The sequence below is a fragment of the Bartonella sp. CM120XJJH genome, from assembly GCF_042194715.1.
GTDB lineage: Bacteria > Pseudomonadota > Alphaproteobacteria > Rhizobiales > Rhizobiaceae > Bartonella.
On record NZ_JBHINE010000002.1, the window covers coordinates 85,763 to 143,433 of the forward strand.

The window sequence follows — 57,671 nt, forward strand, 5'->3', positions numbered from 1 at the left end:
TTTTCCACCACGCTAGACGCTGCTTTATCAGCTGCTTCAGGTGCGTTCTTCACAGCATCGACAGCCTTATCAACAGCGTCAGTGGCTTTTTCCACCACGCTAGACGCTGCTTTATCAGCTGCTTCAGGTGCGTTCTTCACAGCATCGACAGCCTTATCAACAGCATCAGTGGCTTTTTCCTCCGCTCCAGATGCTGCTTTATCAGCTGCTTCAGGTGCTTTCTTTACATCATCAGTTGCCTTATCAACTGCATCAACTTTATCCGTATCATGTGCAGGATATTCGGAAGCCTTTCGTGCCGCACTTTGAACAAATGAAGTAGAACAAGCTATGAAAACCCCCATATAAAAGAGTGTTTTCCAATTGATTTTACGATACATTCTTTTTTCCCCTTAAGAGCTTATTGAATAGTTGAAACAAACAATCTCCTTTTTAATGACTCTTCATGTCACTCAACGTTGTCACAGCACGTCGATTTTGATTCCAACAGGAAATATCATCACATACTGCTACAGGTCTTTCTTTTCCGTAAGAAATTGTTTGAATCCGTTGTTCAGACACGCCTAGAGACACCAAATAGTTTCGCACAGCAACAGCACGGCGCTGTCCAAGTGCCAAGTTATATTCACGTGTTCCCCTCTCATCAGCATGACCTTCGATCATAATAGAATAATAAGGATAATGAAGCAACCATTCTGCTTGGCGCGTTAAAATACGTTCGGCATCAGCATCAAGTGAAGAAGAATCGAGACTAAAAAATACGCGATCACCCACATTAACCGTAAATTCTTGTCCTGAACCTGGTGACACCTGGTTCAAACCAGCATCATTCATATAAGCGCCGTTCATACCGTTAAGTGCACCGACATTTTTTTTACCACAACCACCCAAGCATAGTGAGAAAAAAAAGAGGATAGCTAAGGAATGAGAGAAGTTTTTTTTGGTAGAGCGCATAGTCCGTTTCTCCTTGAGTGTCGTAAAGAAGGATAAATTCTTAAAAATATTTTTAAGAATAACCGTTAATTCCTAATGAAGACGAAATTTTTTCTGTTTTTTTTGGTCATCATTTTTATTTTTGAGTCTCTGCCAATTTTTCTTCTTTTCAGCCGTTCCTCTCACATTGCCATAAGAAATGTTTCCCTTATGCATCTGGTTTTCTATGCATCATCTTGATCTTGACGACTTTTTTGCAGCGCGTTCAGCTTTGCAAAAACTTTATCAGCATCAAAAGTCTTATGCAGATTTTCTTCACTCTCATTTTCCTCTAGAGCAGCGTTTTCCGTCACAGAAGCGGGAAGCAACGACCTATCTTCTTCTGCAGCAACAGGACGATTTTTCGCCGCACGCTGGAGCTCAAAATCTAAATCGATTTGCGAACACAAACCAAGTCCTACAGGATCAAGAGGAACCAAATTTGCACTATTCCAATGGGTTCTAAGGCGGATTTGTTCAATTGTCGCTTTTGTTGTCCCAATCAACCGTGCAATTTGTGCATCTTTCAATTCGGGATGATTTGTGACCAACCATAGGATACCATTGGGACGATCTTGGCGTCGAGAAAGAGGGATATAGCGCGCCCCTTTACGTTTTTTTTCAGGAATATGCACCCTAGATTGAGAAATTTTCAAGCGTGCGTTTTGATCAGCTTCCACCCGTGCAATTTCACTGCGCGTCAATTGCCCAGAACTAATTGGATCTAAACCTTTAATACCATAAGCCGCATCACCATCGGCAATAGCTTTTACTTCCAAGACATGCAATTTACAAAATTCTGCAATCTGATCAAAAGAAAGAGCTGTATTATCAACCAACCAAACAGCTGTTGCTTTGGGCATCAAAAGTTGCGTTGCCATTTTTATAAATCCTCTTCTGCGCCTCTTCATATGAGGCCGGTTACCGCCCACTCAAGAGCACTGAAACTTTTTATATGTTACTAGGTCTCTCCAACCACTCCTAAAACAAAGCGAGGTACGGAATAAACCATTTTGCTATGAGATTACATTCTGTTATAGCGTTATTTTTGCTCAACGACAAGAGATCTCTCTTGTAATGATCCTCAACTAAGGTCTCTTTACCTTTAAGATGAATTTTCTTATAAAGGGTTTATTCGATTATTTCACCTCATGCTGTGGCACATTTATTCTGGTGGGATGCATGCTTTATCGCCTTAAATTCTAAAGAGTATCCAACTGGGAAGAAAGCCCTCAAATAGGAAGGAAAACTATGGCAGGCCATTCACAATTTAAAAATATTATGCACCGTAAAGGGCGTCAAGATGCAATGCGCTCGAAAATATTTTCTAAGCTTGCGCGCGAAATTACCGTAGCAGCAAAACAAGGTGCTCCTGATCCAGCCATGAATCCACGTTTAAGGCTGGCTGTTCAAAATGCCAAAGCACAATCGATGCCGAAGGATAATATTGAACGCGCGATTAAAAAAGCTTCAGGCACTGATGTCGAAAATTATGATGAAGTACGCTATGAAGGCTATGGACCAGGCGGCGTTGCCGTCATTGTTGAAGCTTTAACTGATAACCGCAACCGCACCGCTTCAAATGTGCGCGCTGCCTTCACAAAATCAGGAGGAGCCTTAGGGGAAACAGGATCGGTCAGTTTCATGTTTAATCGGATTGGTGAAATAATCTATAAACCAGAAGCAGGAACAGCCGATAACATCATGGATGCAGCAATTGAAGCCGGTGCCGAAGATGTGCAATCAGAAGAAACCGGACATCATATTACCTGCGCATTTGAAGATATTGGTGAAGTTTCCAAAACACTTGAAGCAAAACTTGGTGAAGCAGAATCGATTAAAACGATTTGGAAAGCCACCACCCTTGCACCAATAGATGAAGAAAAAGCTTTGTCCGTTTTGCGACTGATTTCAACATTAGAAGAAGATGATGATGTACAAAATGTTTATGCCAATTTTGATGTCAGCGATGAGATTTTAGCAAAACTGTCTGTATAATTCCCATCATTTGCATAAGCCCTCTCTCCATTCATGAGGGCTTTAAAAGCATCTATCACCTCTCATCTTTATCCGCACATATAAAAGCCCCGCGTCAATAGCGGGGACTAACCATTGGTGCAACAAGAAAACCGCCATGAATTCCAGAAAACATAACCTTAAAAAAAAGCATACAAGACTCTGTAGCCTCACGCCTTTCTTATATACCCCAAAGATTATCCCTATAGCCCCTCTCTATTCGATCTTTTTGTTCTTTAAGATTAACCTCCCCACCCTCAAGTAATGAAGATGATCCGGTCTATAAACAATTCAGATTTTCTTGACGTGCTTCTATGACGAATCACCCATGGAATTCACTTGAAACTTAAGGCTCAAAACACGTCCACTTCCCTAAATATTCGCCATGCACTTAAAAAACACTTAAATATCTCAAGGAAGTTTATATGCCTTATATCCCCACACCTCAAATGACAGTGTTTTGACAACATCACAGAATAAAATAAGCAAATGGAAAGCCAAAGCTGATTGTTTAGCAAAGTAGAGCTGATTGTTTAGCAAAGTATTGTATAAAAAGCTGGTACATCTCTCTAATCCGTTGCGGATAAATTTTTGACCCTATGGCATTAACTTTATGGTATCGTATGTTTCATAAAATAACGTCATTTATCTTAAAAATCTGTCCTTTTTCTATTACCGATCAACCAATATTCAGACCTAAAACAACAGCGCACTTGAATAAGACACATCACAGAGCAACAGAAAAAACACCCTTGGAGTCCAAACTCTTCGCAAACCAAATCGAAAAGGAAGTTTAAATATATATAGCAACACTTTGAATAAAAAATTGAAATCTAGAGACCTCAGAATTTTTGACTCTATTTTTTCAAGGAATTATTTTTGAATTTTTTTAAGCATTTTCCCCCAAGGAAATTCCATTATCAATAAACAACCGTAGATGATGGATGAAATCTACATAACTCCCCATGTCCACTATAATCGGTTCCTTCTTTTAAATAATTAAAGACAATTGATATTGTGTAGACTTGAGACTGTATAGACTATATTCCTTCTATGTTCTGTTTTTAAGCATTTTGTTTTACTGTATATTGAGCAAAGGTGACCATGCTGGATCGGAAGCATCATTGGGTGTAGGGAGTTGTCGTTCATTGCGTCCCGTAATGTCAATCGTATAAATTTTTGGTCCCATACCGGGATTTTTGCGAAAAAACATCAGCACACGACCATTGGGTGCCCAAGTTGGTCCTTCATTGTGAAAACCCGTGGTTAAAATTCGTTCTCCTTGTCCATCAGGGCGCATAACACCGATAGAAAATTGTCCACTTAATTGTTTTGTAAAGGCGATATAGTCACCCCGTGGTGACCAAATAGGTGTCGAATAACTCCCCTCATTTGAAGAAATACGCTGAATATCACTCCCATCCGCATTCATTTTATAGATTTGCGGCTTTCCACTACGATCTGAGGAAAAGACGATTTGTTTTCCATCCGGTGAATAAGAAGCAGAAGTATCGATAGCAGAAGTTGTTGTAAGTCGCGTCATCGTACGGGTTCGTAAATCCATGGTGTAAAGATTTGCACTGCCATCATTTTGTAACAAACTCATGATGACCTTTTGTCCATCAGAAGAAAAACGCGGAGCAATTGTCATGTTATTAAACGTTCCGATCAACTCTCTTTGTCCCATTTCAATTTGTTGAAGATAAACATGAGGGACTTGATTGTCCTCATAAGCCATATAGGTCATTTCTTGTCTTTTTGGGGAAAAACGTGGTGTAAGCACCAATTCACTTCCATCAGACATATAAATCAAATTTGCGCCATCTTGATCCATCATTGCTAAGCGTTTGATGCGTGCATTTTGGGGGCCTGTTTCATCGATAAAAACAATTCGTGTATCAAAATAACCACTTTCTCCTGTCATCTCGCTATAGATCTCATCTGCGATCATATGTGCCACACGCCGCCAACGTTCTGTCGCGGTATAAAAACGCCGTCCTTTCAATTGTCTTTGTCCAAAAACATCCCATAAACGAAAATCGACCCTCAAACGTCCATCGATTTCTCTCATGACTTGCCCAGTAACTAAACCTTGCGCTTTTATTTTCTGCCAAGACGCAAAATGCGGTTGTTTATTAGGATTAGCAATGTTTTCAAAAAAGTTTGCTTTATCAAGCGGTAAAAAAAGCCCCGACCGTTCAAGATCAGCTGTCACCACAGCAGATATTTTCAACCCAATCGAATCATTGGAAATAAAGTCTGTAATTGCAATGGGAATGGGATTAAAATCAGCGCTCGAAATAGTTCCTTTCAATTGCGCATAACCCGATGAAATACTTGAAAGCCACAACCCACAAGTGACAATAAACCAAGCAAAAACTTTATGTCTCGTTATAGTCGTCATGGAATGTGTCCTTTCGTTAAGCGCTTTTTTCTTATTTATCATCTTATTTCTTGGAGGGGATCAACATTAAAGTCAAAACCTTGCCCCCATAGATCATATTGATCACGTGGGAGATCTGCATAAGGTTGGCATGAAAAGACAGCGGCGTACACCTGCCTCATCATAATAGCCTGTTGACTCTCAAGACCGCTTACCGGATCAATGATAGGATCGCCCACAACCATCCCTTCACGGTCTAAGTAAAATCGCAACCGCACAACCGGACGATTTTTTAAATCGCCACCAAGTGCCACAAGTTTAAGCTTCTGTTGAATACATCCCCCCGCAATGTTGACCAATGTTTGTGCCATTTTTGTGGTATTATTAATATTTTTTCTTGCCCCCAAAGCTTCTGGTGTATGAGAACGTTTTGCTCCCCCTCCTTGTGACCGCGCACGATTGAGCAAATTATTTTCCTCCAGTGCTAAAATATCTTCAATGGTCTGTTTCTCTTGGTTTTTTTTGTTAAGCTTTGGCGTCTTTTGATTCAATGTAGCCGCATTCTTCCCTAGAACATCTTCATCAAATTTTGGTTTAAACTGTGGAAGAAAAAATTTTTCTGGAAGTGTAATTTTTGGCGCTTGATGAACAATCTGCTCTGCTGGTGCCTTCTGTACCGTTGGAGCCAATTCTTTTGGCGATATCATCTCTTCATTTTTGTGCGCAGGCTTGAGTGCATCTTCCGGCGCTTTCAAAGGCATCTCAGGTGCAACCTTGAGCGCATCCTCCTCCGGCGCTTCCAAAGGCATCTCAGGTGCAACCTTGGGCTCCTCCTCCGGTGCTTCCAAAGGCATCTCAGGTGCAACCTTGGGCGCTTCCTCCGGCGCTTCCAAAGGCATCTCTGGTGCAACCTTGGGCGCTTCCTCCGGCGCTTTCAAAGGCATCTCAGGTGCAATTTTGGGCGCTTCCTCCGGCGCTTTCAAAGGCATCTCAGGTGCAACCTTGGGCGCTTCCTCCGGCGCTTTCAAAGGCATCTCAGGTGCAATTTTGGGCGCATCCTCTGTTTTTGCTTCTAATAATTCTGGTTTTGTAAGTTCGGGTGTCAATGTTTCTGACGTGTTCTTGCTTGGTGGTAGCGATGCTGTTTCAACAGGGCGCAGTTTTTCCTTTGGTTGAAACGGTGCTAGACTATCTACTTGTCCCTCTCCAATATGGCGTGCATCTTCTTTTTCTTGTGGTTGCATAGTCGGTTTAACGGCAGGGATTGCACGAATAGGAGCCTTTACGGCTCCTCGTTGAGAGGACAACTCGTCCACTAAAGGGGCAAGAGTAATGGGAATTGCTTCCAATGGTTGTGGTAAAGAGACAGAGCTTGTAAACTGAATGGCTCCCCAACTGAGAAAAATGACATGGACCACAAGGGATAAAGCCAAGCCTCGTTTCATGCTATGATAGGAGTCTTTGTTCATTCTTTATGCCTTATTTATGCCTTACATTTTTTCATTTTAAATCACTCTACACTCTTTTAAAAACAATCATTTATGCGGATTTATTACTTATTATTTATTGTGCTAGACTTGCTAACGCAACTTGAGAAAACCCCGCTTTTTGAATATCCGCCAGCAGTTTTAATACTTGCTGATATTCAACAGTTTTAGCAACCCGTACAAAAACCCGTTGATCTTTTTGTGTAGCATCTTCTTCCAGAAGAGTTTTAAGGTGTGCAATCAGTGCTTGTGATGTTTCATAATAATCTTGATTAACGGCAAAGCGCCCTTGCGCGTCAAGTGAAACCGTAAGGGGCGTTTTTTGAGCTCGTACGGGCCCCGCTTGACTACGAGGCAAATCTAGAGGAACACCGTTCACTAAAAGGGGGGCAGAGACCATAAAAATAATCAACAAGACCAGCATAACATCCACAAAAGGAGTGACATTGATCTCACTCATCAATTGGCTTCGTGAATGATGGCGCCTACGTGTATTTTTTCGAGAAGAAGAAGCAACAGAAATTCCCATGGGATAAGCTCCTTTTTATAAAGAGGAAGGTGCTGTGCGTGTTTCATCAATACGCCGCGATACAATTGTTGAGAATTCATCGGCAAAATTTTCTATTTGTGCAATGATGCGCGCACTTTCATGAGTCAACTTGTTATAAGCAATAACGGCTGGAATTGCTGCAAACAAACCAATAGCGGTTGCCAAAAGCGCTTCTGCAATCCCTGGCGCAACAATGGCAAGTGATGTATTTTGAGAAGCTGAAATAGAAAGAAAAGACTCCATAATACCAATAACTGTTCCAAAAAGTCCAATAAAGGGGCCCGCGGATCCCAGTGTTGCAAGAAAACTTAATTTCGATTCTATTTTTTCACTTTCACGTCCCAACGTCAAATCCATAGCCTTATCAATTCTGCTCTGCAAACTTTTCGATGTATGGGTCCCTTTTTCAAGAGATTTTTTCCATTCAACCATTGCCGCCATAAAAACGGCGGATATACTATTGGTGCGTTGACTTTTACATGATGCATAAAGATCTTCTAGCGCTTTGCCTGACCAAAATGTACGTTCAAACAGCTTTATTTCACGCCGTATTCTCCGATACGTAAAAATTTTATCAAAAATAATTGCCCAACTCCAGATGGAAGCGAGAAGCAACCCGATCATAACACCTTTCACGATCCAACTCGCTTGCATAAATAAATGTAACATTCCAATTGTTTCCGGATTCGTTAGTTCACCATGCGGCATAATTTTTGTCCCTCTAAATAAAAGGTGTATTTTTAAAATTCTATAAAACAGATTATTTTATAGTTTCTAAATTTAAGTAAAAAACCTCAGTTTCACATAAATCCATGCGCTAAAACAAGACTTATTTCTTAATTTTCTTAAAAAGTGATGACGAGAGACATCCCTCAACTCACGCCCTCTCTCATTTCAAAACGGCATTTATGAAATAATATAACCATAAAGCCTTCCCCATAAATGCTATAAAAATAAACGATATAAAAATGCATGATATCAAATCTATTATGCACCACCATCTTTACACTCATGAAAAGAAAGCTAAACCCTCAATACACGTTTTAAGCTTAAAATGCAGCGATAAGTCTTAGCACTTGAAAACATTCATAAGAGGCATTTTTATTCCTTATCTTAAGTGTTTTTGTCCCCACTCACCAAGCCCGCTTGTGACATGTAAGAAAATGTTTTTGATTAATTGGCAGCAATAGAGCTTGAAAAGAAAACATCTTACACGTTTCAGAATTATCTGAAAATGACAACGCAATGAATTAATCATTATAAATAAATATGTTATAATCATGAAAGATTGCGCTTTATCTCAAGCTATTGTTTCTCTCATTTTCCATCAAATTTAATACGAGGACACCATCTGGCACAAAAAACAACAATAAACCACCATAAAATGCCTCACAACAATGCGCCTCACCCATGCACCCCTAAGGTAAGTCCCATATAATCTAGTGTAAGTCTCATATAATCTCATTGTGTTGTGAATTAGCCCCTTGCAATGCCCTTCATCTCTCTGGCACCATGGTATAACGTAAAAGCTTCTGTGACGTGAAAAAGCCTTTTCACATCTTTATTCATGAAAACCGGCTTTTTCGTTCTCTTTGCTCACTTGCGATATTTGATCGTTATTGCACTGAGAATAACCCATAAGGAATATTTTTACAATTTTTTCAATAATTTACATTGCTCATCTTATGATGATGTGTAAGCAAATGATTTTAATTGTTTCAACATGAACAGATTTGTAATGAAAGTATTTTACTCTCATTACTCTATTGGAATTTGTGCCCATAAGAAGTGATCATTTATCTTTCTAAGTCAATCTATTATATAATAATATGCTTTTAAAACTTTAAATCAAAAATGCATTTCTGCTTTGTATGCATTGATCTCTCATTCATTCACTGCTTTTAAAAGCGCAGATACAGTCACGCATGATAGATGAAACTGGATAGAACACGCACTCTTGTGATGCCAAATGACAATCCAGTAAAAAATAAATAAAATTGCTTAAAACACCCTTTAAGTGTTTTTGAGAGAATTGTCGACCTAATAGCTTATTATCACTTATTGCAATATTTTGCTGGGTATGTGCATTTTTATAAAAATAAATCTTAATGTATTTTTTATTTCTTTTTTTGTTTTGTACTTTTCTGCTGTTTTCTTATGCCAACGAACCTTTCTTCAAAAGAAAAGTATCTTCAGTTTATAGCAGAAAATGGATAATAAGACATTGATTTTGAATCATAACATGGATGAGACGTGTTTAATTTTGTGAAATATCATCTTCAATTTATTGTAGCAGAGGAGCTTTCTTTTGATGTATCGTATGACCTTGTTGGAAAATATTTAAGCTATAATAAATATATGTCTTAGATTATAGATTACTTCATATCTCCTAAAGCTGCTCGTTCAATGAATAACACTTTTAACCTAGTATTTTTTCAAAAAGTTCTTTGGGTAAACGTCGTGGTTTTGCCTCTTCATTAATCAGAGCAATTTCAACTTTAGCTGTTACCAACGTGGTCGCCTCATGCAAAATAGATTGCTCCATAAAAAAGCGTGCCCCTTGGATATGAGTAACACGTGTTTTAACGACTAAAAGATTATCAATTTTAGCTGGTCTTAAAAAGTTAATTTCCATATGACGAACAACAAAAAACAGTTTTTCCCCCTCACCCCCAGCTGCTAACATCTTATTATTAAAACCGGTATCCCGTAAAAACTCTGAACGTCCTCGTTCAAAAAACTCAAGATAACGCGCATGATAAACCACACCGGAAAAATCTGTATCCGCAACATAAACGCGGACCTGAAAATTATGAAAAGCATTTGTATGATTGCTCTTAAAAGGTGTTATTTCTGTCATCGACTTCATATCCCATAAAATCATTTAATATTAATATAGCAAGTTGTTTATAGATCAAAAGATTGAACACATTTTTGTGTTGAAGTTGTGAAAAGAAAAAGCCCCCCTTAATAGTGCAAGACCCTTTTGGTCAGAATATGCAAAAAGAAGTGCGTCTCTTGTATTTTATGACCTTGCTATAAAATATTCACATAATTTCTTTTAATAAAGAGAGTGTCTTAATCATCTTCCCCCTCCCATAAAGACGCCTGAAGTGATGAATTGTCTTGAGCATCAGAAAGTTGAGAACGCCTTTGTATAGACGTTGTAGAGGCAGGAGCAGAAAGCCCTAAATGGCTCCAAGCCTTTTCAGTGAGAATGCGTCCACGAGCGGTTCTTTGAATAAAACCTTGTTGGAGCAAATACGGCTCAACAATATCTTCAATGGCATCGCGTGGTTCTGATAAAGCAGCAGCAATCGTTTCAATCCCCACCGGTCCCCCTAAAAAAGTTTCCGCAATCAGGAGCAAGTAGCGACGGTCAAGCGGATCAAGACCAAGATGATCGACCTCAAGGCGCGAAAGCGCCTCATCAGCGATTTTTTGGTCAATTTGTTTTGCCTGTTTAACCAAAGCAAAATCACAAACACGCCGCAAAAGCCGTCCAGCAATACGAGGAGTCCCCCGTGCTCGGCGTGCAATTTCATGAGCACCATCATCACTAATCTTGACGGCAAAAAGCCGTGCATTACGCTGCACAATATATTCCAATTCTTCTATAGTATAAAAATTGAGACGAATTGGGATGCCAAAACGATCTCTCAGCGGTGTGGTCAAAAGCCCCAAACGTGTGGTTGCCGCTACCAAAGTAAATTTAGCCAGATCAATTTTCACTGAGCGTGCCGCCGGCCCCTCCCCAATGATCAAATCAAGTTGATAATCTTCCATGGCTGGATAAAGAATTTCCTCAATCGCCGGATTTAAGCGATGAATTTCATCAATAAACAAGACATCACGTTCTTCAAGATTGGTCAAGAGAGCGGCTAAATCTCCTGCTTTAGCGATAACCGGTCCTGACGTAGAGCGAAAATTAACGCCTAATTCTTTTGCCATAATCTGTGAAAGCGTTGTTTTTCCTAATCCCGGTGGTCCTACAAACAAAACGTGATCCAGCGCTTCTTGCCGCGTTTTTGCTGCTTCAATAAATATTTTTAAATTAGCCCGCGCCGCTTCTTGACCAATAAAATCATCGAGAACTTGTGGTCTTAAGGAACGATCTGGATCGTTAGGAAGGGAGGCGGAACCCAGAAGGCGTTTATCTTCATCTTTATGCATTGTTACCTTGATTTTAAGTAGGAGAAGAAAGCAATTTGAGACTATGGCGGATCAGCAGGGCGGAAGAAACAGTTTCCCCCTCAAGAGCGTTCATCGCAAGAGCAAGAGCACGAGATGCTTGCTCGCGTTCAAATCCTAGCTTCATCAACGCAGAAAGCGCATCATGCGCAGGTTGATTGGTCATCTCACGCTGAGGCACCGAAACAGTCTTGATCGCTTGTTCAAAGGGGAGTGTTTTACTTTTCAACTCACCCACAATTCTTTCACTGACTTTTTTACCAACGCCCGGCGCTCGACTAATCATCGCAACATCGTTTAAGGCAATAGCCTGTGCAAGCTCATCTGGCGATAAAGTACCCAAGATTGCCAAAGCAACCTTTGCCCCTACTCCAGGAACATTTTGTAGAAGACAAAACCACTCCTGTTCAGCTCTTGTAGCAAAACCAAAAAGGCGGATTGCGTCTTCCCGAACATGCGTTTCAATAAAAAGGCTTAACGCCTCCCCAACAGAGGGTAAAGAAGGACGGAGCCGATTTGAAACAAAAACAACATAACCCACACCGTGAACATCAAGAAGGATATGATCATCAAAGATATGTTCAAGAGTGCCCTTTAATTTGCCAATCATGCTTCCACCCCAATCATACCGCCATCCTTGCCTGATAAGATCGGTCAATACTCTTACGATGCATACTATGACAAAGAGCAAGAGCAAGAGCATCAGCCGCATCACTGCTATCAAATTCAGCCCGTGGGAGGAGAACTTTGACCATCATATGGATTTGTTCCTTAGCCCCATGCCCAACACCAATAACCGATTTTTTCACTTTGTTGGGCGCATATTCAAAAACAGGAAGATTGGCTTGCGCAGGAACCAGCAATGCAATTGCACGTGCTTGCCCAAGTTTTAAAGTTGCTGTAGCATCTTTGTTGACAAACACATGTTCTACAGCAGCTTCATGGGGCATAAATTGATGCACAACCTCTGAAAGACCTTTGTGGATCTGACATAGTCTGGAAGCCAGCTCACACTTTACATCAGAAGAAACCGTCCCCGCTGCAATAAACTGAAGACGATTACCCGCAACATCGATAACGCCCCACCCTGTACGCCGTAATCCCGGATCAATGCCTATAATACGAATCGCCTCTGCCATAAACTACAGTCTATACACTTTTCCCCCCTGTGAATAAAGATGTGAATAAAGACAAGACCACAAAGAAAACAGCAGTACAAGACAAAACCAGTCAAAAGATGATCATGCCCCCAATTTATACAATTATAACTATAACACGCAACGAACAGCATCTTTATAGAACATACTTTATGAAGCATAACTGAAATCAATCAAAACCATTCACACACCACAAGCAAGCACCTTATCAAGCACCCTCTAAAGCATAAAAATTCCCTTTCTATATCATATCCAATGCCATAACGGTTAAACATCGCAAGCGAGCAAATAGATCAGTGCTGGATTGTACATTCATAATGTGTAAAGAGGCTATGCAATGGATGCTACACACTTTGCGAAAACTTTTTACATTATAGCATGACGCTACCATAACACGACAACACGTTGATTTATAAAGATAATTAATTATTTTGTATGTTGCATAAGAATCCCGAATATCCTAAGATTTTCTCATTACAAATCTGTTTATATTGAAGCAATTAAAACCATTCTCTTACATATGAAACGTGGGATTGCCGTATAGAGTGAAACTGTACAAGAAAGGACTAAAAATAATGCTTCTAATGAATTGTCTCAAGTTCCAAAGGCTGCCGCAACATTGGGGACTGGCAAAGATGATGATAGTGCCGGCTTTCTCCTTTGCAAGCATAAAGATGAGAGAGGCTCAACGGATATGAATAAGAACTGAGAGATATTTTTGAATATACTCATCACACCACAATGACATTGCGTAGAGAGGGACATTTCATAGAGAGGAACATGCATAGGGGCACAAGGAACCCATGGGACATTCATTATATGGCACACTATATGGCACTTTATTTTGGATATTTTATTTTACGCGAAGGAAAATACCTTCCATTCAAAACAAAAGAAGCCCAAAAACTGTAACAATGTGTATCATCCTCATAACACACACTTTACAGCAGCTTTATAGGCATAAATTATAGAGCATAAATAAATTGATGTACAAGCCCCTACTCTATCTTAGAGCCAGATCATTATCATAACCAAAACAAAATCACACGATAGATCAACAGAAAGTATTCCAGCTGCAATCAACCAAAGCCGATTTCCCACAAAACCAACCATACTCCATCCCATGCCATAATTTACAATCAATACCTATACCCTTCAGCTATAAGCTCAAGATATTTCCTACGCTCAAATAGAAATTAGGCAGAAAAAAGCACTCTAGATTAGTTTTAGTTGTGAAATTTCGGTTGTTAAAAAAAAATGGGTATACTGCTCTAAATATCGCAAGAAAGAAGCAAGGAGCTATTATTCTCAGCACGCCAAAAAGCTGTTTTGAGTAATTCGATTTGTTTTCCCACTAGATTATCATCGTTCAAGATAAAGCCGCCGCTTATTGACCAAAGTGCTTAAACTATAGCAGCATCTCTAAATGAAAAAAATGCACGCTTCTAAACGCAATGAATGAGAAACAAATTGGCGAAAAACTTCTGGCAATTCATGCCAATGAGGGGTTTCAAGTTCCAATGCTCAGTGTATGAAGTGACACTTTTACAATTTCTTTTTATTTGTTCTGATGACATTTCCCCTTCGCACAAAGCAAGGGGAGTACCTCTAAGAACGCCCAAAAGCTGTTTTCAGTAATTCGATTTGTTTTCCTACTGGATTATCATCGTTCAAGATAAAGCCGCCGCTTATTGACCAAAGTGCTTAAACTACAGCAGCATCTCTAAATGAAAAAAATGCACGCTTCTAAACGCAATGAATGAGAAACAAATTGGCGAAAAACTTCTGGCAATTCATGCCAATGAGGGGTTTCAAGTTCCAATGCTCAGTGTATGAAGTGACACTTTTACAATTTCTTTTTTATTTGTTCTGATGACATTTCCCCTTCGCACAAAGCAAGGGAGTACCTCTAAGAACGCCCAAAGGCTGTTTTGAGCAATTCGATTTGTTTTCCTACTGGATTATCATCTTCTAAGGCACAGGAGGCTGCAGTTTCCCACCCAGCACGCATATACTGTATGCGCGCTTCCAAACGCAATGAATGAGAAACAAATTGGCGGAAAATTTCTGGCAATTCATGCCAATGAGGGGTTTCAAGTTCCAATGTCGGTGTATGAACAGACACTTTTACAATTTCTTTTTTTATTTGTTCTGATGACATTTCCCCTTCACGCTCTGCGCGAAGAAGAAGGAGTTGAGAAGCGATTTGCATAAGTCGTGTACTTAAATACATAGCCTCTTTTGCATAGATTGCAGAAACCTCTGCCGAAAGAGAGCGTGCTACTAATTTCCCTTCTGAGTCAATATACGCTGCGGTTTTTTCAATCAGCGCCATTGTTTCTTCATAGAGACGATTAAAAGCATTTTCAAAAGCATTATGCTCAATCATGATAATAGGGTCATCATATGGACGTTTATGTACACTCACGCTTTTATACTCCAAGTATCAGCACAAAATTATACTCCTCAACGAACAGAGTATTAAAAAGTTTCTTTTGTTGCTGTATAGAACGCTTTTTTTTTAAAACTGCTACCTCTTTTAATTTTTTTGTGCAACGCGCTTTTTATACTAAGGTTAACGCACCCAACAAACACTATAGGAACGTTTCCTATAAACGGATCAGTTTCCTCGAAAAGGATCCCTGCCAAGATTGCCGTTTTTCACAATAATAGGCGACTCCAAATTGCAAAGCAATACCCGTTATTATTAAGAGGGTATCGGAAAAAAACGTTTCTGTCATCACTGTTTTTATAATTTGTCCAAACATCGCAAAAATGGTTCCCGTTACAAAGACCGGTAAACTATGTTTTCCTAAAATTGCTAAAGGATGTTTCTGAGAGACATAAAACCATTTATTGATGCGCGGCAAAGAAAGAATAAAAAAGGCTAATGCAAGAACATGGAGTAAACGTGGCAAGCTTAAAAAGGTTTTATTAAAGTTCAACAATGGGGAAGACCAGCCAAGCCACCCCAAAATGCCCCACCAGTTTAAGCGAACCCATAACAGTGCCAACAAGAGATACGCTGCCGCACAAACAATCCAAAAAGACTGAAAAGCGATTTTTTTTCCTTGTTTAAGCGCTAAAGTACTGGTCAATCCTATGACAAATAAGAATTGCCAAGACAAAGGGTTTAAAAACCACTTTCCCTTTAAAGGATAAGAAGGAGGAGCAATTTTATAAAATCCGCAGATAAGATACAGTGTAAAGGAGCCCAAAAGCAGCCATTTTGTCTGTTTACAACTCAAATAAAGGATAAAAGGCGCAAAAAACATCAAAACGATATAAAGTGGAAGAATATTATTATATCCCAATTGATGCCCAAAACTTAAGGTACTCAAAAATGCGATAACAGGCTCTTTAAAAAAGAGTCCCACATTATTCATCGATAAAAGTTTTTCTGTTTTCCATAATAAAAAGGCAACAAAAAAAAGGCTTAACGTGACAAAAGTAGTAAAAAGATATGCGCCATAGAGCTGCAAAGCTCTGTACCAAAGTTTTCGAATGATAAAAGCAAAGGATTTTTGCTGTAACCGACCGTGAAAGCTTAACCCAAGAGCAATCCCTGAAAGCAAAACAAACACTTCTGCACAATCAGAAAAACCGAAATTTCTATGGGTAAAAGACTCATAGATCGTTCTGGGAATATGGTTGATGAAAATCGTCAATAAGGCTAAAGAACGAAAAACGTCAATACGTGTATCACGGCGAAAAGGTTGAGTTTTATGCTCAAGAACACCTTGGTATTTCATCAGTGGACTCCCACACGCCACAAACCCCTTCCACAAACCCCTTGAAGTCCCATAAAATGGTAGTTACCCTTATTGCCAACAAGCACAAACAGGATGAAATTTTAATTTTTAAGAGTCAAGTTTCATTTTAAGTGTTTATTTTTTAAAAGGCAAAAGTTTTTTAAAAGCAAAAGAACGAAAAGAATCCATACGTGTATCACAGCAAAAAGGCGACATATTATGCTTAAAAACATTCTCCTTTCTCATAAGCAGGCTCCCACGCACCCACAAATTCTTTAAATTACGTGAAAATGGTGGTCACTTTCATCGCAAATAAGCATAATAGAATGAAACTTTCATTTTAAGCATTATTTTTTTCTAAGAAACAGGGATTTGACATGACAGAACAAAAAAATAAACCAATTGATCCGCCTCTTTTCCCTCAGTTAATTTTAACACTTGATGTTCGGCGCAACACCCCACACACATTTTTGCAGCAAATTTTTCAAACAAAGTCTTTTGCATGCGTCATCCTCTATGATTCTGAAAAATTGAAAGATGATAGCTCTTTTTTACAACAACAAGCGCAAACTTACGCAGAAGATATTCAACATCATGACGCAGCCCTTCTCATCGCTGATGACAGCCGCATTGCTGGGCGCATAAAGGCTGATGGATTGCACATAGAAGATGATCTTAACGCTCTTGAAAGCTTCAAAAATCAGCAAAAGGAACAAAAAATCATAGGCTTTGGCAATCTACGCAATCGCCATAGTGCTATGCTTGCAGCAGAAACAGGTGTTGATTATCTATTTTTTGGAAAACTCGGTGCTGATAAAAAACCCCATGCGCACCCCCGCAATCTCCAGTTAGCAACATGGTGGGCAGAAATTATGCAAACCCCCGCCATTATCCAAGCAGGAAGCGATTTTTCAACCTTTGATGAAGCCTTAAAGACTGGATGTGAATTCATTGCTGTAGAAGAAGTGATTTTTGGGAACGACAACCCCTTAATACTGCTTAAAACAATGCAAGAAAAATGTGAAAACACCCCCTTGTAATATAGGAGGAGAATTTATAAATAAAGGGTTAATAAAAATCCAAACACTCACCACTATATTACTTATATAGAACACACAATAACAGAAAAGAGGATACCTCGAAACTCAATAAAACTGCTTAATAATTCAATCAAATGAGATGAAAAAACTAGCGTCTTTTTTTCATATAATATATAGAAAAAAGGATCATAAAAACTTTCTCGTTCAATGTCTTATAAAGACAAAGCATTATGATTGGGGAAAATGGTCATTTTCAATATTGGTACTAAATACCAATAGCTGACGATACAAATATGCAGGGGACATAAAAATGCAATATAGCGGAACACTTGAAGATCTTACAAACATAATTTGCAAAGCTGGATATCAAATCAAAGAAACTAAACCTCTATCACATCCATCCCCTGAAGGATATCAGATCAAAACCTCCGAAGGAGGCACTATTAATTGGTTTAAAAGCACAGGAAAACTTCAAGTTCAAGGCAGCGCAAACATAAAACAAAAGCTAACAGAAGATTTAGCAAAGCATATAGATGAAACATCAACGATTCCTTTCTCAAAAACTGCCTCCAACACCTCAAATAAAAAAATCTTTATCGTTCATGGCCATGACCTTATTGCTCTAGAGCAACTTGAACTTATTCTTCGCAGGCTTGGTCTCGAACCATACATCTTAAAAAATACTGGTGGTAATGGTTTAACCCTCATTGAAATTTTGGAAAAAGAAGCTTGTAACGATTCTATAGGATTTGGTATTGTGCTATTTACTCCCGATGATATAGGCTATGCTAGATCTGACAAGGAAAAAAAAGAACAATTTCGTGCACGACAAAACGTTATTTTCGAAATGGGCATGTTAACCGCTGCACTTTCTCGCAAAAATGTCGCTATTCTAAAAAAACAAGACCTTGAACTCCCTTCAGATTTTGGTGGGCTTAAATACACTCCTTTTAATGAACACGTAAAAGAAACACTTCCGGATCTTTTTGATCGACTATGTGAAGCCGGCTACAATTTAGATGCAAGAAAATTTGCTACAGCATCACGTTAAATTTGAATAATGCTTCCCTTTAACTTTTAAAGCGCACGCCCAAAACCACAAGGCACCCTACCACATTCCACAGACACACACATCCTATAGGCTCAAAGAAACGATCACCCCCCACCTTTCCTCAAACAGCAAGCAATTGTGCAAATTTAAATGAAGAGACTGCGTGTGAATTCACTACCGTAGAAGAAATCATTTTAGTCTCTTTGATAAACGCGGGGCTGTTGTCATAATTTTGGTAATTGTTCCAGAAAGGTTTAAGAGGCAGATAGCCTCTGATTAGATTAAAGAAAAATAGGAAATTCACGTCGGGCATGTACTACAGCTACAATTTCGATTTGATTTGCAGCTACTCGATACAATATAAGGTAATTTGGATGCGCTACAATTTCTCGTAATCCTAATACCTTCTCACTCTGTCTGTATAAATATGGATGTTCTGCCAATGGCAATACGGATGCTTCCAAAAACCTTTTCATTCGGCGCGCAGCGGATGGATTTTCGCGAGCAATGTACGTTAAAATCTGACGCAAATCGTCGCGCGCCGAAGACAACCAAACAATCGGAAGCATCACTTTCCCTGTTCAGCTTCAAGCTGACTGATTATAACTTCCATTTCAGCCATAACCTCATCATGCGGAATAGGAGGATATGGATTTGCAAGACTTCTCGCTACCTTATCGCGCAACCATGCAGTGTAGCTGCTTTCCTGTTCAACGGTTTCGAACTCTGAAATTAGCGGAGAAAGGGTAGTCTTCATATGTATGTCCTTTCTATTCCTGAATATTGAAGATAATTACTATTGGTTATGTTGTCAATATTAGCGAATTGAAAATGTTTAACTTTTAAGCGTCCAAAGTTCTTTTGATCTTAAAACTTAAGGCTTTTTAACCCTCTCAAAAAACACGGGGGCTGATGTCATGATTTTGGTAATCGTTCCAGAGAGGTTGAAAGGCGGATAGCCTCTCATTAAAAAACAAATTTTGTAAGTAAAAAACTATTTTTATTGTAAATTTCCTGAAATTACTTTATGAATTAAACGGTGTTTTGGTCGCATACGCAACGACCAAGAGGGTCTTGAAAGCCCGAAAATCTAAACATGAATTTACCCCACTTTGTGGGTATCCCGGAATTCCGGGAGTTTTTGCTATGTCCAGGTGCTTTAAGCACTAAAAGCAAAAAAAGCTGATTAGATTTCAGTACTTTCAAGCTCCCGGAATACTCATGCGAGGGCGCTCGCAACCGGCGGGGAAAAATGCAATCTCAAAATCTTAATATTGATCTTTTTATTGGCAAAAAAATTCGCTTAAAACGAAAAATGTTGAAGATGTCTCAAACAACTTTAGGACACGCTTTAGGCGTAAGCTTCCAACAAATTCAAAAATATGAAAAAGGCTTAAATCGTGTCAGCGCAGGACGTTTAAAGAAAATTTCTGATATCTTGAATGTTCCACTTTCCTTTTTTTATGCGGATATCATCACAAAAAAACAGCCCCCATACCACCATGATGAAATCGCATCGAGCACAGAGGAATACCTGCTGCTCAAAAGATTTAGAGTTCTAACAACGGTTAAAAAGAAAGCCTTTTTACAGCTGATCTCTGATGAGAGTGCAAACTAACATCACACGGATAGCGCGTGCTATTCAAAGTCCCACTTTGTGAACACTTTATTGCTTGAATGCAAAACATGCCACCCCTCCATTTTAAAAAACTATACGTTAAGAGACACTATTTTAATTTTTATTGTAAATTTTCTGAAATTACTTTATGAATTAAAAGATGTTTTGGTCGCATACGCAACGACCAAAAGGGGCCTTGAAAACCCTAGATCCGAGCGTAAAAATGAACCCACTTTGTGGGTATCCCGGAATTCCGGGAGTTTTTGCTATGTCCAGGTGCTTTAAGCACTAAAAGCAAAAAGGCTGACTCGGATTCAGTGTTTTCAAGCTCCCGGAATACTCATGCGAGGGCGCTCGCAACCGGCGGGGAAAAATGCAATCTCAAAATCTTAATATTGATCTTTTTATTGGCAAAAAAATTCGCTTAAAACGAAAAATGTTGAAGATGTCTCAAACAACATTAGGTCAACATTTAGGTGTCACTTTCCAACAAATCCAGAAATATGAAAAAGGCTTAAATCGTGTCAGCGCAGGGCGTTTAAAAGAAATTTCCGATATCTTAAATGTTCCGGTTTCCTTTTTCTATGCGGATATCATCACAAAAAAACAGTCCCCATACCACCATGATGAAATCGCATCGAGCACAGAGGAATACCTGTTGCTCAAAAGATTTAGAACTCTCACAACGGTTAAAAAGAAAGCCTTTTTACAGCTCATCTCTGATGAGAGTGCAAGCTAATATCACACGGATAGCGTGCGCTATTCATAAGCATTCATAAGTATTTTAAAAAGCAGCCTCCATTGTAAGCATTTTTTCATTTTAGGGGGAAGCCCTTAATATAATAGAAGATCAGTATCTTGACACACGATAACCCTTTATCATTATTATTTTTAACAGGACTATTTTCAACAGTCTGGCTCTCGTCGACATTTATGCTATTTTTTTAAACTTACCCAACCCTACCTTAACGAAGACAAAAAACTGAGAGATAAAAAGTAAGATAGAAATGAGATTCTTATACGGCTTGTAATAATGAAAAAAAAATGTGAAAATTCTGATCGGTAATGAGGAGAAAACACCATGATCAAGAGAAGCGTGAAGCTGCTTATCTTAGGCGTGATTGGACTTGCAAGTTCTGCTGTAAATTCAGCTGAAAACACTGAAGAATTCTCAAATTTTGAAAACTCTTTCAATACGATTCAAGAAGCTTCAAACACACAAGAACCTTTTCAGCCCTTAAAAGCTGGGGACTATGACCAAGCCTATGACTATTACATTCAAGGTTATTATTTAAAAGCTTTTCGTGAAGCACTCCGACGTGCTGAAAAAAATGATCCTTTTGCACAAACTCTTCTTGCCCGAATTTATATGGAAGGATGTGCTGTTCCTATTGATGGTGCGCGTGCTGCTTTATGGTTTGAACGCGCTGCAAAACAGGGGGAACCCCAAGCACAACTACGCTATGGACTTATGTTGTTTGATGGTCACTTTATAAAACAAAATCAAGAACTTGGTGAACAGTTCATTCAAAAAGCTGTCAATGCAGGCGTCAAGGAAGCCTATTTTTATTACGGACAACTGCTTCTTTATAAAGCCGCACAGGAAAAACAAGCTCTCCCTGGTGTTGCTTCCCAAAGTCGTGAAAATGAAGCCATCGAGCAAGCCTTAAAATTGTACTTAAAAGGTGCTGCTCTTGGAGATGCTGAAGCTGCTTTTTCTGCTGCAAAAATTCTTTCCTTAGGCACGTTAAAACGACCAAAGGATGATCGCAATGCCCGCAAACTCATGGAGGTAGCGGCACAAAACAACCACTTAAAAGCTCAACTTCATTTAGCACAATGGCTTATACAGGGGCGTGGAGGAGAAACAGATTTTCCCCGTGCTTTTCATTTACTTCAAAGAAATGCTATCAACATGGTAGCACCAGCACAGATTTCCCTTGCAAGGCTTTATCGAGATGGCACAGGAACAAAAGGCGATATAATAATGGCAGCGGCATGGTATATGCTCGCAAAGGAGGCAAAAATGCAAGCCCCTGATCTTGAAATGATGCTCCAAGGCATGGACAAAACACAACTAGAAAAAGCGCACAAAGAAGCAATAAAGCTCCTTCCTGTTTTTTAAAATACTCCTCTCTGCTTCAAAGAGATAAAATTTATAGAAATTCTGGGAGTTTTTGCACTGTCCAGGGGCGATAAGCACTAAAAGCAAAAAGGCTGATTTGAACTCAGTACTTTACTACTCTCAGAATACCAACGTGAGGGCGCTCGCACCCTGGTCGAGGGGGGGGATGCAAACCAAAGATCTTTATAACGACATTTCCATTGGCAAAAAAATGCACTGGTATCATTTGCTTAAGCAAACAATATCCAATAAGAAAAAGAACTAGGCTATCACGAAAATCCCAAAAGCTCTATTTTTTCATTCTTTTTGCTTGGATGAAAAACACACCAACTCTCATTAAAAAAACTATTTTTTATTGTAAATTTGCTGAAATTACTTTATGAATTAAAAGATGTTTTGGGCGCATACGCAACGACCAATAGGGCCTTGAAAACCCGAAAACTCAAACATGAATTTACCCCACTTTGTGGGTATCCCGGAATTCCGGGAGTTTTTGCTATGTCCAGGTGCTTAAAGCACTAAAAGCAAAAAGGCTGATTTGAGTTCAGTATTTTCAAGCTCCCGGAATACCAACGCGAGGGCGCTCGCACCCGGTGGGGAGCTTTAAAATGCAAAGTAAAAATCTTAATATTGATCTTTTTGTAGGCAAAAAAATTCGTTTTAGACGAAAAATGTTGAAGATGTCTCAAAAAACATTAGGTCAACATTTGGGTGTCACTTTCCAACAAATTCAAAAATATGAAAACGGCTTAAATCGTGTCAGCGCAGGGCGTTTAAAAGAAATTTCCGATATCTTAAATGTTCCGGTTTCCTTTTTCTATGCGGATATCATCACAAAACAACAGCCCCCATACCACCATGATGAAATCGCATCAAGCACAGAAGAATACCTGCTTTTAAAAAGATTTAGAGTTCTAACCTCGATAAAACAAAGAGCCATTTTACAGCTCATCGCCGATCAGAATGAAAACTTTTAACATTGTGATATAGGGCGCTACACTCCTCTGTTCTTAACTTGCCTCCCACATCTCAAAGGACAGAAGTCCTTTCCCTATCCAGTTGGTAAACAATCCGTCTTCTCAGAACAGAACTCTTTTAGCTTCCCATTTCATGTAGTTCATTTCACAAGATTATCCGGACAAGCCCCCCTCAAATATTCACCACACACTCTTATAAAAATATCACATGTGCAAAGTTTGATACCTTACAGCACCACACCTCAAACGATAGTATTTTACAGCAAACAGAATAAGCATTCATGCGTATTTTAAAAAAGATAGCCCTCAAAAAGCAATGCTTGAAAATTTTTTTGGTCGATCTGGAACAGCACCTAACGCATCATTTTATAATGGTGATAGAGGACATGATCTTAACATGCAAACGTAAAAAATTGCTTTTTTATCACAATCACCAAAAACAGCTGTCTATTAAAATATACGCCGCAAGAAGCACTTTAAGCAACCTTTACAGCTGAAACCATTATTCATTGATTAATTAACCGATTGATTAGATAGCGATATGTTGTTAACGTAGCTATGCGTAAAGTTGCTCTTATTTCTGGAATAGGAGCTTCTCAGGAAAGCCTACCAATAGTAAGGGGAATTAACGATGTTAAAATATTTATTGCTGTCACCGGTTGTGTTGGTGGCAGGTTGCGCGTCTGTAGGCAATTATTCATCAAATTATGTTGATCAAAGTCTTACAAAGCGCCAAGCACAATTAGTTGCTAACAAATTTATTAGCGGTAACAAAGGGTTTTTACCACCAGCGACAACAACAATTCTTATAAAGAAAAGTAATACAGCAGACAGCTTTACGCCTTTATTTATCAATCTGTTGCGACGGAATGGATATAATGTGATCTATACAGATCAACCTCAAAAGCAACAAAATATGGGTGTAACTTTGAGTTATAGAATAAGATTAAATAGTAGCACTATAGTGTCTCTTTTTCAGTATAACGTGAACGGAGAGCCGCGTTCTTATATAAATACTCAGCCCAGATGAACCCGCTATTTAATGTAAACATACTCTATATTTTACACGTAAAGACTTAAAAGCTCTTGCGAAAGGCAAAGAGATTTGCACCTCAATAAAAAACCTCATTTTAGCCAGAGTGGATAAATTTTATTATAGATTGTGACAATACAAAATAGTGTAAATTATAGCTTTAAGATTTAAAGAAAGAAGAATACTAAAAATAATGAAAAATGCCCCACACCCTAGCAAATTGTTATGCGAAGATGTAAATGCAAAACTTGGCTTATCTGTGATTAAAGCAGCTGAATAGCTTTCTATATCCCGTGTAGCATTTTCTAGGGTATCGGTAAAAATCCTTATAACGATATTTTCAGTGACAAATTCATTGGCAAAAAAATTCGTTTGAGACGAAAAATGCTAAAAATGTCTCAAAAAACATTAGGTCAACATTTGGGTGTTACTTTCCAACAAATCCAGAAATATGAAAACGGCTTAAATCGTGTCAGCGCAGGGCGCTTAAAAGAAATTTCCGATATCTTGAATGTTCCAGTTTTCTTTTTCTATGCCGATATCATCACAAAACAACAGCCCCCATACCACCATGATGAAATCGCATCAAGCACAGAAGAATACCTCCTTCTCAAAAGATTTAGAACGCTCACCTCGATAAAACAAAGAGCCTTTTTACAGCGCATCTCAGATGAAAATGCAAGCTAACATCACACGGATAGTACACACCACGCTCTATCACATGAGACATTATAATAAAATAATAAACTCTGTATTCAAATATTCATCACATATTCTTAATTAAAAACACCTCATGGGTTTAGGGAACTTATATCATTACCATCAATTATATCATTGCCATCAATGATGATATTTTACGACACAACGGGATAAATTTCCCCAAAAATTCTAAAAAATTTTTGTGCAAATTTTTAAAAAGCTTGCGTCTGAGCGCTTTTTATGGTCTTGCAAAGAACTGAAAAGCAAAAATACATAAAGGTCCTTTTTTACTTAAGCTTTTCTCTTTGCAAAAAGCAGGAGAAAGCCCATAAAGAGCACACAGGACCATGAGAGAGCCGCAAGGTTAATCAAAGGGATTTTAGCCCGAAAATAACAAAAGAGCTTGACTGTTAAAGGCAGCAAAGAAAAGCGCCATAAAGACAACAAGAGAGTTCTTTTTGCAAGAATAGAATTGGATAGAAACGATGAAAATTAATGGCAATGAAATTCGCCCTGGTAATGTGATCGAACATCAAGGAAGTTTATGGGTTGCAGTTAAATGCAACGCTGTAAAACCAGGAAAAGGTGGTGCATTTAACCAAGTTGAAATGAAAAATTTGATTGATGGTACAAAACTTAATGAACGATTTCGCGCTGCTGAGACCGTTGAACGCGTGCGCCTTGAACAAAAGGATTTCACATTTCTTTATCAACAAGGGGATGCTTTGGTCTTTATGGATTCAGAATCTTATGAACAACTTGAACTTCAAAAGGATTTTGTTGGTGAACGTGCTGCGTTTCTCCAAGATGGGATGACTGTCACAGTTGAACTTTATCAAGAAAAGCCTATCGGCATCTCACTTCCTGATCAAGTTGCTGTCACGATTGCGGAAGCCGATCCTGCCATCAAAGGACAAACGGTTACCTCCTCTTATAAACCCGCCATTCTTGAAAACGGGATTCGTATTCTTGTTCCCCCCTTTATGAATGCTGGTGAACGTATCATTGTAGACACCAATGAGTTGATTTATTTGCGTCGCGCAAATGAAAAAGATAAATAAAGGAATAAAAAATGGCCCATTCTGCAGTCATGAATGTCATGGTGCAAGCTGCAATGAAAGCAGGACGCTCGTTGGTGCGTGATTACGGTGAAGTGCAAAATTTGCAAGTATCTTTGAAAGGACCAGCAGATTATGTCAGCCAAGCAGATCGCAAAGCGGAAAAAATTATTTTCAATGAATTAAGCAAAGCGCGCCCCAAATTTGGTTTTCTAATGGAAGAATCTGAAGAAATCATTGGCGAAGATTCTCAACATCGTTTCATTGTTGACCCATTAGATGGCACCACAAATTTTCTCCATGGCATTCCTTTTTTTGCTGTTTCCATTGCCTTAGAAAGTCAAGGAAAAATCGTTGGTGGTGTCATTTACAATCCCGTAAGTGATGAACTCTTTACCGCAGAACGCGGGTGTGGTGCTTTTTTCAATGACCGACGCTGTCGCGTTTCTGCACGACGCAGACTAGAAGATTGTGTCATTGCTACAGGCATGCCTCATTTTGGTCGTCCAAATCATGGAACCTATCTTATTGAATTACGCAATGTGATGGCGGAAGTTGCCGGACTTCGCCGTTTTGGCGCTGCTGCTCTTGATTTAGCTTATGTTGCTGCTGGCCGAACCGATGGCTTTTGGGAAGACAATCTACAAATTTGGGATATGGCTGCTGGAATATTAATGGTTCGCGAAGCCGGTGGTTTTGTCACTGATAAAGAAGGCGGTAGCGATATATTTCGCAAAAAAAATATCATTGCTGGTAATGAACACATTCGCCTAAAATTAGAAAAAACCCTCAAAAAAGGCATTTAGGTCTCACACTTAGACCTTAGAAGTAGTGTCTTTATTAAAAGGCAATGCTAAAAGTTCAACTTTGCAACATCTCTATCTGGATATCCCTCATCACGCCACCTTATCTCTTATTGGCGCAACCTTATCTCTTATTGAATTGCGCAAGTAATGATGAAAGTTTCTGAACTTCGCCTTCTTAGCTACTGCTGCTCTTGAATTTAGCTTATGTCGCCGCAAGAAAAACCCATGGTTTTTTAGAAGATAACCTACACATTTTTGATAAAACTACCAGCATACTGATGCTTCGCGAAGCTGATAGTTTTGTCACTGATAAAGAAGGCAGCAGCGATATATTTCGCAAAAACACATCATTGCTTGCAATAAACACATTCGCCTAAAATTAGAAAAAACCCTTAGAACTTTAAAAAAAAACACGTGAAGAGAAAGTTTTAAATTTTCTTTCAAATAACGATAGGAAATAACTGATTAGATAGTGACAAAAAACATCACCACGAACAAAAAATGTACTTGCTATAAGCCCCCACAAAAGCAATCCCCAATAGCTTACCTTATTGACGTTTCTGTTATTCAAATTCCCCTGCAAACAAGCTGCAAAAGGCAATAAACACAAATCCCATCATAACAAAACGCCCCAAAAAGCAATTATCGAACCTGAGGCAAAAGCCTCTCCTACTTCTCTTGAGAGATCATTCTTACACTGCGCGCAAAAATATTGACTCTAGAAGAGCCCACTCTCTCCTTTTTGGTAAAAGCTGCTCTACATTACTCTCACTGCTTTTCAATATGTTTCACCACCGCGTGTGATAACAGAGGTTTCAGTAAATTCACCAATTCATACAATTGTTATCAGCTTCTCCTTCTTTTCAGCATTATTCTAAAGTATGCATCAAATAGGCATAAGATTTATTGCACTTCAAATAGTTATTTGTGAGAACCGCTGCCTGTATTTCATTCTCAAACTGTTCTTTATTTTTATCAATAGCCTCTTCCAGCATCTTTACCTTCTCATCCCCAAAGATAACTTGTAATTTTGTTTGTGTGGTAAGCTTCTCCCAAAAAATCAACCGGTTATCGCATTTCTCATTTGATGATTTCATCCACTCTTTAACGCCTAATTTGTAAGCTTCTTCAAATGTTGGTATCTTTTCATCAAGGACTAGGTCTTTTTTCTCTTCTTTATCTCTCTCTTTACAAACCTCCATTGCCCTTTCAACCGTAGAGTAACAACAACTTTTATCAAAGGCAATATATCCTTCTTTCACCGTATCAATAAGCATCTTATAGTAAATGAAAGTTTCTCTTGCCGCCTTATAATCACTGGAAACATCATACAATAAGGATAGAAGCTCTCTTTTACAAATGCATAGTACACTACTGTCACCAGGCATACTCCCAAATCCTCCCAGTTTTTTTAGCGTTTCATATTCTGTATATTTAGGTATATCTTCATAATAAATTTCCAAAGACTTTAACTCTTCATAGTATCCTGAAGCCTTTTCTTGTAGTTGCTGTTCGTATTCAGCTGTAATCATATCATCAATCATATATAACCACCAATGAAACAACAGCATTGTAGGCTTATAGCGCTTTTTTTTCGTCAAAGGGTCCACAAACTTTCGTAATGTGACACCATTCTGTCTCATGAATCGCACAACTTTAGGATAAGTTTCTTTAAAAATTGGACGCATCATTAATTCATTTATTCTTTCGATGTGCTCAGCAGTAAATTCTACTTCCAGCGCCTTTTCATAGAGAAAAAATATATCTACATATCCTTGAGCACAAATATCTTGTACCATTGGATGCTGCTGTTTTTTAGATTCATAAGATTCAGAAATGTATCCAATTTTTTTTATCTCTAATATACTCCTTTCCCATTCCTTTACTTCTTCATCCCATTGTTTAATCCATTTTTCTGGTATTCTTTGGGTTTTTTCAAAAAGATTCTGATCCCCTTGTGCAATAATATTTTGGTATATCGCGCACTCTCGATATTTTAGCTGCCATAATTTCTCAAACTGTTCAAGTTGTTCAATTAATTGCTTTTTATGGCTATTTGCGAACGCCAGCATCAAACTTTCCACAAAATAGGCTATAACTGCCACACTTAACAAAGTCTCCATTGAAAATTCGCAAAACCAAAGCACACCGAGTATGATAATGAATAAAATTGTATCTCCGAATCCTTTCCATACCTTTTTCATAACCTCTACAAAAACCTCTGCCACAACCTCAAAAAGATAGTTTAATATAACCATTCCTATGATAGCGATTGCCCCTATGACTATCAGTAATATGAAGCCCATTACCACTTCGCCCAATTCACTCATTCTTGCTTTCTTCTATTTTCACCAATATTTAACGCAGCTCTTTTATCGATTTCTCGATATTGTATCATTATGTATACATACGATTTAAAAATCACTACATATAATATTTTAATAAAAACAATACACAAAATATAGATATTTTTTCTGGTAAAATAGAACAATTTGTATTTAATAATGCTGTTTTAGTGATTTATGTACTTTAAAGAAAAGCCTTATAAGTCCTCAAAATGCATGATCCATGAAATATTGATTTTCAAAGTAATAAAAACCTTAATCCAACTAAACAGCAAAACATGGCTGCGTGCTCACACTGTTTTGTAAAATTGATAAAAAGCGTCTCTCTGCCTATTTATCAGCTCTTTTTTAAATAACCCAGCACCATCTATACTATGCCAGCACCCAATGTTGTGATAGCCCCTAAAACTTGAGACGATTCATGAAGAGGACTTATTCTTTCTAAAGTCTTTTATTCACGCGAGCTCTCTCTGCTTGCCACATACAAGAGACATGGTTTTGACTAATGCAACATAACCAAATTTGAAACGATAAATTCCATGTAAAATCTCTCATGAAAAACAATGAGTTATCATTATAAATCAACGTGACAGTGCTGTTATGAAGAGAACTCCTTGCTCATCTTAATAGTCCATAGCGATTTAACTGGAGATCGTTTTATATTTCGTACACAGAAGTGTCTTTATAAAAATACTTCATCTCAGGCAAAAAAAAGAACAGCCTATTAAAAAAGAAAAACATCTCAATGCTTGCCTTTCTTTTTTCCATGAGAGTTTCAAATTGATAAGCCTGTCTGAAAAGAGTGCTTTTTATGCCCTTAAAAATACTGCTCTTGTATCAAGATCACTTACTCAGATGAGAATTGCAGTTTAGCCAAATGCGCATAAACATTATTTTTTATAATGAGTTGTGTGTTCCTTCTTCCACAAGAGCGCCTTTATTCATCACGAGAATACGATCAGCTTTTAAAATTGTTGCCAAACGATGTGCAATGACCAAGGTTGTATGATTTGCATCAATCCTTCTAAGGCATCTTGCACTAACTTTTCACTGTTTGCATCTAAAGCAGATGTTGCTTCATCAAGAAGCGACGCTTTGATTTATAATAATAATTCAGATTTATAATAATAATTCATTTTTTGTATGTTGAATGAGAATCCCGATTATCGTAGGATTCTCTCATTTCAAACCTATTCCATGTTGAATCAACCAAAACCATGTCTTTTGCACTTTAACGAGCAAGGAGAGCCTGCATGAATTAAAAAAACTATTAAGAAAGGACTTAAAATGCCTATCATAAATCGTCTCAAGTGCCAAAGGCTGTAGCAACACCCACAAGTTGGTCAATATAATGATGATTCCGGCTTGCAGTAAGAGGGCTGCATTTCTTAAAATCACCCATGCAATACCGATGCGTTGTCTTTGCCCCCTAGAAAGCATAGTACCGCATTCTCCTACTTACGTATCCAAGCCACCTAGTAAAGCTTGAATAAATTCAAGTGCATTGGCTGCTTCAGTAGCGACAAAAATGTCCTCTTCATGAGTATGTTCAGCTCCAAAAAGAAGGACAGTTTGTAATTATTTTATTGTAAATCTTTATACTCTTTTATTTCAAGTCTTTATACTCTAGGAGAAAGGATTTATGGGTGTATTCAAACTGATTTTTAAATTTAAAAAACGCAGCCACCAAGATTTATTAGTCTCTAAGATTCCATCTATTTATATTGGATGCGTTTTCGAATTAATATTTAAAGTGCACTCTTTACAGCATAAAAAAAACCAATCACTTAACAATAGGGCAATCGTTTTGTTTAAAACCTTTGTACCCCATAAAAAGGAGGCTTTTACATGCCAATATTACCAAAACGATTTTTGAATTTAGAAAGACGACCACCGCGGTCTACAAGTGTTTGGGAGCCACCTGTCCATGCTGGATGCGTTCTTGGGTCAATATCTAGATTAAGAGTATCGCCTTCTTTTCCCCAAGTAGAGCGCGTTTTATATTGAGTTCCATCCGTCATAACAACGGTAATTGTGTGATAGTTGGGATGAATATTCGCTTTCATGCGTAAAAACCTTTTGCGTTTATAGAATGAAATAGCACTTGCTCGATTTTTTAAGTGCGCTTTCTTTGTCTTTTTGATACATTGATTAAAGTATTTATTCCTATAGCTGAGCACGCATCAAAAAACAAGTGTTCAAGATACATCATTGTATCAAGTGTTATAAATCCAACACAGTGAGCAAAATTTTATGACATTACGTTATCGTTCAGAAAAATCTACAAAGCCTTCCCCTAAGAAATCTTCATTCTCTTCGCTTGCAATTTTTTTTCCTTATCTTTTGCGCTATCGTTGGTTGTTTATTTTTGCCTTTCTAGCGTTATCTGTTGCTGCTCTTGTCACATTAGCTTTGCCTGTGGCTATCCGCCAAATGTTTGATCATGGGTTTTCTACTTCAAGCCATGGACATATCAATTTTTACTTCGGAATTTTGTTTATCTTAGCCTTGTTTCTCGCATTTGCTTCAGCAGCCCGTTATTACTGTGTTATCACCTTGGGAGAACGGATTGTTGCCGATTTACGGCGTGATGTGTTTGTTCATATTATGAAACTTTCTCCTGCTTTTTTTGATCGGTCACATTCAGGAGAGATTGTTTCAAGGCTTCTCACAGATACCACACAAATAAAATTAGCTGTGGGTTCTACTGCCTCTACCGCTTTGCGTCAGTTGATTATCGTGATCGGAGCCGTTGTGATGATGGTGATCACCAATGCTAAATTGTCTTTGTTGGTTTTGGCTGCTATTCCTGTTGTGGCCATTCCCTTGGTCGTGTTTGGACGTAAAGTTCGCTCTCGTACCCGTGCGGCGCAAGATCGTCTCGCAGATGCCAATGCTGTTGCTACAGAGCAGGTAAGTGCTATTCGCACTGTGCAAGCTTTTACCGCAGAAAAACTCGTTGCAACACGTTTTTCACAATTGATAGAACGTGCTTTTCAAACAGCACGTGCTTCTGTGATCTTACGCTCCTTTTTTACGGGGGTTGCAATTTTTTTGGTTTTTAGCAGTGTGGTTGCTGTTTTATGGATTGGATCGCGCGATGTTTTGAATGGAACGATGACAGGCGGGACATTAGGGCAATTTGTCCTTTATGCGGTTTTTGGAGCTTCTACTTTTGCGCAATTATCGGAACTGGGAGCAGAATTAATCCAAGCAGCAGGCGCTGCTGAACGGCTTGCCGAATTGTTACAAGAGCAACCTACTATTGTAGCTCCTAAAAATCCTTTATCATTAGGACAACCTGTTCGAGGCGAACTTGTTTTTGATCAGGTTGATTTTACCTATCTTTCTAGACCACAAGAGAAGATTTTACGCTCGCTTTCTTTTTCTGTGAAAGCAGGTGAAACGGTTGCTTTTGTTGGGGCTTCAGGAGCAGGAAAAAGCAGCATTTTTTCTTTGATCCTTCGTTTTTATGACCCGATAAGTGGAACAATTCGGTTAGATGGCATGGAAATTAATCGCCTTTCTTTACAAGATTTACGCAGCGCAATTTCTTATGTTCCACAGGATGTCGCCATTTTTGATGGAACATTGCGTGATAATATTATTTTTGGAACTGAAAATACCCATGAAGAGGAAATCCTTGCTGCCGCTAAGGCGGCTAATGCACTTGAATTTATTCAAGCTTTACCAGATGGCTTGGATACGCAAGTAGGAGAACGTGGTACCATGCTTTCTGGAGGGCAAAAACAACGCATCGGTATTGCACGGGCAATTTTAAGAAATGCGCCCCTGTTACTGCTTGATGAAGCAACATCTGCTTTAGATGCAAACAGTGAAAAGTTGGTGCAAGATGCCTTAGAAGGATTGATGCAAAATCGTACAACCTTGGTCATTGCACATCGTTTGGCAACAATTTTAAAAGCTGATCGCATTCTCGTGATGGATAAAGGCGCTCTTGTGGAAGAAGGAACCCATGCAGAACTTGTGGCAAAAAATGGCGTCTATGCTTACCTCGCAAAACTCCAATTTTCACCGGAGTAAGTGATCTTGATACAAGAGCCGTATCTTTAAGGGCATAAAAAGCGCTCCTTTTCAGATAGGCTTATCAATTTGAACTTCTCATGGAAAAAAGAAAAGCAAGCATTGAGATGTTTTTCTTTTTTAACGGGCTGTTCTTTTTTCTGTGCAAGATAGAGCATTTTTATAAAAATACTTCATCTGTGTACAGAGTATAAAATGATACCCAGTTAACCTCTATGAGCTATTAAGATGTGCAAGAAGCTCTCTTCATAACAGCACCGTCGCATTGATTTATAAAGATAATCCATTGTTTTTTATGAGAGATCATGAATAGCATAGGATTTTCTCATGCCAAACCCTTATAGTGAGTCAAAAAAATCTCTTGGCTTACACATCACAAACAGAGTTGGCGTGTGGAGTGAAACTGTACAAGAAAGAAGTAAAATACCTCTCTTACCCCTTTAAGTACCAAGAGCTGTCACAACATTGGCACACTGAAAGCATATACGCTGTTGACAAAGAGTAATAATTGGGTGCTCGATTACTGAGAGCCCCTTATGCGGCTCATTTGATAGGCTCTAGGGACACAAGCTCTACCCTAAAGACTGACCACATTCTTAAAAAAAACTGAATATGAAAAATTTTTCATGCCCTCTATCACTGCCATAAACAAAAGTGTTTACCGAAAATCATGACAAATTGTAATGAACAAATAGGCTTCTCTCATCTGCAAGAGTATCCTTTTATTCTCTTTCAAAAAAACGAACACTTTTTGAATATTGTTTGCAGATCCGTATTATTGAAAAAGAGCAAAGACTTTCTCAGCGCTTTTGGGGTTCTTATAACTTTTGTGTAAGCACATATAAGCAACAGCTTTTATAATAAATCGGCTTTTGGCAAAATCGTAAAATTTTATCAAATTTATTGTTTGTAAATATCACCACGACCACTGCTCTGCTCTTGCAGATACGCAACCTTAAAAACACGTTCTTTTTGCTCACAAATTGTCTCTCCAGCTCTCTCTTCCAGTCATAGCCTATAAAATAAGGATAGAGTACTTTAATTGGACACCATCTTCTCACACCACCACCAACGCCATCATTTATTATATTTACAGCCCTCAACTTTATAGCAACCCTTGTCATGCTTTAAGAAGGCACGTTAACGATGATAGGAACATGTACAAAGACGAAGGTATTTATGTTTTAAAGCTTGCACCAAATCATAATTTTTTTGTATAGCGAGCCAAGCGTATGCAGCACTGACACCCTAACCATTTCAAACCGTTCAGCTGTTTTAGCAACAGATAAGCCAAGTTCTACGATTATATCTTCAACCATGAATTCACCGAGGAGCAGAGGATTTTCCATCATTTTTTAGCGCTCCCTCTTCAATGATCCTCTAGACAATCAACTCATTCAGCATCTATACTAGCAAAGCGAAATATTACGTGCTAATTTTTCTTTACAATCATTAACCAAGAACCCTCAAAATAACCTTTTAGTGAATAGAGCTAAAAGGATGAGTCCTTCAAAATCATTTGGTAATATAGCTATACCAAGAGCACCTAAAATACGCCCTAATTGCTCAGTATAGGCGACCTTCCCCCTTTTATCGTATCAGTCTTGTAGAAGGCTTTAAGTCCTTTATGTTTAAATCAAAAAATCATAATTGGATTATATTACATAAAGATGCTTTTTCTTATTTTTCCATTTAACACACGATAAGGTACCATTTAGGCAGCATGAGAAGCTTTCCCCTTATATCATGATTTCAGAAGCCGCATGAGAAAAACAAAATAAGCCGTTTGGGTATCTCAAGGTCAAGGATGCCGTTAGGCGCAGCAACCTTTAAAGAATTGCCTTGAGCTTAAGGATCACGGCTTGTTAGTCCTCTCATTAAACGCGGGTCTGATGTTATGATTTTGGAGAGCGATTATTAAGAATTTGAGAGGCAGATAGCCTCTCATCTTGATTTGTATGCAAACGAATTGCACTCTATTTATTCAGGGAGAATAAGAACATACCCAGGAGGTGCTAAACGGAATAAGAGAGCATCGTAACCCCAACTAGCAGACAGGCAGCAAATAGAAAAAACGCCTTCAGCAATTGCCATGAGTAATGCGAACGATATACCGGCTTCATCTGCTGTTGCTTCGCGGCGTTGTAAGTAGTATCCGACAAAAAAGAAAAAGCACGTTAATCCACTCGCACCCGCAAAGAAGCTTAGTACGGCATGAACCGGTCCACGTATGCTGAGCAAGATAATAAAAATTATGAAAGTAAATACTGTAAAGATCCCTTCGAATACCCCACGCACCATATGGCACAATTTTCGCATCATAATTACAGAAAAGCTCTGTTCTGCGTATCGATTTTTTCTTTTGATGCTTGTATTCTTAGAAGATATACTATCCACAACTCCCCCCATATTTTAAGACAAAACGCTGTGAAATTAGCTATTTGTAATTATATCATCACAAAATACAAGAAAAATTTATCCATTTTAATGAAAAAATAGGTGCTTTATTGAGGTGCAAATCTATTTTGTTAGCAAGAGTTATTCAATTCGTTCGTCAATAGAAAGACTACCCCCATTGCAGAGGAAGCTATCTTGACGCACAAAAACTTCATAAGCTGTATATCAAAATCCACTCAGACATCAAAACTCTCCAATATACCCGCTTTTCTACCTTTGAAACTGCAATAAAATGGATTCTACCGATGACAAGCAATGATAATATGAAAAAGAAAAAATATCACAAAATCAAACTCTTCAAAACAGCCTTAGCTTTATGATTTCACTCACAAAATAAGTGCCACCTCATAAACGATAACACACTAAGATGCTGTGCATTCACAAATTTCCTTTAAAGAACCCATCTCCCCTTCCCGAAATCGCACACTTCTCACCTCTCCCGCGATCTTATATCTCGAGGACACCCACTAAAGAATTTGAAAATGTCCAAGGAGAAAACTCTCTGAGAAAGCTTTCAAACCTAAAACGCCCTCGCCATTTTTATCATGATGAGGGCACCCAAAAAACACGCAGAAACATGTAAAACCTCTCCGCATTTAGGTATAGGGTTTGTGCTTCAAGCGCACGCTTTTTCTTGTTCTGTTGTCCATTGTCCCAAAGCCGCAAGATGATTCATCAAAGCCCGATGACGAAATGCCTTCTGTGCAACAGCAATATTCTCATCTTTTCCAGCCCATGCTTTTAAAGCAGATGCTTGCAATGCTCGTCCATAGGAAAAGGTCAATTTCCAAGGCAATGCGCCCAAAGAATTCATGGCAGATAAATGCGCCGTTGCTTCCTGATCAGACTGCCCTCCAGAAAGAAAAGCAATTCCAGGAACAGCGGCAGGAACAGTCTGTTTAAGCACTTGGACGGTCCTTTCAGCAACTTCTTCAACAGAAGCCTTGCGCGCATCCTTTCCATCAATCACCATATTAGGCTTTAAAATCATCCCCTCCAAAAGAACACGAGCTTCAAACAATTCTTTAAAGACAGTCTGTAAAACAGCTTTTGTCACCTCAAAACAACGCGCAATGGAATGCCCACACGATGATCCATCCATCAACACTTCCGGCTCAACAATCGGCACAATATTGAACTTCTGACACAAGGCAGCATAGCGTGCAAGAGCTTGTGCATTTTGTCTTATGGCTCCTCTTGTTGGCAAAGTGTGTTCATTAATAGCAATTACCGCACGCCATTTAGCAAAACGTGCTCCCAAAGCATAATAGTCTTTTAGCCGCTCACGAAGACCATCCAACCCTTCAGTAATTGTCTCTTGGGGAAAAGCGGATAAAGGCTTTGCACCGGTATCAACTTTAATCCCTGGCAAAGCGCCTGCATCCCGAATAAGATCCGTCAACATTTTCCCAGTTGATGCTTTTTGCCGAATGGTTTCATCAAATAAAATAACCCCAGATATGGCACTTTCCATTGCTTCTTTTGTACTAAAAAGCATTTCACGATAAGCACGGCGCCTATCTTCATTGGATTCAACACCAATACTTTCAAAACGCTTTCCAATGGTCGCCGTACTTTCATCTGCCGCCAAAATACCTTTACCCGCATGCACCAAAGCAAGTGCAATATCTTCAAGCCGTTCATTCATAAAAAATTCCTCTTTATTTTGTCTCAAAATTTCATTTTGTCTTAAAACTTCTAAAAATATTTTTTTAATTTCTAAAAATGCGTAACACTATCAAAACACCCTTAAACGACCGTATAGTTTTTCTTTAACCTTCTCTTCAAAGAAACCCTTTAACCCTGCATAAGGGCAAGAATGCCAGGCAGAACCTTACCTTCCATCCATTCCAAAAAAGCTCCTCCAGCAGTCGAGAGATAAGTAAAATCATTGGCAACACCAGCATGATTAAGAGCAAAAACTGTATCGCCCCCTCCCGCAATTGAAACCAACTTTCCTGTCAAACTACGTTCTGCCGCATGGCGTGCAACGGCAATAGTTCCCTTGTCAAAAGGAGACATCTCAAAAACACCAAGGGGTCCATTCCACACAAGAGTAGCAGCTTCATCAATCGCAGCATTGATATGCGCAATAGAGCGCGTCCCAATATCCAATATCATGCCATCTTGTGGAATATCCTCAATGTCATAAAGACGATGCGGTGCATCTTTTTCAAAACGAAATCCAACGACAGCATCTACGGGGAGCAAAAGCGTACATTGACACTCTTGCGCTTTTTTAATAATTTTTTTTACCGTCTCCATCAATGCATGTTCACACAGTGACTTACCAACAGACACACCTTGCGCTGCTAAAAAACTGTTAGCCATCCCCCCACCAATAATCAAAGAGTCAACTTTTTCCACCAAATGATTGAGCACAAAAAGCTTGCTGGAAACTTTCGCTCCTCCCACAATGGCAACCACAGGACGTGCTGGATTGCCAAGTCCTTTTTCTAATGCCTGCAATTCACCTTGCAAAGAGCGCCCTGCATAAGAAGGCAACAAATGCGTTATTCCCTCCACCGAAGCATGGGCACGATGAGAAACTGAAAAAGCATCATTGACATAGAGATCCCCATTATGAGCCAAAGCTTCCGCAAAAGAACAATCATTCTTTTCTTCACCAGCATAAAAGCGAACATTTTCAAGCAGTAAAACACCACTATTTTGTAATGACTCAACAGCAACTTGCACCGCAGAACCGATACAGTCAGGAGCAAAAGCAACCGGCTGATTAATGATCTTTTCCAGCACTTGCACAACAGGACGGAGTGAAAACTCTTGCTCTACCTTTCCTTTGGGGCGACCACAATGAGAAAGCAGAATAAGTTTAGCACCACGCTTTTGTAGCTCAATGATTGTTTCTTTATGTCGTTGAAGACGCGTCGTATCACAGACCTTGCCTTGCGCCATTGGCACATTAAAATCCACCCGCATAAGAACACGTTTGCCCAAAACATCAACATCATCAAGTGTACGAAACCCCATCACTGCTTCCTTTTCACTTTCCATTGTTTCAAATAAAAACGCATCCAACAACCCTGCCCACTTTTCTTTCCACTCATCTCCCTCTTTTCTTTTACAAGAGATCCACGACAGCCTATCTCTCCACCCTCTGCTTAAAAAGCCAAAGCTTCATCGTCAAATGTACAAAAGCCCACCATTGCTCTTAACCTTCATATCCCATTGTAGCAAACAAATTGTGGCAAACAAATGCATTGGCTCAACTTGATCTCTATTAAAGCTTTCTTTTACTTCTAGGCAAAAGAATTTACATCTCCTAATTTTCTGACGTTTTCTCAAAGGGTGTCTCGTTCAGATCTTACTTTTTCAAAGTTTACTCTTTTATTCAGCTTTTAAACGCACGTATTGACTCAGTATTAAAACAAAACACATCATCAATTTTTCAATAGTTTCTTCTCTCTAGCGCATGAGAACAACAGCCTCTATCTGTTTTTCTCAAAATTGCACAAAAATGAGACTTTTCCCTATAAAAAGAGGACCCTAAGGTCCTCTTATATTGTCTTAGCAAAAGCCACAGCCGTATCACTCATACGGTTAGAAAAGCCCCATTCATTATCATACCAAACCAAAACGCGACAGAGCTTACCATCAATCACTTTTGTTTGATCATTGTGGAAAATAGCTGAATGAGGATTATGATTAAAATCACAACTCACGAGTTTTTCTTCTGTAGTATCCAAAACGCCCTTCAAAGGACCTTGTGCAGCAGCAGCAATAGCTGTATTAATTTCTTCAATTGTTGTGGAACGCTTCGCAGTAAATGTCAAATCAACCACAGAAACATTAGGGGTCGGAACACGAATCGATACACCATCAAGCAATCCCTTTAATTCTGGTAAGACCAACCCCACAGCTTTTGCCGCTCCTGTTGAGGTAGGAATCATAGAAAGAGCTGCCGCACGTGCACGATAAAGGTCACGATGCATTGTATCCAACACAGGTTGATCACCTGTATAAGAATGGATTGTTGTCATAAAACCCTTTTCAATGCCCACCGTGTTGTGCAAAACTTGTGCTACAGGCGCCAAACAATTGGTTGTACAAGAAGCATTTGAAACAACGCGATGCTCGCTGCTTAAAGATTGATGATTAACCCCATAGACGACCGTAAGATCTGCTCCTTCAGAAGGCGCAGAAACAAGAACACGCTTTGCCCCAGCATCCAAATGAGCACTTGCTTTATCACGCGCAGTAAAAATGCCCGTACATTCCAAAGCAATATCGATATCCAAATCTTTCCAAGGCAATAGAGCAGGATCGCGCTCTGCGCATACCTTTATTAAACCACCCCCCACATCAATAGCATCCCCTACCACCTTAACGGTCCCAGGGAAACGCCCATGAACTGAATCATAGCGCAACAAATGGGCATTTGTTTCCACCGATCCCAAATCATTAATTGCGACCACTTCAAGATCTTTCCGTTCACTTTCCACAAGTGCACGTAAAATATTGCGACCAATACGACCAAACCCATTAATTGCAACACGAACTGTCATTTCACATGTTTCCTCATCAATTTTTTAAGCACAACATTTAAAAAACAATAAATGGGTATTTCACCAATCCAAAATCATTAATTCCCACAATGTCAATATCTTGATCACTCACCCACTTATCCACAATAATGCACAAGATCATCCACAACACTGCACAGAATATGATGCCCTAAAACCACCCCATTCATGACAACACAAACCGTCATTTTGTCTTTTCTTCTTTGATCTTTCCAAGTTCTTTTTCAACAGTGGCGACCACATTCTCACAAGTAATACCGAAATGTGCATAAAGGGCATCAATTGTTCCACTTGCCCCAAAGCCCTCCATACCGATAAACACACCATCACAGCCAATAAAACGGTCCCACCCTTGGGCGACGGCAGCTTCAATGGCAATTTTAATCGGTGCATCTCCAATGAGAGCACGCTGATAAGAGAGAGACTGTTGAGAAAAGAGTTCAAAACAAGGCACAGAAACCACACGCGTTGGGATGCCTTTTTTTTCTAAGACTTCATGCGCTTTTACTGCAATTTGCAATTCTGAACCAGAAGCAAACAGCGTCACTTGAGCATCATCGCTAGCTGTTAGAAATTCATAAGCACCAAGCATACAAAGATTTTCTTCTTCATACTCTTGACGCAAAAGCGGTAGATTTTGTCGACTCAAGGCCAAGGTAGAAGGCGTCCCGCGTGCTTTCAGAGCCAATTGCCAACATTCCACTGTCTCCATAGCATCAGCAGGGCGGAACACAAGATGATTAGGCATTGCGCGCAGGCAAGCTAAATGCTCCACGGGTTGATGCGTCGGCCCATCCTCACCAAGACCGATAGAATCATGAGTCATGACATAAATCACCCGCAACCCCATGAGAGAAGACAAACGCATAGCTGGACGCATATAATCAGAAAAGCATAAAAAGGTTCCCCCATAAGGAATAAAGCCGCCATAAAGGGCAAGACCATTCATCACAGCTCCCATTGCATGTTCGCGAATTCCATAATGCAGATAGCGCCCTGAAAAATCTTCAGCAGAGATACTTTTCATCTGGCTGCTTTTGGTATTATTAGATCCGGTTAGATCAGCCGAACCACCAATGGTCTCAGTAACGACTCCATTGATAACTTCAAGAGCCATTTCCGAAGCTTTACGCGTAGCAACAACGGGGCACTCTTCAACGAGTTTCTGTTTATAAGTATCAATAGCGCCATCAAATCCACCCACGAGATCGCCCCGCATCAATCTTTCAAACTCCACACGCTCTGAGACAGGAAGATCAGCAAATTTTGCTTCCCACTTTTGCCGCCTTTTAGCAGCATTAAGCCCTGCCAAGCGCCAATTATCCAGAATATCAGCTGGAATAACGAAAGGCTCAGCATCCCACCCTAAAGCGATACGGGTTTCAGCGATTTCTCGTGCGCCTAAAGGGGCTCCATGAACTTTATTGGTACCCGCTTTATTTGGCGCTCCAAAACCAATTGTTGTTTTACAAGCGATCAAAGTTGGTTTATCAGAATTTTGTGCCGCCTCAATAGCCCGTGCAATTGCTGCTTGATCATGCCCATTGACTTTATGTGTCTCCCAACCAGATGCTTTAAAACGCGCAATCTGATCAGTACTGTCAGCAAGGGAAATCTCTCCATCGATAGAAATATTATTATCGTCCCACAACACAATAAGCTTATTGAGTTTCAAATGACCAGCAAGAGAAATCGCTTCTTGAGATATCCCTTCCATAAGGCACCCATCGCCCACCAACGCGTAAGTGTAATGGTTGATAAGATCGCCAAAACGGGCATTTTGCAAACGCTCCCCAAGAGCCATTCCCACGGCATTTGCCAACCCTTGTCCAAGAGGACCAGTGGTTGTTTCGATTCCTGCCACATGCCCATATTCTGGATGCCCAGCAAGCTTTGCCCCTAATTGGCGAAAGTTTTTAAGATCTTCAATGCCAATATCTTCATAACCAGAAAGATACAAGAGAGCATAAAGCAACATAGACCCATGCCCCGCCGATAATACAAAACGATCACGGTTAGGCCAACGAGGTTTTTTGGGGTCATGAGCAAGAAATTGTGTATAAAGAGCCGTAGCAATATCGGCTGCTCCCATTGGCAAGCCTGGATGACCAGAATTTGCTTTTTCAATCGCATCAATAGCAAGAAAACGGATAGCATTGGCCATCTGATTCTGTTGGTGGGTGTTTGTCATGAATAATCGACCATTTCGTTAAATACGTTATTCTGTTGCTTTTTCCGTATTCTCTTAAAATTCTCAAGAAATACTATTTTCTAACCATTAGCGTGAGACTTTTTGCCACCACTTCAATAGCATTAATAACATTCCCCTCACGCGTCCTGTATATCCATGTCATTTATGCCAATACGCACAAAAAATCCAGCTTTTAATTTATATCTCACCCCTGCTTTGCTTGCTAAAATATCCTACATACTTAAAAATAAAACGCACACAACACAAGAGTGAAAGTGATTCGTTTTTGCATAACACATTGATAAAGGATACAATTACCCAAAGGATAAAAGCAATGAACCAAGAGACTACAGTTCTACAAGATGCTCTAGAGCACCTAGAAAAGGCACTTAGAACTTTAGAGATCACCATAATAAACCGCAATGCCGTTATTGATAAAAATAACGAATGGGAAGAAGAAATCCAACGAATGAATGCTGACCGCAGCCATCTTGCCCAAGCGCTTGACAAAGCTGAAGCCCAAATTGAACGCTTAGAGTCCGTAAACAAAGAAGTTTCCAAACGTCTTATTAAAGCAATGGAAACAATTCGTGTCGTCATTGATAGATAAAGGTTTGAATGTATGGAAACTGTTTCCGTTACCATTGATGGTAAAATTTATCGCATGGCTTGTGATAAAGGACAAGAACGTCGTCTTATTGCGCTTGCTGCTCAATTGGATCAATATATCACACATTTAAAGAACAATTTTGGTGAAATTGGCGACCATCGTTTATCGGTTATGGCGGGCATAATGATTATCGATGAAATGGAAGAAATAAAACGAGAAAATAAAAAATTACAAGAAGACTACAATGCTCTTTTACGACTCCACAACGAAAGAGACCGCACCATGGGGAAAATTATGCGTGACACCACACAACGCATTGAAAACCTCACCAACCAATTGCTCAAAGATGATCAAAACAGTACAAACATTCAAGAACAGGAACAGGAAGATTTCTAAAAGCACATTAGCGTGTAATAAACCAGAAATTTGAATTTCCGCCCACACCTTACAGGATAAAAATTCTTAAACCCACACCAATCTGTAAATAGTCCGGTTTTTTATAGAGAGGATTCCAGCTACTCACTATTTATAGGATTAACTTAAAACTCAACAAGAGAGCCTGCCCCTGAATATTTCACCCCTGCACAAACACTTCCTATATCAAGAAGGCAACCTTATATCACCACACTTCAAATGAGATGTCTTTTAACAGCGCAACAAGATAACAAAACCAACATCATTGTAAAAAAATCATACAAATGACAACAGCAACAAACAAATAAAGCGTCCTCCAAAAAAAGAGCTATATTCATGTTTCCTATGAATACATACCAAAAGTCCTTGCCCCTAGATAATATCAAGCAGATTCAATATATATTTAAGATATATTAAAAAATAACCTTATCTATTATACCATAAAATACCGCCATTTGATAATATAAGCACCATGGAATCTTGGCACCTGAAATATCCATTAGAGGGAACCCACCGAGAAGAGCCGTATCGTTTATAAACCAGCGTGAACTTTAGTATTTTCATCCTTTAGAGCAGGAAAAAAGCCAAACCCGAAGATTATGTTAATCTCATACAACTTCAAACATCATAAATAACAATAATAGCTCTTGAAAACATTCCCTACCACCATCTTTATCCTTATACTCTCTCCTCAGCTCTCAAAACGCCGTGCTTAATAAAAGAAAGAGCAAACCGGTACCATCATTATGAACACCCTCAATATTGCGCCCCCTTGGCTCGTAAAACGATTCATAAGAGGGGCACCTTTCTTGTACAGTTTTTTACCCATACCCCCACCCACTTGTAAGCAAATAGTCATGATTGACAAAACATGCACAAATTTAAAATAAGACAATCTTGCGGTATTCAGAATTTTGATAGAATATAAAGAACGCTATATTATCATTATAAATCAATATGCTTCAAATGTGCCGACAAAACATATTTTTAAAACACATTCACCCATCACTTTTTCTCATGACATACCAGCATGATTTTTTAGGCACATAATTTTATTCAATTCTGTTTGCAAAAATTAAAAATGAGAAAAATTTCAAGGCTCTCATTCAAAAAGCAAAAGAATGAACTCTCATTATCAATGAACATCTTGCTCGTATAAACATCAATAAAAAATCCCCAATATGCCTCAATGAAATAAAAGGGGCTCTCTCATTAAATGCCCTACCGCAAAAGCAGCTTCCTCAGAACTAAAACAAAAATCAACAGACAACATCACCGCCTCTGCTTTCATCCCCAAACTGGACGACCTAACACAACACCTTGCTATCTTACGATGAGAAATAAAAGAATAATGGATCTATGGAGGCATTCACAAGAAGCGCACACCCGTTGTTTTAAAACCTATTCAAAGACGCATGAAAAAACACCATGCGTAAATGGCTCAAATCCCTTTCGTTCCATCTTGAGAGACAGAAGCAATACGCAAGAGATTTGTCGCTCCAGGCGTTCCAAGAGGAACGCCAGCTGTCACAAGAAAGCGATCGCCCCCTTTACAAAAGCCTTCCTGAAATGCAATAGCTGCTGCACGATCAACCATATCCTCTAAACTCCGTGCATCTTGCGTGACCACACAATGAAGCCCCCAGACTAAAGCCAAACGCCGCGCTGTCTCCACAATGGGAGATAAAGCAATAATCGGTCTATTGGGACGTTCACGAGAAGCGCGCACACCCGTTGTTCCTGAAGCCGTATAGGCAACAATAGCTGCTAGCGCAAGTGTTTCAGCAATCTGACGCGCAGCAAGAGAAATCGCATCCGTTCCTGTTGATTCTGGTGCTGGATGCTGTGCCCCAACCTGAGCGGCATAAGTATGATCTTGTTCGATTTGCCGCGCGATTCGATCCATCATAAGCACGGCTTCTTCCGGATAACGACCAGAAGCAGATTCAGCAGACAACATCACCGCATCTGTTCCTGCATAAACTGCTGTAGCAACATCCGACACTTCTGCGCGTGTTGGAACAGAAGATGAGATCATTGATTCGAGCATTTGTGTTGCCACCACAACAGGCTTTCCTGCTAAACGACAAGCTTTTATGAGCTCCATCTGAAGTGCAGGAACCCTTTCCAAAGGCATTTCCACTCCGAGATCACCCCGTGCAATCATAATACCATCGGATACATCAATAATTTTCTCTATATGCTCCAAGGCTTGAGGCTTTTCGATTTTTGCCATCAAAGACACCTTGCTTTTCGTCAACCGACGCACCGCTATAATATCTTCTGGACGTTGAATAAAAGAAAGAGCAACCCAATCAACAGGCTGCTGTAAAAGAGCCTGAAGATCCTCCTTATCTTTTAACGTCATCGAATCAAAAGGCAAAATTGTATCGGGAAAACTGACACCCTTTCGATCAGAAATACGGGTTCCAGCAATCACGCGACACTGTATAGAATGACCATCACAAACTTGCGCACGCAGTTCCAGTTTTCCATCATCAATCAACAAGCGATCCCCTGGTTTAACAGCCGAAAATACATCCTCATGAGGGAAAAAAACACGCTGTGCATCACCAAGGACATCGCGATTATCTAACGTAAAGCTTTGCCCAACACGCAAATCTTCTTGACCCTTAGTAAAGCGCCCCACACGCAGTTTTGGTCCCTGAAGATCCACTAAAATACCAATGGGTCGCCGAACTGTTTTTTCCACTTCTCGTATAGACTTGACCAAATCACCCATCATATCACGATCAGTATGGCTCATATTAAGACGAAAAACGTCTGCCCCTGCCCTAAAAAGCTTCTCAATCATTTCACTCGAAAAAGAAGAAGGGCCAAGAGTCGCAATAATTTTTACTTTACGTGCACGTTTCACGGCGGAGAATTTCCTGAAAGAGAAGGGACAACAGAATTGTTTAACAAAGACTCATCCGTCAACTGTACCATCCAACTGGTTTGATTTCCGGTATCGATTTCTTTAAATTCAGCCTTTTGATATCCTCGAGGGAAACAATCATGAACCCCTTGAATGGTAAATTGGCTATCTTGCACACACATGGTTACAGAGCCTGCCCAATTCCCTTTTTTTTGTGCCCCTTCCGCATAAAAATAATAAAACCGTGAAGCAAGAGGCCCCTCAATTAAAGTTTTACACTCCGTCACGGGTACCGTCCACCAGCCTTCGCTCACCCACCCTGAAAATGTACGATATCCAAGAGCAACCCCTACAGACTGTTGGGTTGTATTACAAACCCTAAAGTCAGCTTTTGCAAAAACAACAAGGGGAAACAAGAGCAAAATGCTCAAAAGAAAAACCTTTAATCCTTTTTGAAACACCCAATATCGTTTTTTTAAAATCACAAAACTTCCTCTATAATGTCAAATTCTCAAAACAAATTACACACTTCTTTTTCAAAAGCTTTTCAAGTCTAAAACATATATTTTTACATTTTTCTTTTTATAGCCCTTTTATCAATGCATATATCTTAAAAATTTTACAAAATATTTAAAGTCAATTTGTAAAAAAGCTGTGTAGCTTGATTTACTTTTTGTTTTTCAAGCTTTTTCAACATAAATTCGTCGTCGAAAAACAACTTAGAATATATAACTTGGAGAAAAATACAATGAACGATACAGTAACCGATCAAACACACGCTATATCCGTAAACCAATTACGCTCTTTTATCGAACGTATTGAACGACTAGAAGAAGAGAAAAAAACTATTTCTGATGATATTAAAGACGTTTACACTGAACTTAAAGGCTCTGGTTTTGATAGTAAAGCCGTTCGCAGCATTATAAGGTTGCGTAAAAAAGAAGAGCATGAAAGAATGGAAGAAGAAGCCATCATTGAGCTTTATAAAAATGCGCTTGGTATGAATTAAAGACATTGATAACATTTGATTTTTTAAGAAAAGAAAACGCAAAAAAACAAATGAATGTATAAAAATTTCACCCAACAATAAGCAGTTTGTGTAACTTGTAACGAGACTATCGGTCACAGAATACACAATATTGCAACAGCCCTCACATTTAAAAGGATTTATACAGAAAATTTTTATTCTTGTTCTTCAATTATTTTTATCCACACAAACCCTCACTTGTACGCCAATCCAGTTTGTGATGTGCAAGAGAGGTGATTTTTATGATTAAACATCAATAAATTTGAAGTGAGAAAGTCTTCCGATATTGAGAACTCTCTTCAAATTGAAAAAAATGAATGATGATGATAAATCAATTTATTATCTACGAAAATAAACATATGAAAGTGGTCAGCAGTTGAAATCCGCTAAACGAGAGTCTGAACTGTTTACAAACGAAGAAATGGAGATCTTCGTCTTTTAGGATAGGCAGAAATTCAGCATATTTACACATTTGATAAAAGACCCTTGATAGAACTTTAAATAGAACTTTATTCGAACTTATTGACAGAATCGTACAGATCATTGATTCGAGAGGTTAGAATGTGGTCTCTCCATTTCCCAGAAATCATCAAATAGTCTTTGGCATAGCCTTCTTGTTCAAAATGAAGGCGTTTTAATAAACGTTCGCTTTTTATGTTCTCAGGTCTATAATTTGCCATCACTCTATGCAGATGATAAACATGAAAGATATGGCGTATTAGCGCCGATAAACTCTCAAACATGAGACCTTTGCCTTGTTGTTTTTCATCAAGAGAAAAACCAAAATGACAGGCTTGAAAAACACCCCGAACCACATTTGTAAAGTTGACAATACCGATAATTGTGTTTTCATTTTTTAATCGTAGGGCATATCGATATGCTTGTCCTTGTGCACTTTCATAAGCAAATGCACTGGCTCGTGTTTCCCAAGCTGTTAGGCTGTGATACCCATCAGATCTTAACGGTTCAAAAGGACGCAGGTGATTCGCATTACGGAGGTAATAAGAAGACAGTTCAGCAGCATCTTCTAAACCGATCAATGTGGAAATTGTGCGCTGTGTTTTAATTGCCATCATTTTCTCCTCCTAGAAATGTCACAATAACACGTTGATTTATCCTAACAAATCATCACTTTTAAACTTAAATCATAATGTCGAATACAATAAGCTTTCCTCATCACAACACCTCTCACGTTAGAATCAATGAGGATCATTTGCTTTTCCGTCATAAGCGGGGGTGGTATGTTTAAAGCATAAGGTAAAGACAAGGGAATGTTTTTTACGAATGCTCTCAAATTTCAAGGAGCGCTGTAACAACATTGGGGACTGACAATGTGTGTAATGGAACTAGCATACTTCCATATACAAAATTTCGAAAAAACTCACAGCAAAGATAGTTTTGTTTCTTTGCCTTGTAAGCTCAGAGCATGCTTGTTTTGCGCTATCATATCACTATAGCTGCCCGCATACAAAACCCAATGACCATCACCTTGAAAAGCTATATATTACAGTGCGATTTAAAAAGTTTCTGCCATGACTCATCAACAACACTGTTCGCGCAAAATCCGCCATAAGATCTCGTAACAAATCCCAAAAAACGTGATAATGCAATATAAATCTCTTAAAATGTTTTAGATATTACTGTGAACACGCTTCCATTTCTTCGCGTAAAATTTCAAGTTCTAACCATTCTTCTTCTTTTTGTGTGCAAGTATTTTTCTTTTTTTCCAACGCTGTTGATAAACGCTCAAAACGCTCTTTATCACTGCGATAAAGGGCTGGATCAGAGAGCTCTTGTTCAATTTTTTTGATTTCATTTTGCAAAACAGCAATTTCTTCAGGCAATCTTTCCAATGCATAAACCTGCTTATAAGACAATTTACCTTGTGTTTTTTTCTCCCGCACGATCAAGCTATGATCTGTTGATGAATCCCGCTTTGAAAACTCTCCCGCATGAGATTTTGAAGGTGCTTTACGCTGCGATAATTCTGTTTTTTTGCGTTGTAAACTCAGAGCATGCTGGTTTTGCGCCATCATATCACTATAGCCGCCCGCATACAAAACCCACTGACCATCACCTTGAGGTGCCAACATATGCGTTACAGTACGATCTAAAAAGTCTCTGTCATGGCTGACCAACAATACTGTTCCCGCAAAATCAGCAATAAATTCTTGCAACAAATCCAAAGTTTCCATATCCAAATCATTGGTCGGTTCATCAAGAATCAAAAAGTTTGCAGGACGTGAAAGAAGTCGTGCAAGCATGAGGCGTGCTCTTTCTCCCCCGGAAAATTCTTTAAGAGGAGTGCGTGCTTGTTCAGGCGAAAATAAAAAGTCTTTCATATAAGAAACGACATGCCGCTCTTGTCCATTGATCACAAGAGTATCACCTCTTCCTCCCGTTAAATAATGCGCTAAAGTTTCTTCTTCATTTAAAATACGTTGCTGATCAAGCAATGCCATAGAGAGGTTATAGCCATGCCTCACCGTTCCACTATCCACGGCTTCTTGCCCAATTAATGCAGAAAGGAGCGTTGTCTTTCCGATACCATTGGGTCCTACCAAACCGATCCGATCACCACGCTGAATGCGCAAAGAGAAATCTTTCACAATAATGCGATCACCATAGGATTTTGAAATTTTCTTTGCTTCCAGCACCAATTGCCCAGAATCATGACTTTTCGCTGCTGTCAAAAGTGCATTTCCCGGCTGCCCTTTATAGGTTTGATGACGCTGTCTTAAGTTTTTTAATTCACCTAAGCGCCGTACATTACGCTTACGCCGTGCACTCACACCATAACGCAACCATTGCTCTTCACGAGCAATTTGGCGCCCCAATTTATGCTGTTCGATGGCTTCTTCTTCCAACGCTTTATCACGCCAATTTTCAAACTCAGAAAAACGCTTTTCCAGTCTTTTGGTTGTGCCACGATCAAGCCATACCGTTGACCGCGTAACATTTTCTAAAAATCGCCGATCATGGGAAATCACCACCATCGCTGAACGCAAAGACGATAAAACAGCTTCCAGCCATTCAATGGTTGGTAAATCAAGATGATTGGTTGGTTCATCTAAGAACAAAATATCGGGTTTTGCAGCAATAGCCCGTAACAATGAAACACGTCGCTTTTCGCCTCCCGAAAGCGTTTCCACTTTTTCCGCCCCCGAAAAACCTAAATTTGTGCGAAGTGTATTGATCCACTGGACATCAGATGTACCGTCCAGCCCCGCTTCCATATAAGCGTTAATATCTTCAAATCCTGAACAATCCGGATTTTGTGAGACATAACGGAGCGTCACTCGCGGGTGGCGAAAAATTTCGCCACCATGAGGCTCTAATATTCCTGCGGCAATTTTTAACAGGGTTGATTTTCCACAACCATTACGGCCAACCAGCGCAATACGCGCCCCCTGCTCAACCGATAAACAAGCTTGATTGAGCAAAGGCGTTTTTCCAAAATTTAAGAAAATGCGGTCGAGCCGCAGAAGCGGCACCGCCATTAACGAACGCGGCGCGGACAAGGTGCTTTATACATCACCCCTCTTGCATCACGGTAAGCACACAATTGCCGTACAGGAACTCTCTGTCCACAAGGCGCTTGGTAAACATGCCCTCTACGACCGCGATATGTGCACAATTGTGATGCCTGTCTTTGTTGTTTTCTTTGATTTGCAGCCGCACCTGTTACTGTTCCAGCCAAAGCACCAAATGCTGCACCGGTAAGTGCTGCTCCAGGCGTACTTCCAGCAATAGCAGTTCCAGCCAAAGCACCGATTGCTGCTCCTCCTACGCCATAACGTGCAACGCGTTCATCGTTTGTAGTACAAGCGACTGAACTGAAACCAATGGCTGAAACAACGGCCACCTTAAAAATTGATTTTAACATATCAAAACCTTTCCTTCTCAAGATCAATACATAATATATCGTTTATGTCGGCACTTAATCACTAGGCCCCCCCCTGCCTTATTCAAAATATTATTGGAAGAGCTTTACGGAATAGGCACAGACGCTAACAATATAGCTTTTCCAGAACCTAAATGGCAAGAAAAGGTTCCACAAATACGGTTAGAAAGTGTTAAAGAAGAGCCAAATGACACATTTTTGTCACAAATTGGCCATTTTACCCCTTTAAGAGTTAACCCTTTTAAATCAGAAAAACCGATAATACTAAACAAACATCCCTTAGGCAAATCATACGAACGAGGTTTTGATAAAACCGGCCAACCTTCTTCCAAACCGCTTGTCAAAAACACTGAAACGCCCCTTTCAGCCATCATTAACGCTTGCGTCATATGAGAAAGGCTATGATCACTTCGCTCACCTCCCAAAGCACCGCACAAAATAAGCTTTTTTGCGCCATTTTGCAGCGCTCTTTCACAAGCCAGAGCACTATCTGTCATATCTTTATCAGAGGGAAAAACTTCACGCGGAACATGACTATATTTGCGTATTAAATTCTCATCTGACGAATCAAAGTCCCCTAACCACAACTCAGGCGACACATCAAGCGCTGCCGCATGACGCATACCACCATCAGCAGCAATCACCCGACTGTTTTGAATTTGATTAAGCAAACGATCAGTGATACGAACATCTCCATTTAATAATATCGTAAATGTTGTCATGCCATACTTTGCCTTTCACAAAATTTCCTTTACAGTGCATCCTTTTATCAGTGAGAGTCATTTTTTATAAACAAAAAGCGTGATATAGCCCAACGAATCCTTATCCCTAATGTCTTTCTTAAAGAAACATACGATACAAAGATACAAATGCAATTTGCCAAATTACTCCGCAGAAATAATGTGCACCATGGTCCAACGCACCCCATTTTTCAACGCAATTTTCTTTTTCACTCGTGCCTGTATAAAGCAACTTTCATAAGTTTAACGCTTCTCCTTTCGGCTTGTCATACACCCCTTTCTCAAAATGATAGACTTTCTTCCACTTCTTCTAAAACGATCAAACATACCAACAATCATAATATCTATGTCACATTAAGCGCTCTGCAACACCCACGTATTTTGCAAATGTATGGCGGCGCTTATTATGATGCAAAACTTGAACACCTTTTAGCAAAGATTGTCCGTAAACTGACAGTTGCATTCCATAGTTCTCATCAACGCTATTCTGTAACCATTTTAAACTCAGAAAGCGTTAACGCATTTGCGCTCCCCAATGGCGCGATCTACATCACTCGTGGTATGCTGGCATTAGCCAATGATTCTTCAGAAGTTGCAGCCATTTTAGCCCACGAGATAGCACATATTAGAGCCAATCATGGCATTTTACGCCTGCAAAAAGAAGCCCAATTAAAGATGGCAAATCACGTATCTTCACATCTTCTTTCTTCTATTGGCAAAAAACTTCATACCCCTACGCAAAATAAGCAACAACTCGCACAATTTTCCCGCAATCAAGAGCTGGAAGCTGATTCCCTTGCACTAGAAATGCTCCAACAAGCAGGATATGATCCATTTGCTTCACCGCGCTTTCTTCAAACAATGGAAGCCTATAGTGCTTTGCGTAATATCTCCGGCACCCAAAATGCCTCTCTAGATTTTCTAGCTTCTCACCCAACCACCCCTCAACGCATTCGGCTTGCGATAGAAAAAGCGCGTAAAATCAGTAAAGGGAATAGTAAAACAACCGATCGCGATTCTTTTCTCAAAAGCATTGATGGTATGATTTTTGGAGGAGGATTTTATACAGGTTTTGTACGGGGCAACCAATTTATTCACCCACAGTTGCGCATAGCTTTTTCTGTTCCAAACAATTTTACAATAGAATATTCAGCACACACTGTTTGGGCCAGTGGACCAAATAAAATTGCGATTCGTTTTGATGCTCTTCCGCATCCTGCTGGAATATCTGCGAGTGATTATTTGAAAAGCGGCTGGATTATCGGGCTAGACCAATCATCTATCCGCCCCATTACAATTCAAGGGCTCCCCAGTCAAGAGTTTACGCATCAAGGATTTCAAAGCCAAAATTTACTTGGAGCACGAGCCCATGCTACCAATGAGCAATGGCAATTTGATGTGGTTGTCATTCCATTCAACAACCACATCTTTCGTTTTTTGACAGCCGCCCCACATAATTCTCAAAATTTTGCAGAAGTTGCCCAAAAAACGCTACAAAGCTTTCATTCTCTTTCATCTTCACAATTAAAAAAACTGAAGCCCTTAAAAATCCGTATTGTCCGCGTTAAACAAGGAGAAAACATTGCAAATCTTGCAGATAAAATGCAATACACACCATATAAAGAAAAACTCTTTCGCATCCTCAACGCCCTCTCACCAACGCAAACTTTACCCGCAGGTACAAAAGTGAAAATTATTACAGAATAAGCCTTTTTCTCATCTGCTATAGTTTTGATTCTTTTCTATCTGTATCACGCCCCCCTTAAAACATATTCGCAAATGAAATGAAAAGGGACTCTTTAAAAACCAATTTCATCATGTTTTCATAGGCTTCCGTTTGATACATATTTCCTACCAACCAACATTCACCTCTATCTTCCTCTGCTTATCAGTAGCACCAAACACATCCCCAAGGAGGCATATTCCTAAACAAATCTGGACATTCCCTAAAACTGACTTCATCACATTCTCATATGCCCCCACTTATACGTTCTCTTTCCTCCCCCCCCCCAAAGCCTTTCACTGCTTATATATCGTAAGCGTCTTCTGAATGAACGGTAAGGAGAGCAGAACGCAATTTTTGCAAAGCTCTAGCTTCAATTTGACGCACGCGCTCTTTCGAGATTCCTAACTTTTCACCCAAAACTTCGAGAGTCGCACCCTCTTCATTTAAGCGACGAAAGCGAATAATTTCCAACTCCCGTTCATTGAGAATTTGCAAAGCATCGTAAAGCCACTGTGTACGCCTTTGACCATCAATGACTTGCTCAATTAAAGCATCAGGAAGAGGACTATCATCCACCAAAACATCCATCTTAGCAATGGGATTATCACTGTTCTCAGAAACAGAAACACTCAAGGAATTATCAGAACTGGAAAAACGAAAATCCATCGTTTCAACATCGCGCACAGAAACGCCAAGCTTTTCAGCGATTGTGCGAAAAATATCCTGTTTTGACAAAGCACTATCATCTTGTATCAGTTTTGCACGCAAACGCCGAAGATTAAAGAAAAGTGCTTTTTGCGAAGAACTCGTTCCCCCTCGAACGATTGACCAGTTTCGCAAAATATAATCTTGAATAGAAGCGCGTATCCACCACGTTGCATACGTTGAAAAACGCACTTCCCGATCAGGTTCAAAACGTGCAGCTGCTTCCAATAGTCCCACATACCCTTCTTGTACCAAATCCCCCAATGGCATTTTGAAACGTTTAAAGCGATTAGCAATAGCAATCACTAAACGCATATGAGCCGCTGCAATTTGATGCATGGCATCATCATCACGTTTGTCTTTCCACCGCAGAGCCAAATCATGCTCTTTTTGTCGTTCAAGATAAGGTGCTTGCATAGCAGAACGCATCATACTACGTCCTAAGCTTTTGTCTGCATCGCTATAATTTTTGCTGCTTTTATAAACAGCATTTGAAAGATTACCCATAATAACCCCTTGCGATTAAAATTATCAAAATTGATTTGGCAACGACATCATTGTTCTTCTCAAAAAGAACGCAAAAGTTGTTAACTTCTGTACTCACTACTTTAACGTGTAATTTTATAATCGCAATTGTTTTTTTCATTATCATGGTAAAACTTTTTGTCATGAGACACAATTTCACCTGCAAAATGCCTTTACAATATGCCTTTTAGCCTATGAAATATTTGAAAAAACTTTCTCTTCATTTTTCATGACAAAACAGCAAAAAAATAAAATGACCATGCAAAACAAATGCTGTTTTTTGATAACCGATACCGTTTCCTTTTAAACTGAAGAATTTATTTATGCTTTCAGCTTTACATTACAACTAATAAGTGTAATTTGCAAATATAAAGCACCCAAACTGAATGAAAACTGAATAAAAAAAGAATCATCCAAGTTTTAAAGGTGCAAAAAGAAACATCAAAAAACGACAAGAGTGATTGAAGCAAACGCAACAAACGTGTTAAAGAAAGAGAACCATTATGAAATTGTCGCAAAAAACTTTTGACCAATTTCGCACTGAGAAAGAAAATGATCATGGATAGCAAGATTGTTCAACAGAATGAGATTCTTCAAGATGATATTCTCATTGAAAAACATGGAAGGGGTAAATTTGAAGGTTTTCGTTTTTATGCCAACAAAAACAGTACCGATCAAATAGCTGACAAGCAAATTTCAACAGAGAATGAAAATTTGATTCTTGCTTTTTCCAAACGCGCGACACGTTTTTGCGCTTGTGCAAATGGAGATTTTACCCTCAGTTCTGATGGAATTGTGCGCTGGATTGGCCAACCCGTAGGACAACTTGTAGCAACAGAAGATTTTTTCAAACCAAAACTGATTGTCTTAGCAGATGAACAACTCACAGGAGAATCCCGCAATAACGTTGTGAAGCGACTAGAACGCTTTGTCACCTTTCATTTTGAAACGACTTTAAAACCTCTATTTGATTTGCGTAATGCTGATAATTTAACGGATTCAACAAACAGTCTTGCTTTACAACTTTTTAACTCTTTAGGGATTTTACCACGCCGCGAAGTCTTAGATGTCGTCAAAAAACTTGCGCAAGAATCACGTGCCGTGCTTCGGCGACTAGGTGTGCGTTTTGGCGCTTTTCACATCTATGTTGCCGGAATGCTTAAACCTGCTCCGGTTCAAGCCATTACCCTCCTGTGGAATCTTCAAAATGCGCAACAAGATCAAACTGGTTTGGGTGAAATTTTGTCAGCATTATCTGCTGGTCGAACCTCTTTGATTGTTGACCCTACCTATAACCGTCAATTTTATCAATTAGCCGGCTACCGAATCTTAGGACAACGTGCTGTACGGATTGATATTTTAGAACGTCTTGCCAATCTCATCCGCCCCGCACTGCATTGGAAACAAGGAAGTGATCCTAAACCCGATGGCGCCTATGATGGAAAAAGTTTTTTTGTGACACCAGCCATGATGTCCATTCTTGGAGCCAATGGAAATGATATGGAAGAAATCCTCAAAGGACTTGGTTATCAATCGTACAGCATAAGCAATACTATTTTTGAACAAAATCTCCTTGCACACCAAGCCTCTTCCCCTGTCAATGGGACAATGCAAGATGTTCCTGCAGCAGAATGCGTTGGCAGTCAATGGCAAACAATAAGCGATTCAAAAACAACACAAGAAGAAAAAAATACCTCATACCCAAACATTTTATCCTCTGATATTGAACAACATCTCCATAAAACCAATCGTTTACCAGCAGCTGAACCTGTTGGGAATTTTGCCAAATCTCCTCTCCCTACAGAAAAAGATAAAGTTATTTTATTATGGCATTATAGGCATCCATTTCACCAACACGCGCAAAAAAAACGTGATAAATTAGGAAATAAGTGGCAAAATAAATCGAAGAGCGCTGTAAAAAAAGCGGAACACACAAATGAAAAGTCCCCTCAAGAAGCACTATCACAAGCAAAACGCTCTCATAAGTTCCACAAATCCCAAGGAAAACATGCAAATCATAAGCCTTTTCAAAAAGAAAAGCGCCTTAACCCTGATTCACCTTTTGCAAAATTAGCTGTACTACGCGATCAACTCACCAATCATACAAACACGCACACACTTTCCTCTAAAGAGAATTAAAGTAACAAATGGAGTTTGATCTTGACCCACGTAGTGACCGACAACTGCATTCACTGCAAATATACGGATTGCGTTGAAGTCTGCCCTGTTGATTGTTTTTATGAAGGGGAAAACATGCTTGTTATTCACCCCGACGAATGCATCGATTGTGGTGTTTGTGTGCCAGAATGCCCAGCAGAAGCGATTTTACCTGATACAGAACCAGGATTAGAAAAGTGGTTAGAACTTAATCTTCATTATGCAAACAAATGGCCTAATCTAACCACCCGAAAAGATCCTTTTCCTCAAGCAAAAGAAATGGATGGCGTTCCAAATAAATTAGAAAAGTATTTTTCAGAAAATCCAGGAAGTGGTGAAGAGTAATGATACAGTGTACACTCTCCTCCTTCAACGATTGAAAGACTTCCCTTGTAAAAATAAAAAATCCTTAAGCGAAATGATTGATTCTTTGGAAGTTTGATGTTAGTGTTATTTTAACATGATCATCTTTCTAAGTATTTTTCTTTG

Annotated in this window: 48 protein-coding genes and 2 pseudogenes; 18 read left to right on the forward strand and 32 right to left on the reverse strand. The window is 39.3% G+C overall.

Annotation, left to right across the window (positions count from 1 at the left end; translation table 11 throughout):
- The 3 genes and pseudogenes from ACFIKU_RS01355 to ACFIKU_RS01365 all read right to left on the reverse strand — a co-directional run.
- Positions 1 to 380: pseudogene (locus ACFIKU_RS01355) on the reverse strand (tol-pal system protein); the annotation flags it as partial.
- A gap of 52 nt (positions 381 to 432) precedes the next feature.
- Positions 433 to 954, reverse strand: coding sequence for a peptidoglycan-associated lipoprotein Pal (gene pal, locus ACFIKU_RS01360; protein WP_375656460.1), 522 nt, complete (start codon positions 952 to 954; stop codon positions 433 to 435).
- Between the two features lie 203 nt (positions 955 to 1,157).
- A complete protein-coding gene (locus ACFIKU_RS01365; protein WP_273723809.1) occupies positions 1,158 to 1,853 on the reverse strand; it encodes a DUF1013 domain-containing protein in 696 nt (231 codons plus the stop codon).
- 370 nt (positions 1,854 to 2,223) lie between these two features.
- Between ACFIKU_RS01365 and ACFIKU_RS01370 the strand changes: the two genes are divergently transcribed.
- On the forward strand, positions 2,224 to 2,970 hold the full coding sequence (locus tag ACFIKU_RS01370) for a YebC/PmpR family DNA-binding transcriptional regulator (protein ID WP_005774608.1): 747 nt from the start codon (positions 2,224 to 2,226) through the stop codon (positions 2,968 to 2,970).
- Between the two features lie 1,096 nt (positions 2,971 to 4,066).
- Here the strand turns inward: ACFIKU_RS01370 and tolB are convergent.
- The 11 genes from tolB to ACFIKU_RS01425 all read right to left on the reverse strand — a co-directional run bounded on the left by tolB (position 4,067) and on the right by ACFIKU_RS01425 (position 16,508).
- The gene (gene tolB / locus ACFIKU_RS01375; RefSeq protein WP_375656461.1) at positions 4,067 to 5,392 is read right to left on the reverse strand and encodes a Tol-Pal system beta propeller repeat protein TolB; all 1,326 of its coding nucleotides are present in this window, start codon (positions 5,390 to 5,392) and stop codon (positions 4,067 to 4,069) included.
- Between the two features lie 38 nt (positions 5,393 to 5,430).
- Entirely contained in the window at positions 5,431 to 6,840 is a 1,410-nt protein-coding gene (locus ACFIKU_RS01380) for a cell envelope biogenesis protein TolA (RefSeq protein WP_375656462.1), read from the reverse strand.
- 94 nt (positions 6,841 to 6,934) lie between these two features.
- On the reverse strand, positions 6,935 to 7,387 hold the full coding sequence (gene tolR / locus ACFIKU_RS01385; protein WP_375641823.1) for a protein TolR: 453 nt from the start codon (positions 7,385 to 7,387) through the stop codon (positions 6,935 to 6,937).
- A 15-nt stretch (positions 7,388 to 7,402) separates the two neighbouring features.
- A complete protein-coding gene (gene tolQ / locus ACFIKU_RS01390) occupies positions 7,403 to 8,116 on the reverse strand; it encodes a protein TolQ (protein ID WP_375641824.1) in 714 nt (237 codons plus the stop codon).
- A gap of 1,711 nt (positions 8,117 to 9,827) precedes the next feature.
- Positions 9,828 to 10,268, reverse strand: coding sequence for a tol-pal system-associated acyl-CoA thioesterase (ybgC, locus tag ACFIKU_RS01395; RefSeq protein ID WP_375656463.1), 441 nt, complete (start codon positions 10,266 to 10,268; stop codon positions 9,828 to 9,830).
- A 218-nt stretch (positions 10,269 to 10,486) separates the two neighbouring features.
- Positions 10,487 to 11,581: a Holliday junction branch migration DNA helicase RuvB gene (gene ruvB, locus ACFIKU_RS01400; protein ID WP_273723816.1), complete on the reverse strand. Its 1,095-nt coding sequence runs from the start codon at positions 11,579 to 11,581 to the stop codon at positions 10,487 to 10,489.
- 13 nt (positions 11,582 to 11,594) lie between these two features.
- The gene (gene ruvA / locus ACFIKU_RS01405) at positions 11,595 to 12,209 is read right to left on the reverse strand and encodes a Holliday junction branch migration protein RuvA (protein ID WP_375656464.1); all 615 of its coding nucleotides are present in this window, start codon (positions 12,207 to 12,209) and stop codon (positions 11,595 to 11,597) included.
- 13 nt (positions 12,210 to 12,222) lie between these two features.
- Positions 12,223 to 12,738 (reverse strand): crossover junction endodeoxyribonuclease RuvC, encoded by a 516-nt coding sequence (ruvC, locus tag ACFIKU_RS01410; protein ID WP_375656465.1) that lies wholly within the window; start codon positions 12,736 to 12,738, stop codon positions 12,223 to 12,225.
- 1,026 nt (positions 12,739 to 13,764) lie between these two features.
- Complete coding sequence (locus ACFIKU_RS01415) at positions 13,765 to 13,899, reverse strand: hypothetical protein (protein ID WP_375656466.1); 135 nt, start codon at positions 13,897 to 13,899, stop codon at positions 13,765 to 13,767.
- Between the two features lie 766 nt (positions 13,900 to 14,665).
- The gene (locus ACFIKU_RS01420; RefSeq protein WP_375641831.1) at positions 14,666 to 15,184 is read right to left on the reverse strand and encodes a DUF1465 family protein; all 519 of its coding nucleotides are present in this window, start codon (positions 15,182 to 15,184) and stop codon (positions 14,666 to 14,668) included.
- Positions 15,185 to 15,365: 181 nt separating this feature from the next.
- Entirely contained in the window at positions 15,366 to 16,508 is a 1,143-nt protein-coding gene (locus ACFIKU_RS01425; protein ID WP_375656467.1) for an OpgC family protein, read from the reverse strand.
- A gap of 377 nt (positions 16,509 to 16,885) precedes the next feature.
- Here ACFIKU_RS01425 and ACFIKU_RS01430 point away from each other — a divergent pair, with 377 nt between their 5' ends.
- Both ACFIKU_RS01430 and ACFIKU_RS01435 read left to right on the forward strand, forming a co-directional pair.
- A complete protein-coding gene (locus ACFIKU_RS01430; protein WP_375641833.1) occupies positions 16,886 to 17,548 on the forward strand; it encodes a thiamine phosphate synthase in 663 nt (220 codons plus the stop codon).
- Between the two features lie 310 nt (positions 17,549 to 17,858).
- The gene (locus tag ACFIKU_RS01435; RefSeq protein WP_375641834.1) at positions 17,859 to 18,599 is read left to right on the forward strand and encodes a TIR domain-containing protein; all 741 of its coding nucleotides are present in this window, start codon (positions 17,859 to 17,861) and stop codon (positions 18,597 to 18,599) included.
- Positions 18,600 to 18,880: 281 nt separating this feature from the next.
- Here the strand turns inward: ACFIKU_RS01435 and ACFIKU_RS01440 are convergent, their stop codons facing one another.
- Positions 18,881 to 19,168, reverse strand: a complete 288-nt coding sequence (locus tag ACFIKU_RS01440) for a type II toxin-antitoxin system RelE/ParE family toxin (protein ID WP_375647368.1) — start codon at positions 19,166 to 19,168, stop codon at positions 18,881 to 18,883.
- The gene (locus tag ACFIKU_RS01445) at positions 19,168 to 19,356 is read right to left on the reverse strand and encodes an antitoxin (RefSeq protein ID WP_375656468.1); all 189 of its coding nucleotides are present in this window, start codon (positions 19,354 to 19,356) and stop codon (positions 19,168 to 19,170) included. The genes ACFIKU_RS01440 and ACFIKU_RS01445 overlap by 1 nt, the downstream gene beginning before the upstream one ends.
- A 495-nt stretch (positions 19,357 to 19,851) precedes the next feature.
- Here ACFIKU_RS01445 and ACFIKU_RS01450 point away from each other — a divergent pair, with 495 nt between their 5' ends.
- The 8 genes from ACFIKU_RS01450 to ACFIKU_RS01485 all read left to right on the forward strand — a co-directional run bounded on the left by ACFIKU_RS01450 (position 19,852) and on the right by ACFIKU_RS01485 (position 26,915).
- On the forward strand, positions 19,852 to 20,217 hold the full coding sequence (locus ACFIKU_RS01450; RefSeq protein WP_375656469.1) for a helix-turn-helix domain-containing protein: 366 nt from the start codon (positions 19,852 to 19,854) through the stop codon (positions 20,215 to 20,217).
- A 373-nt stretch (positions 20,218 to 20,590) separates the two neighbouring features.
- Positions 20,591 to 20,956: a helix-turn-helix domain-containing protein gene (locus ACFIKU_RS01455; protein WP_375656470.1), complete on the forward strand. Its 366-nt coding sequence runs from the start codon at positions 20,591 to 20,593 to the stop codon at positions 20,954 to 20,956.
- 342 nt (positions 20,957 to 21,298) lie between these two features.
- Positions 21,299 to 22,342: a tetratricopeptide repeat protein gene (locus ACFIKU_RS01460; RefSeq protein ID WP_375656471.1), complete on the forward strand. Its 1,044-nt coding sequence runs from the start codon at positions 21,299 to 21,301 to the stop codon at positions 22,340 to 22,342.
- 608 nt (positions 22,343 to 22,950) lie between these two features.
- Complete coding sequence (locus ACFIKU_RS01465; RefSeq protein WP_375656472.1) at positions 22,951 to 23,319, forward strand: helix-turn-helix domain-containing protein; 369 nt, start codon at positions 22,951 to 22,953, stop codon at positions 23,317 to 23,319.
- A 631-nt stretch (positions 23,320 to 23,950) separates the two neighbouring features.
- Positions 23,951 to 24,349 (forward strand): hypothetical protein, encoded by a 399-nt coding sequence (locus ACFIKU_RS01470; protein ID WP_375656473.1) that lies wholly within the window; start codon positions 23,951 to 23,953, stop codon positions 24,347 to 24,349.
- Positions 24,350 to 24,688: 339 nt separating this feature from the next.
- Positions 24,689 to 25,039: a helix-turn-helix domain-containing protein gene (locus ACFIKU_RS01475; RefSeq protein ID WP_375656502.1), complete on the forward strand. Its 351-nt coding sequence runs from the start codon at positions 24,689 to 24,691 to the stop codon at positions 25,037 to 25,039.
- A 497-nt stretch (positions 25,040 to 25,536) separates the two neighbouring features.
- Positions 25,537 to 26,112, forward strand: a complete 576-nt coding sequence (gene efp / locus ACFIKU_RS01480) for an elongation factor P (RefSeq protein WP_015856958.1) — start codon at positions 25,537 to 25,539, stop codon at positions 26,110 to 26,112.
- Positions 26,113 to 26,123: 11 nt separating this feature from the next.
- Positions 26,124 to 26,915: an inositol monophosphatase family protein gene (locus ACFIKU_RS01485; RefSeq protein ID WP_375656474.1), complete on the forward strand. Its 792-nt coding sequence runs from the start codon at positions 26,124 to 26,126 to the stop codon at positions 26,913 to 26,915.
- A gap of 869 nt (positions 26,916 to 27,784) precedes the next feature.
- Here ACFIKU_RS01485 and ACFIKU_RS01490 read toward each other — a convergent pair.
- The 3 genes and pseudogenes from ACFIKU_RS01490 to rpmE form a co-directional block, all read right to left on the reverse strand.
- Complete coding sequence (locus ACFIKU_RS01490; RefSeq protein ID WP_375656475.1) at positions 27,785 to 29,245, reverse strand: hypothetical protein; 1,461 nt, start codon at positions 29,243 to 29,245, stop codon at positions 27,785 to 27,787.
- Positions 29,246 to 30,107: 862 nt separating this feature from the next.
- Positions 30,108 to 30,348, reverse strand: a pseudogene (locus tag ACFIKU_RS01495) (ABC transporter); the annotation flags it as partial.
- 756 nt (positions 30,349 to 31,104) lie between these two features.
- On the reverse strand, positions 31,105 to 31,326 hold the full coding sequence (gene rpmE, locus ACFIKU_RS01500) for a 50S ribosomal protein L31 (protein ID WP_015856961.1): 222 nt from the start codon (positions 31,324 to 31,326) through the stop codon (positions 31,105 to 31,107).
- A gap of 187 nt (positions 31,327 to 31,513) precedes the next feature.
- Between rpmE and ACFIKU_RS01505 the strand changes: the two genes are divergently transcribed.
- Positions 31,514 to 33,304 (forward strand): ABC transporter transmembrane domain-containing protein, encoded by a 1,791-nt coding sequence (locus ACFIKU_RS01505; protein ID WP_375656476.1) that lies wholly within the window; start codon positions 31,514 to 31,516, stop codon positions 33,302 to 33,304.
- A gap of 1,184 nt (positions 33,305 to 34,488) precedes the next feature.
- On the opposite strand, the gene ACFIKU_RS01510 is transcribed toward ACFIKU_RS01505, so the two are convergent.
- The 6 genes from ACFIKU_RS01510 to tkt all read right to left on the reverse strand — a co-directional run bounded on the left by ACFIKU_RS01510 (position 34,489) and on the right by tkt (position 42,496).
- Positions 34,489 to 34,656: a hypothetical protein gene (locus tag ACFIKU_RS01510; protein WP_375641842.1), complete on the reverse strand. Its 168-nt coding sequence runs from the start codon at positions 34,654 to 34,656 to the stop codon at positions 34,489 to 34,491.
- A gap of 628 nt (positions 34,657 to 35,284) precedes the next feature.
- Entirely contained in the window at positions 35,285 to 35,626 is a 342-nt protein-coding gene (locus tag ACFIKU_RS01515; RefSeq protein ID WP_375656477.1) for a hypothetical protein, read from the reverse strand.
- Positions 35,627 to 36,377: 751 nt separating this feature from the next.
- Complete coding sequence (locus ACFIKU_RS01520; protein ID WP_375656478.1) at positions 36,378 to 37,409, reverse strand: class I fructose-bisphosphate aldolase; 1,032 nt, start codon at positions 37,407 to 37,409, stop codon at positions 36,378 to 36,380.
- Between the two features lie 149 nt (positions 37,410 to 37,558).
- Positions 37,559 to 38,752 carry a phosphoglycerate kinase gene (locus ACFIKU_RS01525; protein WP_375656503.1) on the reverse strand — a complete coding sequence of 398 codons (1,194 nt, stop codon included), beginning with the start codon at positions 38,750 to 38,752 and terminating at the stop codon, positions 37,559 to 37,561.
- A 527-nt stretch (positions 38,753 to 39,279) separates the two neighbouring features.
- Positions 39,280 to 40,287, reverse strand: coding sequence for a type I glyceraldehyde-3-phosphate dehydrogenase (gene gap, locus ACFIKU_RS01530; RefSeq protein WP_375656479.1), 1,008 nt, complete (start codon positions 40,285 to 40,287; stop codon positions 39,280 to 39,282).
- Positions 40,288 to 40,489: 202 nt separating this feature from the next.
- Positions 40,490 to 42,496 carry a transketolase gene (gene tkt, locus ACFIKU_RS01535; RefSeq protein ID WP_375656480.1) on the reverse strand — a complete coding sequence of 669 codons (2,007 nt, stop codon included), beginning with the start codon at positions 42,494 to 42,496 and terminating at the stop codon, positions 40,490 to 40,492.
- Between the two features lie 334 nt (positions 42,497 to 42,830).
- On the opposite strand from tkt, the gene ACFIKU_RS01540 reads away from it, so the two are divergent.
- Together ACFIKU_RS01540 and ACFIKU_RS01545 are read left to right on the forward strand one after the other, a co-directional pair.
- Complete coding sequence (locus ACFIKU_RS01540; RefSeq protein WP_005774573.1) at positions 42,831 to 43,106, forward strand: DUF4164 domain-containing protein; 276 nt, start codon at positions 42,831 to 42,833, stop codon at positions 43,104 to 43,106.
- A 12-nt stretch (positions 43,107 to 43,118) separates the two neighbouring features.
- Entirely contained in the window at positions 43,119 to 43,502 is a 384-nt protein-coding gene (locus ACFIKU_RS01545) for a cell division protein ZapA (protein ID WP_375641847.1), read from the forward strand.
- Between the two features lie 1,459 nt (positions 43,503 to 44,961).
- On the opposite strand, the gene pyk is transcribed toward ACFIKU_RS01545, so the two are convergent.
- Both pyk and ACFIKU_RS01555 read right to left on the reverse strand, forming a co-directional pair.
- Positions 44,962 to 46,398: a pyruvate kinase gene (gene pyk, locus ACFIKU_RS01550; protein ID WP_375656481.1), complete on the reverse strand. Its 1,437-nt coding sequence runs from the start codon at positions 46,396 to 46,398 to the stop codon at positions 44,962 to 44,964.
- Complete coding sequence (locus ACFIKU_RS01555; RefSeq protein WP_273723143.1) at positions 46,395 to 46,883, reverse strand: DUF1036 domain-containing protein; 489 nt, start codon at positions 46,881 to 46,883, stop codon at positions 46,395 to 46,397. Before ACFIKU_RS01555 ends, pyk begins: the two co-directional genes overlap by 4 nt.
- Before the next feature lie 263 nt (positions 46,884 to 47,146).
- Here ACFIKU_RS01555 and ACFIKU_RS01560 point away from each other — a divergent pair, with 263 nt between their 5' ends.
- Positions 47,147 to 47,407, forward strand: a complete 261-nt coding sequence (locus ACFIKU_RS01560; protein ID WP_005774567.1) for a DUF2312 domain-containing protein — start codon at positions 47,147 to 47,149, stop codon at positions 47,405 to 47,407.
- A gap of 527 nt (positions 47,408 to 47,934) precedes the next feature.
- Here ACFIKU_RS01560 and rimJ read toward each other — a convergent pair.
- From rimJ to ACFIKU_RS01585, 4 genes are all read right to left on the reverse strand, one after another.
- Positions 47,935 to 48,498, reverse strand: coding sequence for a ribosomal protein S5-alanine N-acetyltransferase (rimJ, locus tag ACFIKU_RS01565; protein WP_375656504.1), 564 nt, complete (start codon positions 48,496 to 48,498; stop codon positions 47,935 to 47,937).
- 564 nt (positions 48,499 to 49,062) lie between these two features.
- On the reverse strand, positions 49,063 to 50,925 hold the full coding sequence (locus ACFIKU_RS01575; protein ID WP_375656505.1) for an ABC-F family ATP-binding cassette domain-containing protein: 1,863 nt from the start codon (positions 50,923 to 50,925) through the stop codon (positions 49,063 to 49,065).
- The gene (locus ACFIKU_RS01580) at positions 50,925 to 51,311 is read right to left on the reverse strand and encodes a hypothetical protein (protein ID WP_375613186.1); all 387 of its coding nucleotides are present in this window, start codon (positions 51,309 to 51,311) and stop codon (positions 50,925 to 50,927) included. Before ACFIKU_RS01580 ends, ACFIKU_RS01575 begins: the two co-directional genes overlap by 1 nt.
- 104 nt (positions 51,312 to 51,415) lie before the next feature.
- On the reverse strand, positions 51,416 to 52,051 hold the full coding sequence (locus tag ACFIKU_RS01585; RefSeq protein WP_375641851.1) for a thiamine diphosphokinase: 636 nt from the start codon (positions 52,049 to 52,051) through the stop codon (positions 51,416 to 51,418).
- A 147-nt stretch (positions 52,052 to 52,198) separates the two neighbouring features.
- On the opposite strand from ACFIKU_RS01585, the gene ACFIKU_RS01590 reads away from it, so the two are divergent.
- Positions 52,199 to 53,776 (forward strand): M48 family metalloprotease, encoded by a 1,578-nt coding sequence (locus ACFIKU_RS01590; RefSeq protein ID WP_375656482.1) that lies wholly within the window; start codon positions 52,199 to 52,201, stop codon positions 53,774 to 53,776.
- Positions 53,777 to 54,095: 319 nt separating this feature from the next.
- On the opposite strand, the gene ACFIKU_RS01595 is transcribed toward ACFIKU_RS01590, so the two are convergent.
- Positions 54,096 to 55,007 carry an RNA polymerase factor sigma-32 gene (locus ACFIKU_RS01595; RefSeq protein WP_273723131.1) on the reverse strand — a complete coding sequence of 304 codons (912 nt, stop codon included), beginning with the start codon at positions 55,005 to 55,007 and terminating at the stop codon, positions 54,096 to 54,098.
- A 570-nt stretch (positions 55,008 to 55,577) separates the two neighbouring features.
- Between ACFIKU_RS01595 and ACFIKU_RS01600 the strand changes: the two genes are divergently transcribed.
- Both ACFIKU_RS01600 and fdxA read left to right on the forward strand, forming a co-directional pair.
- Entirely contained in the window at positions 55,578 to 57,164 is a 1,587-nt protein-coding gene (locus ACFIKU_RS01600; protein ID WP_375656483.1) for a hypothetical protein, read from the forward strand.
- 21 nt (positions 57,165 to 57,185) lie between these two features.
- Positions 57,186 to 57,527, forward strand: a complete 342-nt coding sequence (gene fdxA / locus ACFIKU_RS01605) for a ferredoxin FdxA (RefSeq protein WP_375641854.1) — start codon at positions 57,186 to 57,188, stop codon at positions 57,525 to 57,527.
- Positions 57,528 to 57,671 lie beyond the last annotated feature (144 nt).

Bases quoted from the DNA above. Each gene is read 5' to 3' on its own strand.
- pal (WP_375656460.1), bottom strand. From the start codon at position 954: ATGCGCTCTACCAAAAAAAACTTCTCTCATTCCTTAGCTATCCTCTTT.
- ACFIKU_RS01365 (WP_273723809.1), bottom strand. From the start codon at position 1,853: ATGGCAACGCAACTTTTGATGCCCAAAGCAACAGCTGTTTGGTTGGTT.
- ACFIKU_RS01370 (WP_005774608.1), top strand. From the start codon at position 2,224: ATGGCAGGCCATTCACAATTTAAAAATATTATGCACCGTAAAGGGCGT.
- tolB (WP_375656461.1), bottom strand. From the start codon at position 5,392: ATGACGACTATAACGAGACATAAAGTTTTTGCTTGGTTTATTGTCACT.
- ACFIKU_RS01380 (WP_375656462.1), bottom strand. From the start codon at position 6,840: ATGAACAAAGACTCCTATCATAGCATGAAACGAGGCTTGGCTTTATCC.
- tolR (WP_375641823.1), bottom strand. From the start codon at position 7,387: ATGGGAATTTCTGTTGCTTCTTCTTCTCGAAAAAATACACGTAGGCGC.
- tolQ (WP_375641824.1), bottom strand. From the start codon at position 8,116: ATGCCGCATGGTGAACTAACGAATCCGGAAACAATTGGAATGTTACAT.
- ybgC (WP_375656463.1), bottom strand. From the start codon at position 10,268: ATGACAGAAATAACACCTTTTAAGAGCAATCATACAAATGCTTTTCAT.
- ruvB (WP_273723816.1), bottom strand. From the start codon at position 11,581: ATGCATAAAGATGAAGATAAACGCCTTCTGGGTTCCGCCTCCCTTCCT.
- ruvA (WP_375656464.1), bottom strand. From the start codon at position 12,209: ATGATTGGCAAATTAAAGGGCACTCTTGAACATATCTTTGATGATCAT.
- ruvC (WP_375656465.1), bottom strand. From the start codon at position 12,738: ATGGCAGAGGCGATTCGTATTATAGGCATTGATCCGGGATTACGGCGT.
- ACFIKU_RS01425 (WP_375656467.1), bottom strand. From the start codon at position 16,508: ATGAAATACCAAGGTGTTCTTGAGCATAAAACTCAACCTTTTCGCCGT.
- ACFIKU_RS01430 (WP_375641833.1), top strand. From the start codon at position 16,886: ATGACAGAACAAAAAAATAAACCAATTGATCCGCCTCTTTTCCCTCAG.
- ACFIKU_RS01435 (WP_375641834.1), top strand. From the start codon at position 17,859: ATGCAATATAGCGGAACACTTGAAGATCTTACAAACATAATTTGCAAA.
- ACFIKU_RS01440 (WP_375647368.1), bottom strand. From the start codon at position 19,168: ATGCTTCCGATTGTTTGGTTGTCTTCGGCGCGCGACGATTTGCGTCAG.
- ACFIKU_RS01445 (WP_375656468.1), bottom strand. From the start codon at position 19,356: ATGAAGACTACCCTTTCTCCGCTAATTTCAGAGTTCGAAACCGTTGAA.
- ACFIKU_RS01450 (WP_375656469.1), top strand. From the start codon at position 19,852: ATGCAATCTCAAAATCTTAATATTGATCTTTTTATTGGCAAAAAAATT.
- ACFIKU_RS01455 (WP_375656470.1), top strand. From the start codon at position 20,591: ATGCAATCTCAAAATCTTAATATTGATCTTTTTATTGGCAAAAAAATT.
- ACFIKU_RS01460 (WP_375656471.1), top strand. From the start codon at position 21,299: ATGATCAAGAGAAGCGTGAAGCTGCTTATCTTAGGCGTGATTGGACTT.
- ACFIKU_RS01465 (WP_375656472.1), top strand. From the start codon at position 22,951: ATGCAAAGTAAAAATCTTAATATTGATCTTTTTGTAGGCAAAAAAATT.
- ACFIKU_RS01470 (WP_375656473.1), top strand. From the start codon at position 23,951: ATGTTAAAATATTTATTGCTGTCACCGGTTGTGTTGGTGGCAGGTTGC.
- efp (WP_015856958.1), top strand. From the start codon at position 25,537: ATGAAAATTAATGGCAATGAAATTCGCCCTGGTAATGTGATCGAACAT.
- ACFIKU_RS01485 (WP_375656474.1), top strand. From the start codon at position 26,124: ATGGCCCATTCTGCAGTCATGAATGTCATGGTGCAAGCTGCAATGAAA.
- ACFIKU_RS01490 (WP_375656475.1), bottom strand. From the start codon at position 29,245: ATGAGTGAATTGGGCGAAGTGGTAATGGGCTTCATATTACTGATAGTC.
- rpmE (WP_015856961.1), bottom strand. From the start codon at position 31,326: ATGAAAGCGAATATTCATCCCAACTATCACACAATTACCGTTGTTATG.
- ACFIKU_RS01505 (WP_375656476.1), top strand. From the start codon at position 31,514: ATGACATTACGTTATCGTTCAGAAAAATCTACAAAGCCTTCCCCTAAG.
- ACFIKU_RS01510 (WP_375641842.1), bottom strand. From the start codon at position 34,656: ATGATGGAAAATCCTCTGCTCCTCGGTGAATTCATGGTTGAAGATATA.
- ACFIKU_RS01515 (WP_375656477.1), bottom strand. From the start codon at position 35,626: ATGATGCGAAAATTGTGCCATATGGTGCGTGGGGTATTCGAAGGGATC.
- ACFIKU_RS01520 (WP_375656478.1), bottom strand. From the start codon at position 37,409: ATGAATGAACGGCTTGAAGATATTGCACTTGCTTTGGTGCATGCGGGT.
- ACFIKU_RS01525 (WP_375656503.1), bottom strand. From the start codon at position 38,752: ATGGGGTTTCGTACACTTGATGATGTTGATGTTTTGGGCAAACGTGTT.
- gap (WP_375656479.1), bottom strand. From the start codon at position 40,287: ATGACAGTTCGTGTTGCAATTAATGGGTTTGGTCGTATTGGTCGCAAT.
- tkt (WP_375656480.1), bottom strand. From the start codon at position 42,496: ATGACAAACACCCACCAACAGAATCAGATGGCCAATGCTATCCGTTTT.
- ACFIKU_RS01540 (WP_005774573.1), top strand. From the start codon at position 42,831: ATGAACCAAGAGACTACAGTTCTACAAGATGCTCTAGAGCACCTAGAA.
- ACFIKU_RS01545 (WP_375641847.1), top strand. From the start codon at position 43,119: ATGGAAACTGTTTCCGTTACCATTGATGGTAAAATTTATCGCATGGCT.
- ACFIKU_RS01560 (WP_005774567.1), top strand. From the start codon at position 47,147: ATGAACGATACAGTAACCGATCAAACACACGCTATATCCGTAAACCAA.
- rimJ (WP_375656504.1), bottom strand. From the start codon at position 48,498: ATGGCAATTAAAACACAGCGCACAATTTCCACATTGATCGGTTTAGAA.
- ACFIKU_RS01575 (WP_375656505.1), bottom strand. From the start codon at position 50,925: ATGGCGGTGCCGCTTCTGCGGCTCGACCGCATTTTCTTAAATTTTGGA.
- ACFIKU_RS01580 (WP_375613186.1), bottom strand. From the start codon at position 51,311: ATGTTAAAATCAATTTTTAAGGTGGCCGTTGTTTCAGCCATTGGTTTC.
- ACFIKU_RS01585 (WP_375641851.1), bottom strand. From the start codon at position 52,051: ATGACAACATTTACGATATTATTAAATGGAGATGTTCGTATCACTGAT.
- ACFIKU_RS01590 (WP_375656482.1), top strand. From the start codon at position 52,199: ATGCAATTTGCCAAATTACTCCGCAGAAATAATGTGCACCATGGTCCA.
- ACFIKU_RS01595 (WP_273723131.1), bottom strand. From the start codon at position 55,007: ATGGGTAATCTTTCAAATGCTGTTTATAAAAGCAGCAAAAATTATAGC.
- ACFIKU_RS01600 (WP_375656483.1), top strand. From the start codon at position 55,578: ATGATCATGGATAGCAAGATTGTTCAACAGAATGAGATTCTTCAAGAT.